Here is a 43,547-nt window from a genome sequence, read left to right as displayed (position 1 = left end):
ATCAATTTCCCAACCGTCCCCCGCGGCACCGAACGCCTGCGTTTCACCCCGTCGCCCGTGCATGGGCCGGATGAAATGAACCGACTGGTTCAGGCGATGGACGAACTTTGGTCACATTGTGCGCTAAATCGCGCCGAACTTGCCGGATAACCTCACGCCAAAGTGTGCAACGAGTTTGCTGCGTGTTAAGCTTACGCTAACAAAAGTAGCGGACGAATCGTTTTAGGGGCGATTCGCCGTGGACGCGTAACACGCGACAGGCAAAGATGGGGCAGCAGGAATGATTGGGCGCAGATCACAGCGCAATTCCGAAGAAGACATGGACGTCAGGCCAAAGGGTTTTGACGACTACGAGGTACGGCTAGGCGATGTTATGCGCGGTGAACGCGCAACGATGGGCAAGTCGCTGCTGGATGTGCAACGAGAGTTGCGGATCAAGGCCAACTACATCGCTGCCATCGAAAATGCTGATCCCGATGCATTCGACACACCCGGTTTCATCGCCGGGTATGTGCGGTCATACGCCCGCTATCTGGGCATGAACCCGGATGAAACCTTTTCGACCTTCTGTCAGGAAAGCGGCTTCGAAGTCGCGCACGGCATGTCTGCCGAGGCGTCGGTCGTCAAGAAAGCGCAAGGCGGATTGCCCGCGCGTGGATCGATGGGGCGTGATCCCTTCGTCTCACCCAGCACACCTTACATTCCGGGCCGCGAATCCGTTGTCAGCCAGATTGAGCCGCGGGCTATTGGATCGACCTTGGTCTTGTTGGCCGTCATCGGTGGCATTGGCTATGGCGGCTGGTCAGTCCTGAACCGCATTCAGCAGGTGCAGGTCAGCCCGGTCGAACAGGCACCGGTAGTTCTGACCGATCTTGATCCGCTGGACGCGGCGCAAGCCCGCCCCGAGGGCGAGCAGATCGCCGGTGTTGAGGCACCAAGTGCTGAGGCGTTGGATCGTCTGTATCGCCCGCAGGCACTGGACGTACCGGTGCTGGTCGCACGCGATGCGCCAATTTCGACCCTTGATCCACGCAGTGTCGGGACGTTCCGCGCGCCCGAGCCTCCGCAGATCAAGGTGACCGAGGTTCATACGGTGGAACGCCCTGCATTGCCGCAAGTTGTGGAAAAACTGGATACAACATTGAAGATCGTGGCCGTGGACCCATCCTGGATGCGCGTTACAGCCGCTGATGGCAGCGTGATCTTCGAAGGGACACTGGGCACGGTTGAGCAAGGCAGCACATTCGAAGTGCCCTTGACCGAAGAACCGCCGCAATTGCGTGCGGGTGCCTCAGGTTCTGTCTATTTCTCGATGAATGGTGAACATTTTGGCCCGGCGGGCTCACCGGGAACGGTAGCCAAGGGCGTCATTCTGTCGAAAGACGCTGTTGCCGAAAGCTTCGCTGTTGTGGATCTTGAGGCAGAACAGAACAGCGCACTCAAACAGCTGGTCGCCGAATTGCAGACCGAGGCGACACAAGAGCCCGCTGAGTGATCTAGCCATTGCTCCCCATGGGTTGGCGAACTATCTAGGGGTCAACTCAGGCTGATCTGGAACATCCCCTCATGTCCCTCAATCACATACGCCCCTGGCGCGACATCTATCGCCGTAAATCTCGTCAGATCATGGTGGGCAACGTGCCGGTTGGAGGGGACGCGCCGATCGCGGTGCAGACCATGACCAACACTCTGACCACCGATGTCGCAGGAACCGTTGCACAGGTACAGGCGGCGGCAGAGGCAGGGGCAGATATTGTGCGGGTATCGGTTCCCGACGAGGCCTCGTCGAAAGCTCTGAAAGAGATCGTGCGCGAAAGCCCTGTTCCTATCGTGGCCGATATCCATTTCCACTATCGCAGGGGTATCGAGGCGGCCGAGGCCGGTGCGGCTTGTTTACGCATCAACCCCGGCAACATTGGCGATGAGAAGCGCGTGAAAGAGGTCATCGAAGCCGCGCGCGACCACAATTGTTCGATCCGCATCGGTGTGAATGCGGGAAGTCTGGAAAAACACCTGCTCGAGAAATACGCCGAACCGTGCCCCGAAGCGATGGTTGAAAGCGGGCTGGAACATATCCGTATTCTGGAAGACAACGACTTTCACAACTTCAAGATCAGCGTGAAAGCAAGCGACGTTTTCCTGTCTGCCGCGGCCTATCAGGGCATCGCCGAAGCCACGGATGCACCGATACATCTGGGCATCACCGAGGCCGGGGGGCTGGTCAGCGGCACCATCAAATCCGCCATTGGGCTGGGCAACCTTCTGTGGATGGGGATCGGCGACACGATCCGCGTCAGCCTGTCTGCCGATCCGGTGGAAGAGGTCAAGGTTGGCTTTGAAATCCTCAAGTCACTGGGCCTGCGCCATCGGGGCGTCAACATCATCTCATGCCCCTCCTGCGCGCGACAGGGGTTTGACGTGATCAAAACCGTTGAGGCGCTGGAGCATCGGTTGGAACACATCAAGACCCCGATGAGCCTATCGATCATAGGCTGCGTCGTGAATGGTCCGGGTGAGGCTCTGATGACAGATGTTGGTTTTACCGGCGGTGGGGCTGGGTCCGGCATGGTCTATCTGGCGGGTAAAGCCAGCCACAAGATGTCGAACGACAAGATGATCGACCACATCGTGGAAGAGGTCGAGAAGAAGGCGGCTGAACTGGATGCGGCGGTTGAGGCAGCAGAGTAAGGGTGTAGCGATAGAAACACCGAAGAACTAGCGATTGCTGCGGTTGCTATGCAGTCAACTGAATCACATGCTTTGTGACCGAGACAAGAGACGCCTGTGGCGCATTATTTTAGTTCACTTCGGATACGAAGATAAATTGAGCTATTCGTCGAATTTCGGATAAATGAACCCGTTCACCGGATAGTGACTGCCATACCGCCCTGGCTGGCTTTCGACCCGGACCAGCGACCAATCGTTGTTTTTGGATACGTCCTTGACGCCCATTTTCAACGATACTTTGTTGCGGTGCCAGTTGGCGTGGTTGATGATGACTTCACGCTCGGTGACAATATCGGATACGACCGCCACATGACCCAAAGGCATTCCGTTGGTTGCCCGAAACGACATCACCGAACCCACAACCGGTTCATTGCCTCGGTCAAAGAGATTGCGCGCCTTACCCCACCAGTCTTTGGCGTTGCCGCGAATTTCAATACCGCTGAGGTTTCGTGCGTAGGGTACGCACCACACCCTTTGCCCGCGGGCCTGTTTTCTTGAGACCTCTTGCAGCGCCATTGACTGGCGTTCCGGATCAAGATCGAAGTCGTTAGGGTTCTGAGCACAGGCAGAGACAAGAGCGATAAGCCCCAGCGCAATCGTATAGCGGGCGGCGCCGGGCAGGCGCGGCCAAATTGTATTCGTTTTGCGAGCGTTGATATGCAAGAAACTTCATGCCGGTTTGAGTGGTCACAGAGTTTTATTGCGATCTTGTGCGTTTTGAAAAGAGGTAGAAAAATTTCCCGGCAAGATCTTGCCGGTTCCGATTACTGAATGTGGGCCAATGGCCACACTCGAAAGCCTGTACACTTCCTTGGCGGATGATGCGTTGGAATAGTGAATTTGCAAAAGGCTTAGGTAAGACAATGGCGGCTTTTTGAATCAAAAGCCGCCTGGGTCTTAAATCGACGCGACATGCCTCCCCTGCAATTACCCCTGTTCCGCCCGAACACCATTAGCAATCTGCTGCATTTGATCGGCGGGCAGGAAGCCGCGCAGCATCTCGGTACCCAGAACGAAAGAGGGAGTGCCGGAGATTCGCAGCTTTTGCGCCAACTCGCGGGTCTTGGTGATCTCTTCGGAGACTTCATCACTGTCCATCGCTGCGATGATCGCCTCACTGTCCAGGCCCAGGCCGTCGGAGATGCGGCGCAGGGTGACCTCTGAAGGTTCGCCGGTGAATTCCAGAAGCGCATCATGAACCTGCTTATACGCATCATTACCTGCAACCTGTTTGGTCGCCACGGCAAAGCGCGAAGAGACGATCGAAGCATCGCCCAAAATGGGAAGCTCTTTGATCACCAGCCGGATGTTGCCATCCTCGGCCAGCAGGGAGGCCACCTCGGGCACGGCGCGACGGCAATATCCGCAGCGATAGTCCATGAACTCAACCAGTGTTATGTCACCGTCCGGATTGCCGCCGACCCAGCTGTAGCCGTCATTGAACAGGTCATCCGCATTGGCAGCGACAAGTTCCTTGTCAGCTTGGGCCTCAGCACTGGCGTTACGCTCTTCGAGGATATTGATTGCCTCAATAATGACCTCCGGATTTTCCAGCAGGTATTCGCGCACCTGCTCGCCGAACTCGGCCTTTTCAGCATCGCTCATGGCGTTTAGGTCAAGCGCCTGTGCTGGGCCGGTGATCAGGGAAAGACCCAATAGGGCCGGTGCAGCATGTCTCAGGATCATTTCCGTTTCCTTCTTTTGTTCTTTTTAAAGCGCTCGGAGGCAATCAACACATCCTGTGCCCTTTGCCAACCCGGAGAACCTTCGGGAAGCTGTGCAACAGCTCGTTTAGCATGAATACCCGCATCCTCAAGCCGGCCTTGCAGTGCATATCGTTCCGCAGTCACCGCCGATGCCATTCCGTTGTTGCCGACTTGCGAATAGGCAGACCCAAGATCGCGCATCAGGCGGGCGTTGCGATAGTCTCGTGCGCGCGCTTTTTCAAGTACTTGCAGGGCTTTCTTCGTCTGGCCATCCGCCAGAAGGGCTCGCCCATACCCTGCGAGGATCAGAGAATTGTTGGGCGCCATATCAACCGCAGCACCATAGGCCGCAACGGCCTCGGTCAGGCGCCGGTTTTCCAGCAAAATCTGCCCCTTCAGTTCATAAAAAAATGGATCATCAGGGCGGATTTCCAGCGCCCCGTTGATCGCGGCGCGGGCGCGGGTCAGATCGCGGTTCTGGTGATAAGCCGAAGCTTCGCGCATCAATCGGACGTCGCGGTCGGTTTCCTCGGCCGCGCGGCGCAGCGTCCAGGTCGGAGAACGCAAAAAGGCAGATAATTTACCTTTGATACGGGCAAACCAGTAATCCGCATTTGGGTTCTTTTTTGCTTTGTCACCAAACTGATCCAGAAACGACTCGGCTGCGCGAAGCCGTTCGCGGCTGGTCGGGTGCGAGCGCATGTAGGGATCCTGCCTGAATTCGCTCAGCAATTCCTGACCGGCAAACTTGCGGTGCAGGTCGACCATCCCGCGTGGCGAAATTCCCGCCCAACGCAAGTAGCTGGCCGCGCTGCGATCGGCCGAGGCCTCTTCTGCACGTGTATGACCCAGAAAACTACGCAGCGCCGATGCCTGAGTGCCCGCGGCGATGCCTACAGCAGCTTCTCCGCCACCAGCCGCCGCAGCCGCCAGTGCCAGCAGCGTACCAAGTTGCGCGTTGCGTTGCGCTGCCCGCAGGTTTTCCGAACGCCGGGCCAGATGACCATTGGCGATATGGGCGGCTTCGTGTGCGATCACGGCCTGCAACATCTCGGGGGTTTCGACGGTCAGGATCAGGCCGTAATTCAGGTAAATGGTGTTATAGTCGATGACGAAAGCGTTGAAAACGCTGTCATTTACCACCAAAACCCTAACGCGGTTGGTGTTCAATCCTGCAGCGCGCAGGACAGGAAAGGCAAGCTCTCGCAGGCCATGTTCAATATCGGGGTCGCGGATCAGACTTTGAGCACTGGCTTGCGCGACACTGACCAGCCATGTCACTGCAATCAGCAACAAGGCCGGGATTGACGCCAGCCGAGATAAGCGTTCAAAAGCCATGGCTGCAACATGGGAGATGGCCATGAGAAACTCAACCCGTTCCGGGGTCGATCCCTTCATCGTGATGGATGTGATGGAGGCTGCGCGCAAAGCGGAAGAGGCCGGGCGACATGTCGTGCATATGGAGGTTGGCCAACCAGGAACCGGTGCCCCACAAGGGGCGACCAGGGCTCTTGCCATGGCCATGGAACAGGGACCTTTGGGGTATACGGTGGCGTTGGGTCTACCCGCGCTTCGGCAACGGATCGCACGGCTTTATGGCGAGTGGTATGATGTTGATCTCAATCCCGAACGGGTGGTGATCACCCCGGGGTCGTCCGGTGGGTTTCTGCTGGCTTTTACAGCCCTTTTCGACAGCGGTGATCGTGTGGGGATCGGTGCGCCGGGATATCCATCTTATCGGCAAATTCTGAAAGCTTTGGGATTGGTGCCCGTCGACCTGCCAACTGCGCTGGAAAACCGTCTGCAACCGGTGCCTGCTGATTTTACAGGACTTGATCTGCAGGGATTGATGGTCGCCTCTCCCGCGAACCCCACCGGGACGATGTTGGATCACGCTGCGATGCGGGCGCTGATCGAGGCCGCGCAGGGGCAGGGTGCATCGTTCATCAGCGACGAGATTTATCACGGGCTGGAATACGAAGCCAAAGCCGTCACCGCGCTGGAACTGACGGATGAGTGCTATGTGATCAACTCATTCTCCAAGTATTTTTCGATGACGGGCTGGCGAGTGGGGTGGATGGTCGTTCCCGAGGATCAGGTGCGCGTGATCGAGCGCATTGCGCAGAACATGTTTATTTGCGCCCCCCATGCCAGTCAGGTGGCGGCCTTGGCCGCGATGGATTGCGAAGATGAGCTGCAGGCCAATCTGGATGTCTATCGCCGTAATCGTCTTCTGATGCTGGACGGTTTGCCCAAGGCCGGGTTCACCAATATTGCACCGCCGGATGGGGCGTTTTATGTCTATGCAGATGTCTCGGATTTGACGCAGGATAGCCGTGCCTTTGCAGCCGAGATTCTGGACAAGGCCGGGGTGGCGGTGACGCCGGGGTTGGATTTCGACCCAGTGCGCGGGCACACGACTCTGCGGTTTTCATATGCGCGCTCGACCGAAGACATACAGGACGGGCTTGACCGGCTGCAGCGTTTTATGGCCGAGCGGGGCGCGATATCAGAGCAGGCCTAAAGCGTTCACAAAGGCGGGGCGATGCTATAGGCTCTGCGTCAAACGATCTCGGGAAAACTTGAGGCCATGAGCAGGATTTTCTATGCAATCGCGCTGATTTGGGCGCTGACCAGTGCTGCAGTTGCGCATGAATTCAGTGCGTTGGCGCGTGTTCTGCCAGAACAAAGCCGCATCATCGACGAGGGTGGCGCCGGCGTACGGGTCGAGCTTGGTCTTAGCCAAGGTGTTCCGTACCGCGTGTTCACGCTGCGCGATCCCTATCGGATGGTGCTGGACTTTCAAGAGGTCGACTGGACCGGCCTAAACCGCGAGGCGTTCCTGCAAACCAACCGGATCAGCGGTATCCAATACGGGGCCTACGTGCCCGGTTGGTCGCGTCTGGTGCTAGAGCTTGGCGCCCCGCTGGCGGTGGAAACTGCCGATTTGCGCATTGATGAATCTACAGGGGTGGGGGTTTTGTCCCTGCACCTGAAGGGGACGGATTTTGACAGTTTCGCAGCCAGTGCAGGTGCCCCCCGGCAGCCGGGCTGGGATTTGCCAGAACCTGCTGTGATTTCGCAGGCATCACGCGGCGATGGTTCACGCCCTATGCGGATTATGCTGGACCCTGGCCATGGCGGTATCGATCCTGGGGCCGAAGTGACGGGCACGGATGAAAAAACACTTATGCTGACCTTCGCGCGTGAGCTGCGCGAGTTGCTGCTACGCTCTGGCGGGTTTGAGGTCGTGATGACCCGGGATAACGATCAGTTCGTTTCCTTAGAACGGCGGATTGCATTGGCACACCGCGCGGGGGCGGATGTTTTCATCTCGCTCCATGCCGACTCGCTGTCGGAAGGGCGGGCACATGGGGCTGCTGTCTATACGCTTTCGGATGAAGCGTCGGATGTGGCCAGCCTGAAACTGGCTGAACGGCATGATCGGGGTGACCTGATTGCTGGTATCGATCTGAGCGGCTCGGATGATCAGGTCGCTGATATACTGCTGGATATGGCGCGGCAGGAAACCAAACCACGCACCGATGCGCTGGCGCGTGCGTTGGCAGATGGCATGACGCAACAAGGCGGTCCGATGAACAGCCGTCCCATCCGAACTGCCTCGTTTTCGGTGCTCAAGGCGGCAGATATCCCATCGGTTCTGGTCGAACTGGGGTTTCTCTCCAGTCCCCGGGACTTGAAAAACATCGTGAACCCCGAATGGCGCGCGGCCATGGCCAAAGGGTTGGCGCAGGGGCTTGATCAATGGCGTCAGGACGATCTGGTCAAGCGCTCCCTGATCGGTCAATAACGCTGCGGCGCAAAACAGCCATTGTAGCCTTTCGTGTTTTGACCCTGCGGGGGGGCGACACTATATAGGCGTCACCGCGAGTAAAAGGCAGTAACGTGATCCGGTTCATTCTTTCGTTTTTCGGGGCAATCTTCAGCCTCGTGACCTTGGGTATTTTCATGGCCGCGCTGGTTGTCGGCGCGATCTTCTGGATGTATGGGCGCGATCTGCCCAGCCACGAGTCGCTGGCGCAATACAAGCCGCCGACGATCAGCCGGATATACTCGGGCGAAGGTCAGCTGATTGACGAGTTCGCGCAGGAACGCCGCCTGTTCACCCCGTCCGAGGAAATCCCCGATCTGGTGAAACAGGCGTTTATTTCGGCGGAAGACAAGAACTTCTACACCCATCAGGGCTATGATCCACGCGGGATCGTCGCGGCAGGGGTCGAGGCGGTGCGTTCGAAGGGCGAAACTGTCCGCGGGGCTTCGACGATCACGCAGCAGGTGATGAAGAACTTCTTGCTGTCTGGCGACCGCCGGGCCGAGCGCAAAATCAAAGAGATCATCCTCGCCACCCGGCTTGAGGATACGCTTGATAAGGAACAGATCCTCGAACTTTATATGAACGAGATCTTTCTGGGTCAAAACTCATACGGTGTGACCGCCGCGGCGCAGACCTATTTCAACAAGACACTGCAAGAACTGGCCCCGCACGAGGCTGCGATGCTGGCCGCGATGCCCAAAGCACCTTCTGACTATCACCCGGTGCGCCAGAAAGAACGCCTGTTGAATCGTCGAAACTATGTGCTGCGCGAGATGCAGCAGAACGGATATATCGATCAGGCGACCTATGAGGCCGAGGTTGAGATGCCTCTGCGGTCTGTTCAGAACGGCGATTTTGAAAGCTTCCGTACTGCATTGCCACCCCGTGACTACTTCACCGACGAAATCCGCCGCCAGCTGAGCGAGGATTTTGGTGAAGGTGAGTTCTTTACCGGCGGTTTTACCGTCCGGGCGTCAGTTGATGAAGAAATGCAGGTCGAAGCTGCGAAAGCCCTGCGCACGGCGCTGCAGAAATACGACCGTTCGCGCGGGAAATGGCGTGGTACGGGTGAGGTGATCCCGGAAGAGAAGCTGGCAGATGAAGCTCAGTGGCGCGAGGCGCTGGCGATCATGGAAATCCCCCGCGACGTGGTGCTGCCAACGCAATGGTATCCGGCCGTTGTTCTGAACGTGGCCGATCAGTCCCTGACCGTAGGGATCGAAGATGGCCCATCGGATGGGAGCATCCCTCGGGCTGACATCAAATGGATGCAGGGCAGTTTTCAAGACAATTTCAAGCGCGGCGATGTCATACTGGTGATGGCCGGGGAAGAGGGGCAGTGGTCTGCCCGTCAGGTACCCGAGGTGCAGGGCGGTTTCGTCGCGATGGACGTGAACTCGGGCCGTGTTCTGGCGATGCAGGGTGGCTTCTCGTATCAGGATACGGTGTTCAACCGCGCCACGCAAGCGCAGCGTCAGCCGGGTTCAAGTTTCAAACCCTTCGTTTATGCTGCCGCACTGGACAGCGGATACAGCCCCGCCACCATCGTCGTGGACGCTCCGATCGAGGTGAATACCCCTCAGGGCCTGTGGCGCCCCAAGAACTCGACCAACAAATTCTATGGTCCGACGCCTTTGCGCACCGGGATCGAGCAATCGCGGAACCTGATGACCATCCGTCTGGCGCAGGAAGTCACGATGCCGGTAGTCGCGGGCTATGCTGAGCGGTTCGGCGTTTATGACCGGATGGGCGCGTTCCTTGCGAACTCATTGGGGTCCGAGGAGACCACGCTTTACAAGATGGTCGCGGCTTACGCGATGTTCGCCAATGGTGGTGAACGGGTTGAACCCACCCTGGTGGATCGCATTCAGGACCGGTTTGGCAAAACCATCTATCGCCACGACGACAGGCAATGCCTGGATTGCAATTCAAGTTGGTTGGAGCCTGATGAAGCGCCTCAGATCATCACGGATCGCAGTCAGGTAATGGATGCGATCACCGCTTATCAGCTGACTTCGATGATGAAGGGTGTGGTAGACCGTGGCACCGCATCACGCGTTGTGAACCTGCCGGTGCCCACTGCCGGTAAGACCGGCACGACAAACGAATCCAAGGATGCGTGGTTCATCGGCTTCACCTCGAACATCGTGGCAGGTTGCTACATTGGATATGACCGCCCACGTCCGATGGGGCGGGGGGCCTATGGCGGCACCCTGTGTGGCCCGGTGTTCCAGAGCTTCATGGAAAAGGCAGTCGAAAAATATGGCGGCGGTCCGTTCGAGGTTCCCCCGGGCGGCCAATTCATCAAGATCGACCGTTTCAGCGGCGCACGTTTGCCTGAAGATGCCTCAGGTGACTATGTCGTTGCCGAATACTTCCGTGATGGCATCGACGGCTTCATCGACCGCATCTATGATGGTGGTTTCGCCATGGGGTCGGATCTGCCGCTGTTTGAAGAGGCCAGCTCGGGCCGTCAGGTAACCACCTCGACGGGTGATACGATCACGGTCGGCCCCAATGCAAGCCAGGGTGATCTGCAGGGTGGCGGGCTTTATTGATCGGTCCAAGTTTCCCGACTTGGTCGTCTTGTGGTGCCTCGCACCTCTTGCTATCACGCACACCTGATTGAGCAAGTTGGGACCTGACCATGCGCGCCGAAACCCAGAATATCGTGGCGGAAATCGAAAAGTCGCTGGAGCTGTTGGCGCAGCGGATGGACTATGAAACTGCGCCGCACCGGTTGGAAGAGTTCAACGCCCGCGTCGAAGACCCCAACCTGTGGGACAATCCCGAGAACGCACAGAAACTGATGCGCGAGCGGCAGTTGCTGGTCGACGCCATCGAGACGTATGAAACCATCAAGACCGATCTCAGTGAAAATATCGAGCTGATCGAACTGGGTGAGATGGAAGAGGACGAAGAGGTCGTTCAAGACGCCGAAGCAGCCATCAAGTCACTTGGCACCAAGGCTGCCAAGAAAGAGCTTGAAGCGTTGTTGGACGGCGAGGCAGACGGAAACGATACGTTCCTCGAAATCAACTCGGGCGCAGGTGGCACGGAAAGCTGCGACTGGGCTTTGATGTTGGCGCGGATGTATGTGCGTTGGGCTGAGAAAAAGGGCTATACGGTCGAACTGCAATCCGAGACTGCGGGCGAAGAGGCAGGGATTAAATCCGCTGCTTACAAGATTACGGGCCATAACGCCTATGGCTGGTTGAAATCCGAAAGCGGCGTTCATCGGTTGGTGCGGATTTCTCCATTCGACTCGGCGGCCAAACGCCATACCTCGTTCAGCTCGGTCTGGGTCTATCCGGTGGTAGACGACAATATCGAGATCGAGGTCAATCCTTCGGATATTCGCATCGACACCTACCGGTCTTCAGGTGCGGGTGGTCAGCACGTGAACACCACCGACTCGGCGGTGCGGATCACGCATATTCCCACAGGGATCGTTGTAACCAGTTCCGAGAAATCACAGCACCAGAACCGCGATATTGCCATGAAGGCCCTGAAGTCACGGCTGTACCAGCAAGAATTGGATCGCCGGAATGCCGATATCAACGCAGCCCATGAAGCCAAGGGTGACGCGGGTTGGGGCAACCAGATCCGATCCTACGTGCTGCAGCCCTATCAGATGGTCAAGGATCTGCGGACCAATCACGAAACGTCGGACACAAAAGGTGTGCTGGACGGTGATCTGGATGAGTTCATGGCTGCGACACTGGCCCTGAATGTTTCAGGCAAAAGTCGGTCCGAGGCGCAGGGCGAAGGCTAAGTGCGGCAGCACCTGAACTCTGCGGCGAACCTGATCAGGGGCCATTGGCAATTGATCGCAATCGTCGCGTTGGTGTTTGTGTTCTGGAACACGCTACTGGTTCTGCCACTGAAAATCCTGGTTGTTTTCCTGCATGAGCTTTCGCACGCGTTGGCCATTGTCGCGACGGGTGGGTCTGTCGAAAGCTTTTCAGTTTCTCCACAGCAAGGTGGTCTTGTGATTGGGCGGGGCGGCAATCGGTTTATCAGCCTTTCTGCAGGATATCTGGGGTCATTGCTGTTTGGAATGGGCCTGCTGATCATCGCCTTGCGCACAAATGCAGACCGGGCGGTGCTGGGTGTATTTGGCGGCGTCATGCTGGTCGTGACACTGCTTTATGTCCGCGATCCATTTGCCATGGCGTTCTGCGCAGGCAGCGGTGCGGTGATGCTGGCCGCAGCTTGGTATCTCAGCCGCAACCTATGTGATCTGGTTCTGCGGGTCATTGGCCTGACCAGCATGATCTATGTTCCCTTTGATATCTTCGATGACACGATCCGACGCGCTGGATTGCGATCGGATGCCTATATGCTGGCCGAAGAGTTCGGTGGAACGACGATGATGTGGGGGGGGAAGTGGCTGGTTCTGAGCGTTGTCATGATCTTCTTTTGCCTGAGGAACCTGCTGGGTCGTGACAGTAATGTTCGGATTGACGTCCGGATCAGCTGATCAAAGGCTTGGGGGCTACGCCCGTGGCAAAGTGCAGAAAAGATACATTTAAACAGTGGCTTTAAATGATCCAATCACGTCGCTAGGCTGCTGCTGAATAGCCAAAGGACCAACCCGAATGGATCTGACCAAAGCCTCTGCAAAGGACATTCTTGATGACCTGTCCAACCGTCGATTTTCGGCGGCTGAGTTGATGCGAGCGACGCTGGACCGGATCGCAGCGGTGAATGGTGACGTGAACGCGATCGTCGCGATGAAAGATGAAGATACGCTGATGGCTAAGGCGCGGGCGGCAGATGCGTCACCCCCGCGTGGGTCGTTACATGGACTGCCGATCGCGGTGAAGGATCTGGTCAATGTGGCAGGCATTGCATCGACGCAAGGGTCGCCGCTTTTCAAAGATCATGTTCCACAATCCGACGATCTGCTGGCCGCCCGTTTGCGCGCGGCTGGCGCGATCCTGATTGGCAAGACCAATACACCGGAATTCGGGCTGGGCTCGCACACGTTCAATCCTGTCTATGGCGCGACCCGCAATCCCTATGACCCAACGAAGTCTTGCGGTGGTTCATCCGGAGGCGCGGCAGTGGTGCTGGCCACGGGTATGCTGGCGCTGGCGGACGGGTCTGACATGATGGGCAGCCTGCGCAACCCTGCTGCGTGGAACAATGTTTATGGTTTCCGGCCGAGTTGGGGCCGGGTGCCCTCGGAACCTGTTGGCGACAGTTATCTGCATCAGCTTTCGACGCTTGGCCCTATGGCACGCAGCCCCGAAGATATCGGGGTTCTGCTGGATGTGATGTCCGGCCCCGATCCCAGGATCCCGCTGAGCACGGAAGTTTCCGACATCTCACCCGTGCAGGCCGCCGACCTGACCGGGATGCGGATAGGATGGCTGGGTGATTGGGGCGGGGCGTTTCCTTGTGAGGAAGGCATTCTCGAACTTTGCCGGGATGCCCTGACTGCATTCGAAGATCGAGGTGCGCGCATTGAGGCGCTTGCCCCGCCTTTCGATGCGGAACAGATCTGGGACAGCTGGATTACCTTGCGATCCTGGAGTGTGGCCACCGGGTTGGAACCTCTGATCGCGAAAAAGGCCTCATTGAAAGACACAGCACAATGGGAACTGGAACGCGGTCTGGCGCTTAGTGCGATGGACGTGCACCGCGCCAGTGTTATCCGGTCTGACTGGCACAGGCGCGCAGCAGAGCTGTTTGAAGCCTACGATGCGCTGGTTCTACCAGCCGCGCAGGTTTGGCCTTTCGATATCGAAAAACCTTACCCGACCGAAATTACGGGGCAGGGGATGGATACCTACCATCGCTGGATGCAGGTCGTGACACCCGTCAGCCTGTTGGGCCTGCCTTGTCTGGGCGCACCGGCTGGATTCGGTGCCAATGGTTTGCCAATGGGGGTACAGGTGTTCGGCCCGCGCGGCTCGGATGCGAAGCTGTTGTCCTTGGGCGCTGCCTATCATGCAGAAACCCGCTGGCCGCAGCAAAGACCCGCTATGTAGCATTCTACCCGGGAGGAGAGAACAAGAATGGACAAACCCTTTGGTGTGCCGACGCTGAATCCTGTCGATGCCACGATGCTGAAAGAAGCGCTGCGTCGAGCCTGGCGCGACTATCGCCGTGCGCCATTATTCGGGCTTCTCTTCGCGGGCTTCTACGTATTGGCAGGGTGGTTGATGGCTTGGGTCACGCTGAAAACCGGAACGTCATTCTGGTTGGTTCTGGCTGCGATCGGGTTTCCCCTGATCGGTCCATTCGCGGCCGTAGGACTGTATGAGGTTTCACATCGGTTGGAACAGGGTGAGCCGTTGAACCCCGGCGCGATCTTCGGCGTGGTCGTTCAGCAAAGCCGCAGGCAACTGCCATCGATCTGCGCCATTATCGTGGTGATATTCCTATTCTGGTTCTTTTTGGGTCATATGATCTTTGCCCTGTTCATGGGGCTTTCGACGATGACCAACATCTCGTCATCAATTGAGGTATTCCTTACCCCCAATGGGTTAAGCATGTTGGCCTTAGGCACGCTTGTCGGGGCTGCGTTTGCGATCATTCTGTACATGATCACCGTGTTGTCTATACCGATGTTGTTGGATCGCGAGTTGGATTTTGTGACCGCGATGATCTCAAGCTTTGCCTATGTCAAAGCGAATATGAAGGTGATGTTGGGGTGGGGCAGTTTCATTGCGATCATTACGTTTCTTGCCATGGTACCTTGGTTTTTGGGCTTGTTAGTGGTGCTGCCGTTACTGGGGCACGCAAGCTGGCATCTCTATCGTCTGATCTCGGGTGACGGGTCATCAGAAACCGCAGGAACCGAACCTGCCTAACCGGTAAAAATCAGATCGGCACGTCCCGGTGTGGATGTGCTGCGCGCCTCGATTTGCGTGCCAGTCGTATCGCTGTTGGCAGGTCATCCCCCAGATGCCGTAGTTCGAACCGGCAGGGTTTGGAGGCCAGTGCCGAGCCGTCTGCCAGTTGGTATACGTGACCTACGAACCGCAGCCCGTTCTCACTGGATTGTTCGGACAGAATCATCATTCGGCGTTCCTGCGCATCCCGGCGGGCCAACAGGGCGCAGACCCGTCCCTCAGCATAGGACACGATGCCCTGAACCTCACGCGAAGGTGCGCATTCTTTTGGCATTGCGGAAACAGGTTCGTAGCCGCGTAGCAAAGTGCAATTGGAAATCCTTCGCACATGATACAGCCGGTGCAACGTCGAACTTGCGCTGGTCTGCGCGCGCTCGATCGCGTGATAGAATCCGGTCCTGAACGCAGTTTCCGCATAGGCAGAAAGGAAGCGGTCGATAACGTCGGTTGCCGGGTGCGGGGCAGGAGGCTCGACCTCATCCAGCGGTTTCAGAAGGATACGGGCGTCGACGTCGAAAAACCGGCAAATCCTATCCAGAACATCTGGCCGTGGAAAGCTTTCACCGCCCAGATATCGATTGAATTGAGTACGGTTGATGCCCAACTGGCGGCACAGCTCTGAAACGGATGGGTAACTTTGTGCAAGCTGTCGAAGGTTCGCGCCAAACATTCTGCGTAAATCTGAGGGGCTGCGATGGATGTCGGTCACGTCTATTCCAGGTTTCTGCTTGTGAATTGGAAAAACAAGATCGCGGCGGCGCTGTGGCCGCACCTCAGTCAGAAATCGTAAAGATGACCCCAGCGGGCATCAAAGGACGCCTCGCTACACCGCACACGCTAACGTGGCAGTTTGCAAAATCAATAGTCATTTGGCCTATTTGCGTGATCTTTTTCACGCTGTTGTTCAAATGTGGCGTGGTAATGCGGGCTGTTAGCTAATGTGGTGTGTGTTTCATTCGCTGTCGTGTCCCCAGCTATGACAACACAGCCGGGGACGCTCCAAATCACTAGTCGCCGCGCAACAATGCGGCCACACCGGTGCGTGCGATTTCGACAAGCCCCAAAGGACGCATCAGATCGGCAAACGCATCGATCTTGTCAGGTGCACCCGTAATCTCAAAAATGAATGAATTCAGGGTGCTGTCGACCACATTGGCGCGGAAGATATCAGCTAGGCGCAACGCCTCGACCCGCTTGTCGCCTTCGCCAACGACTTTGATGATCGCCAGTTCACGCTCGACCGAGGCACCTTCGACCGTCAGATCATGCACGTCGCGGACCGAAACGATGCGCCCCAACTGAGCCTTGATCTGCTCAATCACCTGAGGCGTGCCGGTGGTGACGATGGTGATACGGCTGAGGTGGCCCGTGTGATCGACCTCGGCGACGGTAAGGCTTTCGATGTTGTAACCACGGCCCGAGAACAACCCGATGACACGGGCCAGAACACCGGGTTCGTTTTCAACCAGAACCGCGATTGTGTGCTGTTCCTGCACGTCCGAAAAGGTTGGGCGTAGATTATAGGCGGAGTGGCGGGTCGCGCCTTTTTTGATTTGTAGGGCAGACATTTATGTCCCTTTCATCATCCTGCGGATGTCGGGCATCTAAGCGCCCGACAAAATTCTTTGAATTTTGTTAAACCAGAACTGAACCTTTGGAGTCGATCACGCCTTGCGTCTCGGCCTCACCCAGCAGCATCTCGTTATGCGCCTTGCCCGACGGGATCATTGGGAAGCAATTTTCGTGCTTTTCGACCAGACAGTCAAAGATCACCGGACCGTCATAGTTGATCATCTCTATGATCGCGTCGTCCAGATCAGCAGGGTCTGAACACAGGATACCTTTGGCACCAAAGGCTTCGGCGAGCTTAACGAAATCAGGCAGCGCCTCGGACCAGGAATGCGAGTACCGTTCGCCATGCAGCAGTTCCTGCCACTGACGCACCATGCCAAGGCGTTCATTATTCAAAATGAACTGCTTTACCGGCAGGCGGTACTGTGTTGCGGTGCCCATTTCCTGCATGTTCATCAGCCACGATGCTTCACCGGCCACGTTGATGACTAGCGCATCGGGATGCGCCATCTGGACGCCGATTGAGGCAGGGAAACCATAGCCCATTGTGCCAAGACCACCCGATGTCATCCAACGGTTAGGGTCTTCAAAGCCCAGATACTGCGCCGCCCACATTTGGTGTTGCCCAACCTCGGTCGTGACATAGCGGTCGTGGTTTTTCGTCAACTCTTCAAGCCGTTGCAACGCATATTGCGGCTTGATGGTCTTCTCGCTGTTGGTGAAGGCCAGGCAGTTGACCTTGCGCCACTCGCTGATCTGTTTCTGCCATTGCTTGATGTTGGCAGTATCCGTCTTGCGACCTCGGGCCTTCCAGACCTTCAGAACATCCTCAAGCACATGGGCAACGTCGCCAACGATCGGAATATCCACCCGGATAACTTTGTTGATCGAGGACGGGTCGATATCCACATGCGCTTTGATCGAGTTGGGCGAGAATGCATCAATACGACCGGTGATCCGGTCGTCAAAACGCGCGCCGATATTGATCATCAGGTCGCAGTCATGCATCGCCATGTTGGCCTCGTAAAGCCCATGCATCCCCAGCATACCGATCCAGTTCTTGCCCGAGGCCGGATAAGCACCAAGCCCCATCAGGGTCGAGGTGACTGGGAATCCGGTTGAATCCACAAGCTCGCGCAGCAGTTGGCTGGCTGCGGGCCCGGAATTGATGACGCCGCCGCCTGTATAGAAAACCGGTTTCTTTGCGGTCTCGATGGCCGCGACCAGTTCTGTGATTTCTTCCAGATCGCCCTTCACGACCGGCTGATAGTGAGAGGTCGACGGTTTTGGTGTCGTGTATTCACCCGAGGCAAACTGCACGTCCTTCGGAATGTCGACCAGCACAGGGCCAGGTCGGCCTGCGGTGGCCACGTGGAAAGCTTCATGCATTGTTGCAGCCAGAGAGTCTGTGTCTTTCACCAGCCAGTTATGTTTGGTGCAGGGGCGCGTTATGCCGACGGTATCGGCCTCCTGGAATGCATCAGAGCCGATCATAAAGGTCGGGACCTGGCCAGTCAGAACAACAATTGGGATCGAGTCGAGCAATGCATCGGTCAGGCCGGTTACCGCATTTGTCGCACCAGGGCCTGAGGTTACAAGCGCTACGCCGGGTTTTCCGGTAGACCGCGCATAACCTTCGGCTGCGTGTACTGCACCTTGTTCATGCCGCACCAGAATGTGCCGGATGTCATTTTGCAGAAAGATCTCATCATAGATCGGTAGGACGGCGCCACCGGGATATCCGAATACTGTGTCAACGCCCTGATCCTTGAGGGCTTGAACAACCATCTTTGCGCCGGTCATCTCACGTGTCATCTGCTTTGCTCCGTTCGCGACATGTGTCTTGCGTTGTGCCAAAAAAAAGCCCCCGAGATTTTCGGAGGCGCATGGGTTCGAATATGGTTTACCGTTACCGGCCCATGCGCGTCTTTCCTACGATTACGACTAGCGCTTTCATCGCCAGAGGCTCCTTCTTTGCGTGCAGGGACATTATGGTTGAGGGAAAGGGGCGTCAACAGGCAAAAACAAAAATATTGTAAGTCAGGGGCTGCATATTTTGGTATTTTGTTGCGCAAAATGACGCAGGTGTGGAAACTTCCGTGAATTTCGGCCCGATTTTGTGGCGTTGTGCCGGGCATGAGAGTGGTCTGATTGCGTCAGACCCATGTCTGAAACAGACCAGAGCACGCCCCGAGGCTGAGGCAGGCTGTCACGAACAGCGTCACCTCGGGGGCAGACATGTTGCACGATCTTGTAGATTTGGGGCGTTATCCGATCGATCGGCCCGACTCGCACGGGTATCGGCAGTTGATTGCAGATTTACGGCGGGAACTGGATGAAGATGGATGCGCGGTTCTGCCGGGTTTTGTTCACGAAGATGGACTAGGCAAACTTATTGCCGAGGCTGAGGAGGTGGCCCCAAAGGCCCATCGGTCTTTCAATCGAACGAACGCGTATTTCACTCAGGACGATCCGAGCTATGGCATTGGGCATCCGATCCGGCGTTTCTTTGACCGGTCCAATGCATTTGTACCGGCGGATAACTTCCCGCGAACAAGCCCGCTGCGGCGGATTTATGAGAATGATGGCTTCATGCCATTCATCCGTGACGCGCTGAACGAACCTGCGGATCGGTTCTTTCGATATGATGACCCGTTGGCAGATGTGATTATCAATGTGGTCGAGAAAGGTCAGGGCTTTCCATGGCATTTCGATACCAACAACTACACTGTGACGCTGGCAATCCAGAATGGTGAAGCGGGTGGAGCATTCGAATACGTCCCCCATCTGCGTACCGGTGAGGATGAGAATTTCAATGGTGTCTCCGCAATTCTGGACGGCAGCATGAAAGGCGTGCGCCAGTTGGACCTGCAACCAGGCGATCTGCAGATTTTCAGAGGGCGATATACGCTCCACCGGGTTGCTCCGGTCGAGGGTGATCGCAAACGCTATGTTGGCATTTTCTCGTTTGTCGAAACCGAAGGGATGTGCGGCGGGATTGAGCGTACGCGGCAGCTGTATGGTCGGGTCTTGCCCCAACATTATGAGCGCGCCGGTCTCAGGTGTGATGAATTGCTGGATTGAGACGGGCACTCGGTTAGACTGATCCCGATAATATGCGGGAGCTACCGATAATGTCGCAGATTTTGCAACTTACACCATTTGTTCTGTGTTCATCTTTAGACGCGCAGATTGATTTTTATTGCACCCGGTTGGGATTCTCCTGCGGATTTCGCCAGGACAACTATGCGTTTTTGTCACTGGGACCCGTTGCCATTCGTCTGTTGGAATGTCCGCCACGACCTGATGGCAAGCCTTTGGGTGATGACCAGTCCTTTTATATCGATGTCGATGGGATTGACGCGCTTTACGAAGAGTTGAGAGCTGGGCTTGCCGACCTACCCGAGGGCCGTGTCTGCCCACCATTCGATCAACCTTATCAACAGCGTGAGTTTCATGTGATGGACGAGGATGGAGCGCTGATCTTCTTTGGGCAAGGCATTCGCCCAAGATGAGGAGGGCTCCCGCCCGTTATCAATGCGCCTTGCGGCGCGCCTCTTCCGGTTGGGCCGGGCAGCGCGTGCCGCGCTGCGGTCAGAACCCTGGGCTGGTGCCCTGCAGGACGCCATGTTCCAGGGCATACCGGGTCAGGCCGGCGGTCGAGGATATGCCCAGTTTGCGTTTAATATTCTTGCGGTGCGTCTCGACAGTGCGCACCGAGATATCCAATGCCAGCGCGACCTCTTTGTTGGATTTGCCTTGTGCCAATTCCAGCAGGATCGTCTGTTCCCGGCCTGTCAGTGCCTCACGCGCGTCGCCGTCTTTTGGCTCCAGCGATCCGCTGGCACCGGTGCAGAGGTACCGCTCTCCGCGCATGACGGCATCGATGGCCTGTTTGATTTCTTCGGTCGGTACATCTTTGAGGATATACCCCTTGGCGCCGTGATTGAGCGCGGTCGAGATGTATTCCGGGCTGTCATGCATAGATAGAATCAGGATTCGAGTTTGGGGTAGGCGTTCCAGAATGATCTCAGTAGCGCTCATCCCGCTGAGGCCTGGCATGTTGAGGTCCATCAGGATTACGTCTGGCTGCAGGTGGCTTGCCTGATCGACAGCCTCTTGCCCGTTTGAAAGTGTTCCGACTACGTCGATTTCGTCAAAACTTTCCAACAGGGACCGAATGCCTTCGGCGACCATTGGATGATCGTCGACAATGAGAACCCGGATAATTGTATCGGACATCAGGAACCGGCCTTTCGTTTTGGCGTTGGATCTTCCTGTGGTGGCAGCATATGGCTGAGCGGCAGGCTGACTTCGATCACCGTGCCACTGCGCCCGCCGCGAGAGGAAAGGATGCGCAGCGTGCCGTCAAGCTGTTCGATTCGCTCTTGCATGTTGCGTAGCCCGATCCCGGCGCTGACATGGCCCGGCTCGCTGCGCAGCCCGCTACCGTTATCAGCGATCCGCATTGTGGCACCTTTCTTGTGGCCCCGCAGGTCGATGGTAACACGGGTGGCACCTGAATGGCGCTCGATATTGGTCAGTGCTTCTTGTGCGATCCGGTACAGGGCGATCTTGCTGTCCTGATCCAGTCGATTGCGGAATACTACGGTCGAGAACTCGGTTTCGATCCCGGTGCGTTCGCGAAAATCATCGGTCAGCGCTTTTAGTGCGGGGCCTAGGCCCAGATCGTCCAACACGCCCGGTCGCAGGTCACGGCTAATGCGGCGGACCTCGGTGATTGCGGTTGCCAGATTATCGATGCCTGTTTGCAGCGGCTCTTGTGCGGCTGCATCCTCACCTCGGTTCAGACGTCGGCGGGCGTTGTCCAGCGCATAACGGACGCCCACAAGAATCTGGCTGATACCGTCATGCAATTCGCGCGCGACGCGTCCGCGCTCTTCTTCCTGAGCGTCCAGCACCCGCTGGGTCAGTTCCTTGAGTTTGGCGTCCGCCAGCCTGCGCTCGCGAAAATTCAAAAACATTCCGGATGTGAAAACGATCAACACAGCCGCCAGAACGATGCCACCGATATAGAGGAACGTCCGTTGTACCCGTGCCTCGACCTCGGCCCGTGCATTTGCCACGGTGGCGACGATGTCGTCGATGAAAACGCCGGTACCCACCACCCAACGCCAATCCTGCAGGCCTGCGACATAGGCGATCATCTGTGCCTCTTCCCCGGTTGAGGGTTTTTGCCACATGAAGCTGTGCCATCCCGCGCCCTGACGGGCGAGGCGGATGAACTCATTCACGATGGGGGTGCCATCACTGTCGGTCAAGTCGGCCCAGTTGCGGTTGATGAACTCGGTCTGGCGTGGGCTGACCAGATTGTTGCCGTCATAGTCATAGACGAAGAAAAAACCATCTTTGCCGTAAATCATGGCCGACAGAATCTGGCTTACCAGGTTCTTTGCGACTTCGTCATCCGGTGAAGCGCGGCCATAGATATAGGCAAACCCGTTCCGTGCCTGCGTCACATAATTGCGCAACTCTTCTTTTTTGGCTTCGATCAGTCGGCGCTCGAGGGCATGGATCTCGCGTTCGGCTGTTGCACGAGATTCGTAAGCAACCACCATGGCGATGGCCGCCACCGCCACGAGCAATGGAACGGCCGCAACCAGCGACAGTTTCTGCCCATAGGTTAGTGAAACGAGCTTTCGGAATCCCCTCATAGGCGAATCGATACGCAAGCGCGGGAAAAAAAGCAAAAAGATTGGGCGGATACAGGTCTAAGATACCGGGTTTTGTTGAAGTGGGCGCAAAAACGGCCCTTTTTTCCGGGATTGACCCGGGAAAAACCGGCCCAGCTACGTAGTACTAGGTATTCACATTTATGTGCGCGGAATTAGGCTGACGCACACTGGAAACGATCGGCTCGGGAAAGCCCGGGTAATAAATACGTAGGGGAGGATCACTCATATGGATCGTCGTAAGTTTCTGAAAACCTCGGCTCTGGGCGGCTCGGCTGCTGCAGCCACCACACTGGCAGCGCCAGCCTATGCGCAGGGCAAGCGCACATTGACCATGGTTACCTCGTGGGGCCGTGGCCTTGCGGGCGTGTTTGACAGTGCACAGCGCTGCGCCGACAGCATCACCACGATGTCGGATGGCAACCTGAATGTCGAAATCAAAGCAGCCGGTGAACTGGTTGGTGCGTTCGAAGTGTTTGACGCGGTGTCGTCCGGTCAGGCCGATATGTACCACGCGGCGGACTACTACTTTGTGGGTCAGCATCCGGGCTATGCCTTCTTCACCGCTGTTCCGTTCGGCATGACCGCGCAGGAACTGGTGAACTGGTACTATCACGCGGGCGGCATGCAGCTGCATGACGAGCTGGGCGAAATCTTTGGCCTGAAATCTTTCCTAGCGGGTAACACCGGCGCACAGGCTGGTGGCTGGTTCTCGAAAGAGATCAACAGCCCAGAAGACTTCAACGGTCTGAAATTCCGTATGCCGGGTCTGGGCGGTGAAGCGCTGGGTAAACTGGGCGCATCCGTGCAGAATATTCCGGGCTCAGAGGTGTATCAGGCGCTGTCGTCCGGCGCGATTGACGGAACCGAGTGGATCGGTCCGTGGGCCGACGAAAAAGCAGGTTTCCAGGAAATCACCAAGACCTACTATACTGCGGGCTTCCACGAGCCGGGTGCAGGTCTGTCGCTGGCGACCAACCGCGAGGTTTATGACAGCCTGAACGCAGCGCAGCAGAAAATCATCGAGATCGCTGCGGCGGAATGCCACCAGTGGAATCTGGCCCAATTCCTGGCCAACAACGGTGCCGCGCTGGCCCGTCTGCAGGCGGCAGGTGTCAAGGTTATGGAATTCCCACAACCCGTCTGGGATGCCTTCGGCAAGGCCAGCCAGGAAGTTCTGGACCAGTATATGGGCGACGAGCTGTTCGCACGCATCCACGACAGTGCGATGAAGTCGATGGCTGAATCCTCGGCCTGGAACAACCTGTCATCGGGTGTTTATACCGCAGAGCGCGATCGCGTTCGCGGCTAAGCTATCTTGTTCACAACAATCGGTTCCCCCGTCTGGCGGGGGAGCCATTCCCGTTGCACATAAGCGGACCGGACATGCCGCAATAATCAAACGTGCAACCGATGCGACCTGGGGACAACATGCAGGACGAAAACGGTATCTCGTTCTTCGGCGCCCTGTGGAATGGACTGATCTGGTTCATTCAGAACATTGCCGAAGCCTTCTATAATTTCGGATACGCCATCACGCATCCGCAACTCTGGCTTAACTGGTCGGACAAAGATGCGATCATGCGCTTTGTCTATTACGGCGGTTCGGTCGAGTTCTTCTTCGTGATCTTCGCGCTGTTTCTGGTGCTGACGGCCATTGGCCTTTACTACCGAAACTTCATGTGGGGGATGGTGCGTGGGCTCGAAGGATTTGCCAACACGACGGGTCGTTTCTTTGCGTGGGCAGGTCTGTTGATGGTCGTCCAACAGATCATAATCGTTTTCATGCAGCGGGTCTTTACGCGCCCGGATATGTCGTTTGGTCTGGGTATTCCTTTTCAGATGGATATCAGTTGGTTCGCCGAAGAACTTAAGCTGTATAACGCCATGGTCGTCTGCCTGTGTTGCACCTACACGTTTGTGCAGGGCGGGCACGTACGGGTCGACCTGGTCTATGCGGGCATCAGTCACAAGGCCAAACGTGTTGTCGACATGTTGGGCGCGGTTTTGTTCATGATGCCCATGGCGGTGCTGACATGGATGTATGGCTGGTACTTCATGTGGCGGCACCTGATTGTGCCGAAACCCTCGGCCAGTGACACTCTGGACCGGTTGATCACAAAATCCCGCGCACTGCGCTGGAATGTCGAAACGATCGGATTCAGCCCCAACGGCTTTAACGCCTATTTCCTATTCAAAATACTGCTGGTGGCTTTTGCCGCCATGGTTTTCCTGCATGCGATCGCGTTCCTGTACCGGTCTTATCTGGAATATGTGGAAGGCGAAGAAAGTGTTGGAAAATACCTCGACAAGGACAGCCTTGGTGAGGGTGAAGAAGCCTACGAAGGCGCGCATTAGGGACGGAGAACCAGACAATGCTATTCGGACTTGATGGCGTCGAGATAGGCCTCATTATCGTATTCTTCTGCCTCTTCGGGGGCATTCTTTCGGGCTTTCCCGTGGCCTTTGCCATCGGTGGGGCCGGGGTGATTTCTTTCGGGATCATCGCGGCGCTGGACAGTGCCGGATTGCTGATCCATCAGGCGATCGACACCGGATCACAAGCTTATCGGGATGTGGTGAATTCGGGTGTCAAACCTGATGTTATATCCGTGTTCCGATACCCGGACTTGCCCAGGATCGCCGAGCCGGTTTTTTTGCAGGGTTGGGAAACTGCGCTGGATCGCAACGTCTCGTTCATCGTGAACCGTATGAACGAACGTGTTCTGGCGGGGCAGTCCATTGAGACCCTGCTGGCGGTTTTGATGTTCGTTCTGATGGGCATCACGCTGGAGCGGTCCAAGATCGCAAACGATCTACTGACCACGATGGCGCGCGTCTTTGGCCCGCTGCCCGGCGGGCTGGCGGTGTCGATTGTGGTTGTGGGCGCATTTCTGGCTGCCTCGACCGGTATCGTCGGCGCGACCGTTGTGACCATGGGCCTGCTGGCCCTGCCGACCATGTTGCGGAACAATTATTCGCCGGAACTGGCCACGGGCGTGATTGCGGCTTCGGGCACGTTGGGGCAGATTATTCCGCCCTCCATCGTGATCGTGCTGCTGGGCACCTTGGCGGGCGATCTCTATTCGACCGCCCAGGAATCCCGCGCGGTTGAGGCCGGATGTTCTGACGCGCTGACCTTTCTGGGTGAGCCTGCGGTTGTCTCGGTAGGGACGCTGTTTCAGGCGGCCCTGCTGCCGGGGATCATGCTGGCGCTGCTTTATGCGCTTTATGCCTTCGGCTATGCGCTGCTGAACCCAGAAAAAGCGCCTGCCGTTGAGATGACAGGCGGCTCGGGTGAGACCATCACCCGCTCGGAAGGCCTGACATGGCTGCTAGGCGCTCCGGTTGCTTTGATTGTAGGTGCTGTTCTGCTGGGCAGTGCGGGCGTGATCGGCAGCCAGAACATATCGGTCTCGGCATTTTCTGATATCGGGCAGGGCGCATCGTTGCGCACGAACGTTTCGGAAACCTGTAAAGCTTCGATGATCGAACTGCATGGGCAGTCCGCATGGGATCAGGCGGTCGCTGAGCAGGAAGCGATTGACGCCGCCGGTGGTGCAGCTGAATCGCAGCGCTTGAGCGAAGAGGAACTGGCAGCCGCGCAGAAAGCGAAGATCGCGTCGGCGGCGCCGATTGGCAAGGGTGTTGCCGTGATCGTTGTGCTGCTGGGTCTGACACTGGTTCTGGGGCGGGGGATTGCGCCTTCGCGGTCTCCTCAGCCTTTGATCGTGGGGGCCATCGGCCTGTTGTTGATGCTGCTGGTCGATGTGTTGCTGATTGCGCCGACAACTTCGTCCGGGGCAACGTTCCTGTTGTTGGCCATTCCCTTTGCAATAGCCATGTATGGCTGCAAAGAGGCGGCAGCGCGCTGTGCCACGAATGACCTGATCCGCGTGGTCTTCCCGCCACTGGTTCTGATCATCGCGGTGCTGGGATCGATCCTGGGCGGTGTCACCAATCCAACGCCAGCCGCGGCGCTGGGGGCAGGCGGGGCCATCATGCTGGCGGCCTATCGCAAGCTGCAGGATCAGGGCCGGTCGGGCATGGTGATCATCTGGTCGACCTTTGCCGTGATCATCGCGTTGCTGATGGGTGTGAATTTTGATCTGCGCATCAATCAGGGGAATGTGTCGGTCGAAAGCTGGATTGCCTTTATCATCGCATATTCAGCTTATGCCTATGCCCTTTTCGGTCTGTTGTTCGGGTGCTGGGTTCTGTTTGCAAGCGGCGTGCTTACACCAGTGGTGCGCGAGACGGCCAAGGTAACATCGATGGTGTTCACCATTTTGATCGGTTCGCAACTGTTGAACCTTGTGGTGATCTCGTTCGGGGGTGAGCACTATATCCAGCAGTTCCTCAAGAGCTTCGATAACGAGTTCACGGTCTTCTTGATCGTGATGCTGGTCCTGTTCTTCCTGGGCTTCGTGCTGGATTTCCTTGAAATCATCTACATCGTGATCCCCATTGTGGGCCCGGTGATCTATGGCGGGTCGTTTGATCCAAAATGGGTGACAATCATGGTGGCGGTGAACTTGCAGACCTCGTTCCTGACGCCACCGTTTGGGTTTGCCCTGTTCTATCTAAGGGGGGTCGCGCCGAAAGAGGTGACAACCGGCCATATCTATCGTGGCATCATACCATTTGTGATCATTCAGGTGGTCGGGATCGCCATCCTGTGGTTCTTCCCGTCGATCGTGACCATCGTGCCGGATCTGATCCCGAACTGATCAGAGCGCTGATGGGGAAAAGGAAAAGGGGGCCGATTGGCCCCCTTTGCTTTGCCGATTGAGGAAGGGGCCAGCCCCTTCTTGGCCTTTGGCCAATTCAACCCCGAGGTATTTTTTGGCCAGATGAAGCGGATCCGGTGAACTGAATCAGGTCCCAGCGATTGCCGAATGGGTCGCGCCAGACGGCGACGATTCCGTACGGTTCGTGTCGAGGCGTCTCTTCGAATTGGATGCCGTTTGCGCGCATAGTTTCGTGGTCGCGATCGAAATTATCCGTTTCAAGGAAGAACCCGACGCGGCCACCTGTCTGGTTGCCGATGGCTGAAAACTGCGCATCTGTGACGGCTTTGGCGAGCAGTAGGGAACCGGCGGAACCACCCGGAGGGGCCACGCGTACCCAGCGTTTGCCTTGGCCCAAGTCGATATCCTGAAGCAGCGTGAAAGCGAGCGTCTTGGTGTAAAACGCAATTGCCTCATCATAATCGGGCACCACAAGGGTGACCGCGTGAAGGTTCTGCCGCATTGCAGATCAGCCTTTTGTCGGGCGTCGGTCAGGCAATTGGATGCTGGCCACCTGTTCGGCAATTGGGGGCGATGAAAGGGGGTGGTGGGCGGCCTGGGCAAATTTCTCAGGGTCTTTGATTTGTTTCCATTCGCCCTGAATGTAAGCCTGAAGCCCTGAAAACTTTGCTTTGTAATCCATCTTCGGGCTGCCAGGGACCCAGTATCCAAGATAGATATAAGGCAGCCCGGCCTCACGCGCGATCTCGATATGGTCGAGGATCATGTACGTACCCAATGAGTGCTGGTGAAACTTTGGGTCATAGAATGAGTAAACCATGCTTAGCCCGTCATCAAGAACGTCCGTCAGACTGACGGCAATCAACTCATCGGTTTCGGGGTCGGCATATTCCACGACGCGGCTGCGGATCGGCGTTTCCTCGATCATCGCGGCAAATTCGAATACGTCCATATCGGCCATACCGCCATCGGCGTGGCGGGCATCCAGATAGCGGCGGAACAGATCGAACTGCTCATCTGTTGCCCAAGGCGACGTAGCGCGCCGTTTCAGATACGAATTGCGTTTGAACGCGCGTTTCTGGCTTTTGCTGGGTCGAAAGGCTGCGACCTCGATCCGGGCCGACAGGCAGGCGGCGCAATCGGTACAAGACGGGCGGTAAAGGACGTTCTGCGAGCGCCGGAACCCTTGTTGTGAAAGGCAATTGTTCAACTGATCCGCGCCGTCCCCCTGAAGGGCGGTGAACAATTTGCGCTCCATCCTGCCCTCAAGGTAAGGGCAGGGCTGGGGTGCCGTCACATAGAATTGTGGCGCGATTGGCAGCGTGTGTCGCATGAAGGTCCCGCATTTCCTCGGGACAGATGATAGCAACGGTTTTTGGTGCCGCCAAGTGTTTCACTTGGATGTTTTCAGGCGCGCTGGTTGATCATCACGGTACCAAGGAGAGCATCGGTCAGGCCCTGGCAGCGTGCACTTGTCATCATCATAACAACCGAGATGATCTGCAGGATCGGTATCGCCATGCTGACAAAATAACCTGCCGTGTGCGCGACGGCTTTACCGGTGTCCATCCGTGCGCCAAATGCGTCGCGCAGTTCGATCCCCATAAAGCGCATCCCCAGCGTGGCCGAGCCGTTGGAGATGGTCACAACACGATAGATGAAGCTGATGACGGCATAAATCAGGGCAAGAATGAAGAAGCCCAAACCAAAGGTCAGCAGGACTGCGACCGTGCAGAGCAATGAGATAAAGGCGATATCAAACAGCCAAGCAAAAAAGCGCTTTGTGGCCACGGATTGATAGAATTCGGGCTGGCTGTCGGGATCAGGCAGATGAGGCATATATTTTGGTCCAGGTCTGGTGCGAAAGCACCCTGTCCCGACTATCGGGACAGGGCAAGGTGCGATCAGGCAGGCTGTTCGCCATTTTCTGTATCATCGCGGTTGTCGCGGGCGCGTTCGTCCATGAACTCGTCGAACTCGGCCTTGTCCTTAGCGTCACGCAGACGGCGCAGGAAGGCTTCGAACTCCTGCTGTTCGCGTTCAAGCCGCGCCAGAGTGTCGGTTTTGTAGGCATCGAATGCGCTGTTGCCCGAGGGTTTCATCGCGCTCATGTGGCCTTTCCACGAAGAACGACGGCTGCAGGATTTGCTGAACATGCGTTTGCTCCAGATCATATAGGCCAGAAAGGCCAGGCCGATGGGCCAGAAGAAGATAAAGCCAAGAACCATTGCGGCGATCCATGCGCCTTTGCCCTTGCTGTCAAGCCAGGCTTCGGTTCGGTGCAGCCACCCCGGATTTTGAGGAACGGTGTGGTCGGACAATGCGGTCATTTGCTCTCTCCAGTTAGGATGTAAATGCTTTTCACATTTCCTAGATGGGAGGGGGCAACCGGGATTGCAAGATGCGAATGTGAAAAAGATTTACATTTTGTGGGTTGTTGCAGCTGATTGGTTGACGCGGTCATGGAACAGGCGCAATTTCAGCGCATGCAAGATATTGAAAACAAATCCGCCCCGACGCTTGATCAGATCCTTTCGCTGGAGAAACAAGTGTGGACGGCGCTGGTTGAAGGCAATGCTCAGGCGGACCGGGCGTTGCTGACCCCTGATTTTCTGGGCGTCTATCCATCTGGCTTTGCCAATCGCGACGATCACGTGGGGCAGTTCGCGGATGCACCCACGATGAAGGAATATGAACTTAGCGATATCAGATTGCGCGTGTTGTCGGCGGATGTTGTTCTGCTCTCGTATCGCGCCGATTATCTGCGGCCTGATACGGAGACATGGGAGGCGATGCTGATCTCATCCCTGTGGGAGCGGCGGCATGACGTCTGGATCAACAGCTTCAGCCAGGATACGCCATTGGATCAAGTATGAGCCAGGCACTTGTAATTAACCGCCTGCCGCGTGCCTTTCATACCGAACTGGGGCAAGAGACACGCGCAGCGCTACCCGAGTTGACTGCCGAACAAGGCGAATTGATCGAAGGCACCGCGGGCTCCAGCCCCTACCTCAAAGCGTTGATCGATCAAGAGCAGGGTTGGCTGCCGCAAGCGTTGCATCAGCCGGATCTAGCATTGGCAGACGTGATGGAGGAGGTGCGCAAACTATCCCCGGACCTGTTGAAACCTGGTCTTCGGCAGGCGAAACGGCGCATGGCTTTGCTGACGGCGCTTGCGGATTTGGCCGGTGCTTGGCCGTTGGAAAAGGTCACGACCGTGCTGACCGATTTTGGAGCGTTGGCGGCCGACGTAGCAGCTAAGACCGAAATTGCAGCGTTGATCCGGCGTGGGAAACTGCCCGGCATGGTCGAGGATGACGTCGAAACTGCTGCCGGTATGGTCATTCTTGCCATGGGTAAAATGGGGGCGCACGAGCTGAACTACAGCTCTGATATTGATCTGATCGTGATGTTCGATGAGACCAGATTTGACCCTGATGACTTCTTTGACGCGCGGCAGGGGATGGTGCGCGCCACACGGAATTTCTGCGCGACCCTCAGCGATAAAACGGCGGATGGATACGTCTTTCGCACGGATCTTCGCCTACGCCCCGACCCGGCGGTCACTCCGGTTTGTTTGGCGTTGGAAGCAGCAGAGCGATATTATGAAAGCCTTGGCCGCACGTGGGAGCGTGCAGCTTATATCAAAGCGCGCCCCTGTGCCGGGGATATTGCCGCGGGGCAGCGGTTTCTGGACACGTTGCGCCCGTTTGTTTGGCGGCGGCATCTGGATTTTGCTGCCATCCAGGATGCCCATGACATGCGTCTGCGCATACGTGAGAACAAAGGGACGGGCGGTAGCCTTTCGATCCCCGGTCACGATATGAAGTTGGGGCAGGGCGGTATTCGCGAGATCGAGTTTTTTACTCAGACCCGACAGTTAATCGCCGGTGGTCGCGATCCAGACTTGCGGGTGCGCGGAACTGTGCCCGGTTTGGCGGCGCTGGCGTCGAAAGGCTGGGTGCCCGCCGATGTTGCCGAGAAACTTACGGATCATTATCGCGCCCATCGCGAGGTCGAGCATCGCATCCAGATGGTACATGACGCGCAAACCCATAAAATTCCGAACTCAGAGGACGGCATCGAACGGGTCGCCTGCCTGATGGGCATCAGCAGCGATGAACTGACCACTGATTTGACCCGCCGCCTGACGGAAGTGCACGAGCTGACCGAAGGATTCTTTGCCCCCGGTCCAGGTGCATCGCCCACGCAGGTGCAGGAGGTCGAGTTCGACAAGGGCGTGCTGGCCCGCTGGCCCGCCTATCCCGCACTTCGGTCGCAGCGTGGGGCTCGGATATTCGAACGTCTTAAGCCCGAACTGCTGTCGCGATTGGCAAAGACCGCGAAACCTGAAGAAGCGCTGCTGGCATTGGATGGGTTTCTTTCGGGACTGCCGGCAGGGGTACAGCTGTTTTCCTTGTTCGAGGCGAACCCGCAACTGATCGACCTGCTGATCGACATTGTCGGTACTTCGCACGCGCTCGCCACCCATCTGTCGGGCAATGCCTCTGTCTTCGACGCGGTGATCGGCGGCAGTTTCTTTAGTGACTGGCCCGGTCGGGCGACGTTGCAAGCCGAACTTGCCCACGCTTTGGCGGAAGAAAGCGACTATGAAACGCGGCTCGATCTGGCGCGCCGCTGGTGCAAAGAATGGCACTTTCGCATCGGCGTTCATCATCTGCGCGGACTGATCGACGGGGGGCAAGCCGGGCAACAATATGCCGAGCTGGCAAAGGCCGTAATCGCCGCGGTGCTGCCCTGTGTCGTGGAAGAATTTGCAAAAAAACATGGCCCTGCACCGGGGCGTGGCGCTGCGGTATTGGGAATGGGATCGCTTGGGGCAGGGCGGATAAACTCACAATCCGATCTGGACATGATCGTCATCTATGACCCGTTGGATCAGGATATGTCCGACGGCCCCCGCCCGCTGGCCACACGGACATATTTTGCCCGTTTTACCCAGGCTTTGATCACAGCGCTAAGCGCGCCGATGTCGCAAGGGCGTCTATATGAGGTCGACATGCGCTTGCGACCGTCGGGCAATCAGGGGCCGGTAGCCACCAGTTGGGCCAGTTTCACCAACTATCAGCAGAATGAGGCCTGGGTTTGGGAACATCTGGCGCTGACCCGCGCCGATGTGGTCGCAGGGAACACCGATCTGGCCAAGGATATCGAAACCTTCCGCACCGAATTCTTGTCGCGCCCGCGCGACCGAAAAAAGGTACTGAAAGAGGTCGCGGATATGCGCGGTAGGCTGGCCGCCGCCAAGGCGCCTGCTGGGGTATGGGACGCCAAGAACGGGCCGGGCCGGATGATGGATATCGAACTGTTGGCCGAATCCGGGGCGTTGCTGGCCGGGTTCCCACAGCGCGATGTTCCTTCGGGTCTGGACGGCGCGGTCGCTGCCGGGTTGCTGGATGTCGCGCAGGCGCAAACCCTCAAGGACTGTTACGATCTATGCTGGTCGGTGCAATGTGCAGCGCGGCTGCTGTCGGGAAAGACGATCGAGGCCGATAAGATCGGTGAGGGGGGGACTGCCTTCCTGTGCCGAGCCACCGGATTTGATCGGGTCGAGAAGCTACAATCCGCGTTGCAGGACAGTTACAGCATCGCCGCCCAATTGATTGGCAGCGTGGTCGGGGAGAATGAAGATGGCACGCAGTGATGATCCAAACGATCACAAAGGCCTGATCCGCGAGGCGTATCGCATCGACGGCATCACCTTGCCCGAATGCCGCAGCATCTTCCTGGATTGGGCGCTAAGCCTGCCAGAAGAACGCGATCAGCAACAGGCTCTGATCGGTTTGCATTCGATCTATTCATCTCAGGCTGCAGATCATCCGATGACACAGGTTCTGGCCGAAGGGTTGCAGGCTGCTCAAGCGCCCAGACGGCGTGGCGGCTGGCGTAATCGCAACCGATAACAGGGCTTTTACCGCTTCGCATTCGCGACTATGAGGGCGCCATGACAAATTCATCCGAGCGCCCCCGTATTCGTTTGAAACCCAAGGCCAACGCGCGTGGCCTGAGACACGGGTTTCCCTGGGTCTATGCCAATGACATCGTGACCGACCGCCGGACCCGCAAAATCGAGACCGGAGCTTTGGCAGTCCTCGAAGATGATAAGCGCGCACCAATTGCTCTGGTTGCGGTGAACCCAGCATCAAAAATCATGTGCCGAGTGCTGGATCGGGACATCAAGGCGCAATTGGACGCAGATTGGTTCGAAACGCGCCTGCGCCATGCACTTGAGATGCGTGAAAACTTGTTTGATGCGCCTTACTACCGTCTGATCCATGCCGAGGCGGATGGATTCCCGGGCGTCATTATCGACCGGTTCGGCGAGGCTTGCGTGATCCAGCCAAACGCCGCCTGGGCCGAGGCGCATCTGGATGCGCTGACCGATGCGCTCGTCAAGGTGACCGGGGTCAGCACCGTGTTGAAAAATGCCTCAGGCCGCACGCGCTGGTTGGAAGGTTTGGACGACACAAGCCTGACCCTGCACGGCACCGCACCCGAGGAACCTCTGCCGGTGCCAATGAATGGAGCGACCTATATGGCCGATCTGACCGATGGGCAGAAAACCGGCCTGTTCTATGACCAGCGTCCCAACCATGCCTTTGCTGCCAAGCTGGTTCACCCCGGCGCGCATGTGCTGGATGTGTTCAGCCATGTCGGTGGCTTCGGTCTGGCGATGCTGGCAGGCGGTGCCGCGCAGGCGCTTTCAGTCGACGGATCTGCAGCGGCGCTGGAGTTGGCAACCAGCGGCGCCCATGCGTCTGGATTTGCTGACCGCTTCCAAACCCGACAAGGCGATGCTTTCGAGGTTTTGACCAATCTGGGCGAAGAGGGCGCGACATTCGATATTGTCATCTGTGATCCTCCGGCCTTTGCGCCGTCGAAACAAGCGTTAGACGCAGGTCTGCGCGCCTATGAACGTATCGCACGTCTTGCCGCCCAACTGGTCAAGCCGGGCGGCTACCTTGGCCTCTGTTCCTGTTCACACGCCGCTGATTTGGGACGGTTCCGCGATGCCTCAGCGCGGGGGATCGGACGGGCAGGGCGGCAGGCCCAACTGATCCACACAGGCTTTGCCGGCCCGGATCATCCGCAGCTGCCGCAGCTGGCCGAAAGCGGCTATCTCAAAGCAGTGTTCTACCGGCTGTGAAAGCAGTTCTGGATACCTGCGTCATCTATCCAACGGTGATGCGAGAGATGTTGCTTGGGGCTGCCAAGCTCGGCCATTTCACCCCCGTTTGGTCTGCGCGTATCCTCGAAGAATGGGCTCGCGCGGCCCGCAAACTCGGCCCCGAAGGCGAGGCGCAGGCGCGCGCTGAAATCGCACTGGTTCAGGCCAATTGGGCAAATGCGACGCACCCCGCAGCACCCGGAACGGAACAACGCCTGTGGTTGCCGGATGCGGGTGATATCCATGTTCTGGCAACGGCGGTTGCCAGCTCAGCCGATGTCATCGTTACCGTCAATGCAAAGGATTTCCCTAAGAATCTTCTCGCAGACGAAGGGCTCAACCGGCACGATCCAGATGGTTTCCTGCATGGCTTTTGGCTGACTGACCCAGACGGAGTGACCCAAGTTGCCGACACCGTACTATCCGAGGCCAACCGACTGTCCGGCAATCAATGGACTTTGCGCGCACTTATGAAAAAAGCCCGCCTGCCTCGTTTGGGTAAAGCCCTCACCAGTTAGCGCGGGATCCCTTTCATCTGGCAATAAATACCTCGGGGAGCGCGAGGGGCTGGCCCTCGCATCCGAACCTATCTACCTGTGCCCCATTTCTGTTCCAGAACCTCCAGCGCAGCAATCCGCTCATCCGTCTTCGGATGGCTCATCAGCCAAGCCGGAACCACACCTGCACGCTGCTGCGTCAGATCCTCGAGCTTATGGAACAACGACTTCTGCGGCCCGATCCCGATTCCGGCCTTGGTCAACAGCGCAGCGGCATATTCATCTGCTTCGTATTCATCACTTCGTGAAAGGCGAGAGGCGAGTAGATGGGTCAGCATATTCGCGATCCACGCACCGATGAACGGGATGAAACGATTTAGCAGCATCATCAATGCCGCCCGCAATGCATTCTGACCTGAGAAATCAATCATCCGCTTCCGCGCGTGGCCAAGGGCGACATGGCCCAGCTCATGCGCGATGACGCTGGCCATTTCTTCGGCGGAAACTTCGCCATTTCCAAATTTGCGATAGAACCCGCGCGTGATGAATATTCGCCCATCCGGCGCGGCCAGCCCGTTCACCGGATCAATTTCGTAGATGTAGACTGGCACCCGGTCGATTTCCAAAGCCGCCGCTAACCGGTCTGTCATCCGCTTGAGCGCGGGGTCAGCCAACTCGGTTGATTTTACGTCCAGCTCGCGATGCGTCCGCCAGACCGAAATTCGGTACATCACAACGGCATAGGCGATAGCCAGAAGGATTGGTGTTAGGCGAAGCATGGGTTAGATATGGGGGCACCGCGCCGCAAGGGCAATGAAAATCACAGAATTGCCAATCGGCCGGTTTCCCGGCGGCTAGTTCAAGTTACCGCCCGTCTCCATTCAACAAACGCGTTGACCTTTTGCCCTTGAAAGACGGCGTTTGTGGCGCTGAGGTGAAGGTTCTGACCGGAAAATGAGACCTGACGAACCTGTTCTGTCCCGATCCAGTTCGGGAACGAAGCCTGTGTGACATGATGTATCACGTGATCCCCGTGATATTCGTACCGCCCTGCATAGGTGATCTGCGTCTTATAGGCCTTGGAATCCTCGGCCGTAGAACCTCCAAATGGATCACTTGTCTCAAACGATACCCGATCAGAGGCCATCATATGTACAAAGACAAAACCATCTTGAGAGTAGCTGATGTAACCTGTGGCGTTCGGACCAAGCGGATACAGGCGCTCGCCGGTTTCCGTCTCGTTATACCAATCAATCAGGGACCATGTTCCGATCAGCGGGGTTGGTTTGTGCACCAGATGAGCCTTCCGTTTCTTGCAGCACCAGACCGTCGCTTATAATCGAGAACCGGCGAGGCCATGATCTCATATGCCCGATGTCTTGCGCGGGCTTTAACCTTTGAGAGCGTAGCGGTCAGCCTCTTCAAAAACATCAATGACTTTTGCGCCAGCCTTGATATTCGCCCCATGCTCGACCCCGGCTGGAATGGAATAGCTGTCACCGGGTCTGTAAATCCTGGTCGATCCACCAATGGTGAGTTCGATCTCTCCCTCAACGACAGTTCCCCACTGGGCGCCATGCGCATGCATTGGAAGCTCCATGTCTTTGTGGAATGTGAAGAATGCGACCAACCCAGAGTCAGATTTTACCACCGCAGTGGTGACAACATCTTCGGGAAAGGGCACGTCGATGCCGGGGAAATTTGTGATAAATTCGGGAAAAGACATCGCGGTATCCTTTGAAAACTGGGATGAATGAAATAATTAAGCGATAACTTATTGGTGCCAGAAAGCACTTACAAACTCAATGCTTGGCGTCGACGGTAAGAGAAGCGGTTTACCGCGTCAGGGCCCGCATCCCCTGTTCCAACCCGGCCAGCGTCATCGGCACCATGCGATCCTCGAAAATCTCGCGGATCATTCCGATAGAATGGGTGTATTCCCAGTACTTTTCGGGCACCGGATTGATCCACAGATTTGATGCCCATTGTTCCCGTGCGCGCCCAAGCCAGACCTGACCGGCCTCCTGGTTCCAATGCTCATTTGCACCACCGGGATAGGCGATTTCGTAAGGGCTCATCGAGGCGTCGCCGACGAAAATACATTTGTAATCCGGGCCGTATGTGCGCAGCACCACATGTGTCGGGGTCTGCTGGTCCCAGCGGCGGTGATTGTCGCGCCAGACGCCTTCATACAGGCAGTTGTGGAAGTAGTAGTATTCCAGATGCTTGAACTCGGTTCGCGCGGCCGAGAACAGCTCTTCCACCACCTTGATATGCGGGTCCATAGAACCGCCCACGTCCAAAAACAGCAGCACCTTGACGGCGTTATGACGCTCGGGGCGGGTCTTGACGTCCAGATAACCGTGCTCGGCAGTGGCGCGGATCGTGCCATCCAAATCCAGCTCTTCCACCGCGCCTTCACGCGCCCAGCGGCGCAAACGTTTCAGGGCAACTTTGATGTTGCGCGTGCCCAGTTCGACTGTGTCGTCGAGGTTCTTGAATTCACGCTTGTCCCAGACCTTGACCGCGCGTTGGTGACGACTTTCACTCTGACCGATGCGGACGCCTTCGGGGTTATAGCCATAGGCACCGAATGGTGAGGTTCCTGCGGTCCCGATCCACTTGTTGCCACCCTGATGGCGGCTTTGCTGGTCCTTGAGGCGCTCGCGCAGTGTCTCCATCAGTTTGTCGAAACCGCCAAGTGCCTCGATCTCGGCCTTTTCTTCTTCGGACAGGTGCTTTTCGGCCATCTTCTTCAGCCACTCAGCGGGAATATCAACGGCTTCCAACACCTGGTCGAGACTGATTTCACCCAGGCCTTCAAAACTGGCGGCAAAGGCGCGGTCGAATTTGTCGATGTTGCGCTCGTCCTTCACCATGGACACGCGGGCGAGATAGTAGAACGCCTCAACATCATAGGTGGCCAGGCCCTTTTTCATCCCCTCCAGAAAGGTCAAGTATTCGCGCAAGGAAACGGGGATACCGGTGTTTCGGAGGTTTTCGAAAAAGGGCAGGAACATAGTTCTAAACCAGTCGTACCAGAACCAGTGAGATCACCAGCCCGATCAGCGCAAAGGCGATTCCGTAACCAGCTGCATATTGGGCCAAATCCGCACCGCTGCCGTTGCGTTTTCGTGCTGTTCGGACGCCCAATAATGCGCCCAGAAGTGCCATGCCCAAAACCACTATCATATGCCGTTATCCACCTGTGCTTGTGGCGGCCGACTGCGCGATATCCTGCGTGACCGAGCGCACCACCAAATCCGAGCCGAAGCCGTAGCGCGCCCATCCGATACTGTCCAGCCGAACGCTGCGTGCTTGATCGATCTGGCCGGATTGCCGCAATGCCTCGGATTTCAGCAGCAGCAAGGTCGCCAGCAGGGCGGCGTTTTCGGATCGTGTCATGACATCGATCGCAGAGTTCAGCTCTGGCAGAGCTTGCGCCCCTCGCCCCTGCGCCAATGCAAACGCCGCAGTCTGTGCGGTGATATGCGCGCGCTGAACCTCGGTTCCTGGGGTGGTCTTTAGAAACTTCATGGCAATGTCATATTGCTGCTGCGCGGCTTGGGGATCGTCGAACTGGCCCATACGGCCCAACAGGTAGTGCGGATAGGCGCGGCGGTGATCCGTCCAGCCTTGCTGTTGCCCGATCCGGGCCGCTTCGTTCGCGGCATTGATCCGCTTGGATGAACCCGCGCCAGCCCCCAATGCGCGCTGCACCGCGTTGATCCAGGCGCGGGGTGTCTCGGTCACCGGCTGTGGCGAAACGCGATCCCCGCGGGGGTTCAGACGGCTGAGTACGCCGGGAAGGGTCGCCGCAACCTGTTCGTGCGTCATGCCGTTTTGCAACTCGGGCGCATAAGCTGTGCGCAGGATCAACATGTCGAACCCGGTCAGAACCGTGTGGAAATTATCGTCATTGAATACCGAATCCGGTAGGCGGTAGAGGTCGTTCAGCGGCCCGAGCGCCTGCGCCAGTTCTTCATGCAGGCAATCCCGAATTTCCTGTGGGCTGGCATCATAGGGGATGAAAATCCCGATCCGTTCACGGCTGCGCAGCTCGGTCCAGTTGCTTTTGCTTTTGCGCCGGTCGCGCCGGTATTCTTCAAGGCTTGATGAGTTCGGGACGACGAAACAGGCCGCCTGTGGCAGGATACGGCGGATTTGTTTCTGGCTTACGGCCTCGATGGTGATATTCGCCTGACCCTCGGGTATCTGGCGGATATCGATCTGCGCCTCTCGTTGCAGTCGAGCCAGCAACCGGCTGAGGTCGGTCTGCATCGATTGTGGGGGCGTGCCTGTCAGGCGCACCGTGATAGGTTCATCAAACCGGGTGAAGACCGGTAGTTCCGCGCCGCTTTCCAGCGCGAAGTGCAGCGACAGGAAATCGGCCGCGATATTCTTGTTCGAACGCGTGGCAGCGACGGGGCGGGCAGCGCCAAAGGACTTGGTGGGTGGCAGTGACGCCTCGATCACCTTCGTCCGGGTCGGAACCTCAACCCTGTCAACGGCGGTGCAGGCGGATAAAGTCGCCAACAGGAGGGCTGCGGCCAAACGGGTCATGGGCGCTGATACTTCAGGAACGGCGACAACTTGCCGATGCGGTCATACAGCTTGCGCGCGGTATGGTTGTTATCCTGTGTCAGCCAATAGACGGAAGGGGCCTCTTGCCGGTCAGCCTCGTCATAAACGGCCTGAATCAGGGCGCGCCCAACACCGGTGCCTCGCGCGTTGGGGCGGGCATAGAGATCCTGCAGATAGCAGACGCGTTCGACCTTCCATGCGTGGCGATGAAACAGGTAATGGGTCAGTCCGACCAGTTGGCCATCAACCTCAGCCACGAAACAGGAAAAGTCTTGCGGATCATTGCCTAAGAGGCGCGCAAAGGTACTTTCGTAAATCGCATCCGCCACCTCGGTTTCATAAAAGGCCAGATAGTCGCGCCACATCTCGGCCCATTGATCCCGGTCGTCAGGGCGCAAGCGGCGGATCACGGGTGCGGTAGACATTCAATAGTTTCCTGCTCTTGAGACCCGATTAACGCGGGGTCTTTCGTTAATGCAATGCTGACATCCGACCGCACCAATGACAAGCGGTGATCACCGCTTGCTGCGTGCCATGAAGGCCAGTCGTTCGAACAGATGTACGTCTTGTTCATTCTTCAGCAGCGCACCATGCAGTTTCGGTAACGCGTTTGCCCCGTCGCGTTTGAGGTCCTCGGCGCTCAGGTCCTCGGCCAGCAACAGCTTCAGCCAGTCCAGCACTTCCGAAGTCGAAGGCTTTTTCTTCAACCCTTGCGTCTCGCGGACCTCGTAGAACTGGGTCAGCGCGGTCGTTAGCAGCGCGTCTTTGATACCGGGGTGATGCACTTCGACGATGCGGCGCATTGTGGCCTCGTCCGGGAAGCGGATGTAGTGGAAGAAACAGCGGCGCAAAAATGCGTCAGGCAGTTCCTTTTCGTTATTCGATGTGATGATCACAATGGGGCGGTGCTTGGCCCGGATTGTCTCGCCGGTCTCGTAAACATGGAACTCCATCTTATCGAGTTCCTGCAACAGGTCGTTGGGGAATTCGATATCGGCCTTGTCGATCTCGTCGATCAGCAGCACGACCTTTTCATCCGCGTCAAATGCCTGCCACAGCTTACCCTTGCGGATATAATTTGACACATCGTGCACACGTTCATCGCCCAACTGGCTGTCGCGCAGACGGCTGACCGCATCGTATTCATAAAGCCCTTGCTGGGCGCGGGTGGTGGATTTCACGTTCCACTCGATCATGGTCAGCCCCAGCGCCCCGGCAACCTGTTTGGCCAGCTCGGTCTTGCCGGTGCCGGGCTCACCCTTGACCAGTAGCGGACGCTCCAGCGTGACGGCGGCGTTCACGGCAATGGTCAGATCGTCGGTGGCAACATATTCTGCGGTGCCTTGGAAACGTGCGGTCATGGGACCCCTCATATGATTTCGCGAGATGGGCGGGCTGCTTCTGTTCAGCCCGGGTTACAGAGGAGGGGCATTTTTTACAAGCCGGGCCGCTGCGTCGCGAAGGTGCGGACTTTGCTGAGAGTTCAGCCCATTTCAGGCGATTCGTTCAGCGCGGGATACTCCAATGGTTGAGGTTGCCTGAAAATCGCCCTGCGATAACCACAGAAAAACAAGGTTTTGTTGTTACAAGTCTCAATGTTAGATCAGCCGGAGCGACCCGGTGCAGGGGTACACGTTTGTGTAGTGACAATCTCTGCGCTGTCGGATAAACGCTCCGCAGAAGGGGGTGCCGAATGTCAGGTAATACTACAGCGACCGACGTTTCAGGCCATACCGAGGGAGCAAATATGAAGCAGGAAGTTTTTCTGCCGGAGGATTATCGCCCGGCCGAAGATGAACCTTTCATGAATGATCGACAGCTTGAGTATTTTCGTCGCAAGCTGATGGATTGGAAGACAGAACTACTCGCAGGCAGCCGCGATACGATCGAAGGGCTGCAGGACAATACCCGAAACATTCCCGATGTCGCCGATCGCGCAAGCGAAGAGACCGACCGCGCGCTTGAATTGCGCACGCGGGATCGCCAGCGCAAGCTGGTCGCCAAGATCGACTCGGCCCTGCGCCGGATTGATGAGGGTGAGTACGGATATTGCGAGAAAACTGGCGATCCGATCTCATTAAAGCGGCTGGACGCACGTCCGATTGCGACAATGACATTGGAAGCGCAAGAGCGCCACGAGCGTCGCGAAAAGGTTCACCGCGACGATTGATCGCTGGAAAATCACAACAAAACACCGACGCCGGGGCCTGTCGCCTCGGCGTTTTTGCGTTATGGCAGTGCCATGAACATTAATGGTCTGAATTTCTGTGTCATCGGCGGCGGGATCGGCGGCGTGGCTGCGGCGCTGGCCCTGCGCCAACGTGGGGCCAAGGTCACGATTCTTGAGCAGGCAATCGAATTGACTGAGGTAGGCGCCGGATTACAAATCAGCGAAAACGGAATGGTGGTGCTGCGTGCCCTAAATGTCGTGGGGGAACCTCCCGAGGCGGGCTTAAAGTCAGTTGGGTCAATGCTCCGCGATTTTCGGGCTGGGCGATCTGTAAGCGATATACCGGCTCCGGTCGCAGGGCCAACCTATTACTATCATCGTGCCGATTTGCTGGGTTTGCTGCACAAGGCTGCCATTCGCGACAGTGTTGAGTTCCGATTGGGCGCACGAGTTGCGCGAGTGTACAAGCATCCGACAGATGCCGAGATTGTTCTGACAGACGGCACTCGGCTGCGTGTTGATTGCGCGATTGGCGCTGATGGAGGGCGAAGCGAAATCCGATCAGGTCTGAACGGCCCGGAGGCGCCGGAATTCACACATCAGGTAGCTTGGAGGGCGACGATCCCTTGGGAGCGCCGCGATCAAAATCCATGCGCAGTTTTAACAATGGGGCCCGGGCGGCATGTGGTAACATATCCTCTGCGTAACCATACATTGATGAACATCGTTGCGATTGAAGAGCGGTCCGACTGGCAGGAAGAGGGTTGGAATCGACGTGGTGACCCAGAAGATTTGCAAGCGCGATTTGCTGATTTCGGGGGGCTTGTTGGCGAAATCCTACGAAAAGTTCAGGAACCTTATGTCTGGGCTCTGTTCCTGCGGCCAGTCGCGGAGTGCTGGCAGAATGGGCGGGTTGCCTTGCTAGGGGATGCGGCCCATCCGACGCTGCCATTTATGGCTCAAGGGGCATGCCTTGCGCTTGAAGACGCCTGGATGTTGGCGCGCGCCTTCGATGAGCAGTCAAGCATAGAGAAAGCGCTTGCCGCCTATGAAAGCCACCGCCGTCCAAGGGCTCAGCAGGTGGTTGCGGCCGCAGGGGCCAACGCGCGCAACTTCCACCTGCGCGGACCAATGAGGTTGGCCGCGCAGACGGCGTTGATGGCGATTGGCCCACGCTTGGCGCGACGCTATGACTGGATCTATGACTACGACGTGACAGCGTAGGTCTTCAGAGATCGAGATCGACCCAGACCGGTACATGGTCCGAGGGTTTTTCGTGCCCACGGATCTCGGAATCAATCCGACAATCCCGCATCAGATCGGCCGCCTGAGGCGTCAGCAGGAAATGATCGATGCGAATTCCGTCGTTTTTGTTCCACGCGCCTGCCTGATAATCCCAGAATGAATAATGTCCCGAACCTTGCGTGCGTGCGCGAAAGGCTTCGGTGAACCCCAGATTCAAGATTTTCCGAAAGGCCATGCGACTTTCTGGCCGAAACAGCGCATCCTCACGCCACGCGTCAGGGCGCTTTGCGTCCTCGGCCTGCGGAATGATGTTGTAATCCCCCGCCATCAGCGCGGGTTCTTCGGATGCAAGCAATTCGCGTGCGCGATCATATAGACGCTCCATCCAGGCGAGCTTGTAGTCATATTTCGGACCCGGCACGGGATTTCCGTTGGGCAGGTACAGCCCGCAAATGCGGAGCGCCTTTTCCCCGATGACCGTCGCTTCGATCCAGCGCGCTTGCTCATCGGTATCATCGCCGGGCAAACCTCGGGACACATCCTCGAGCGGAAGTTTCGAAAGGATCGCAACGCCGTTGAAGCTTTTTTGACCGTGGGTTTCTACGTTATATCCGCGCTCTTCGAACATCTCGCGCGGGAAATTCTCATCAATTGATTTGATTTCCTGCAGTAGCACAACATCCGGATGCGCATCATCCAGCCAACGCGGCAG

The 43,547-nt window shown here is 57.2% G+C and carries 42 protein-coding genes and 1 pseudogene (1 of these 43 only partly in view); 22 read left to right on the top strand and 21 right to left on the bottom strand.

Annotation, left to right across the window (positions count from 1 at the left end):
- From Q1B46_RS08060 to ispG, 3 genes and pseudogenes are all read left to right on the top strand, one after another.
- Positions 1 to 150: pseudogene (locus Q1B46_RS08060) on the top strand (5-aminolevulinate synthase); the annotation flags it as partial.
- Positions 151 to 280: 130 nt separating this feature from the next.
- Positions 281 to 1,495, top strand: coding sequence for a helix-turn-helix domain-containing protein (locus tag Q1B46_RS08055; protein WP_299946682.1), 1,215 nt, complete (start codon positions 281 to 283; stop codon positions 1,493 to 1,495).
- Positions 1,496 to 1,566: 71 nt separating this feature from the next.
- Complete coding sequence (ispG, locus tag Q1B46_RS08050; protein WP_299946680.1) at positions 1,567 to 2,688, top strand: flavodoxin-dependent (E)-4-hydroxy-3-methylbut-2-enyl-diphosphate synthase; 1,122 nt, start codon at positions 1,567 to 1,569, stop codon at positions 2,686 to 2,688.
- 141 nt (positions 2,689 to 2,829) lie between these two features.
- Here ispG and Q1B46_RS08045 read toward each other — a convergent pair whose 3' ends face one another.
- The 3 genes from Q1B46_RS08045 to Q1B46_RS08035 form a co-directional block, all read right to left on the bottom strand.
- The gene (locus Q1B46_RS08045) at positions 2,830 to 3,324 is read right to left on the bottom strand and encodes a CHAP domain-containing protein (protein WP_299946714.1); all 495 of its coding nucleotides are present in this window, start codon (positions 3,322 to 3,324) and stop codon (positions 2,830 to 2,832) included.
- 330 nt (positions 3,325 to 3,654) lie between these two features.
- Complete coding sequence (locus Q1B46_RS08040) at positions 3,655 to 4,413, bottom strand: DsbA family protein (protein WP_299946678.1); 759 nt, start codon at positions 4,411 to 4,413, stop codon at positions 3,655 to 3,657.
- On the bottom strand, positions 4,410 to 5,795 hold the full coding sequence (locus Q1B46_RS08035; protein ID WP_299946676.1) for a M48 family metalloprotease: 1,386 nt from the start codon (positions 5,793 to 5,795) through the stop codon (positions 4,410 to 4,412). Before Q1B46_RS08035 ends, Q1B46_RS08040 begins: the two co-directional genes overlap by 4 nt.
- On the opposite strand from Q1B46_RS08035, the gene Q1B46_RS08030 reads away from it, so the two are divergent.
- The 7 genes from Q1B46_RS08030 to Q1B46_RS08000 all read left to right on the top strand — a co-directional run bounded on the left by Q1B46_RS08030 (position 5,794) and on the right by Q1B46_RS08000 (position 15,092).
- Positions 5,794 to 6,957 carry an aminotransferase class I/II-fold pyridoxal phosphate-dependent enzyme gene (locus Q1B46_RS08030; RefSeq protein WP_299946674.1) on the top strand — a complete coding sequence of 388 codons (1,164 nt, stop codon included), beginning with the start codon at positions 5,794 to 5,796 and terminating at the stop codon, positions 6,955 to 6,957. The genes Q1B46_RS08035 and Q1B46_RS08030 overlap by 2 nt on opposite strands.
- A gap of 66 nt (positions 6,958 to 7,023) precedes the next feature.
- The gene (locus Q1B46_RS08025) at positions 7,024 to 8,244 is read left to right on the top strand and encodes an N-acetylmuramoyl-L-alanine amidase (protein WP_299946672.1); all 1,221 of its coding nucleotides are present in this window, start codon (positions 7,024 to 7,026) and stop codon (positions 8,242 to 8,244) included.
- A 95-nt stretch (positions 8,245 to 8,339) separates the two neighbouring features.
- Positions 8,340 to 10,826 (top strand): penicillin-binding protein 1A, encoded by a 2,487-nt coding sequence (locus Q1B46_RS08020; protein WP_299946656.1) that lies wholly within the window; start codon positions 8,340 to 8,342, stop codon positions 10,824 to 10,826.
- An 89-nt stretch (positions 10,827 to 10,915) separates the two neighbouring features.
- The gene (gene prfB / locus Q1B46_RS08015; RefSeq protein WP_299946654.1) at positions 10,916 to 12,043 is read left to right on the top strand and encodes a peptide chain release factor 2; all 1,128 of its coding nucleotides are present in this window, start codon (positions 10,916 to 10,918) and stop codon (positions 12,041 to 12,043) included.
- The gene (locus Q1B46_RS08010) at positions 12,044 to 12,751 is read left to right on the top strand and encodes a M50 family metallopeptidase (RefSeq protein ID WP_299946652.1); all 708 of its coding nucleotides are present in this window, start codon (positions 12,044 to 12,046) and stop codon (positions 12,749 to 12,751) included. It abuts the gene before it with no gap.
- A gap of 118 nt (positions 12,752 to 12,869) precedes the next feature.
- Positions 12,870 to 14,267 (top strand): amidase, encoded by a 1,398-nt coding sequence (locus Q1B46_RS08005; RefSeq protein WP_299946650.1) that lies wholly within the window; start codon positions 12,870 to 12,872, stop codon positions 14,265 to 14,267.
- A 27-nt stretch (positions 14,268 to 14,294) separates the two neighbouring features.
- Positions 14,295 to 15,092, top strand: a complete 798-nt coding sequence (locus Q1B46_RS08000) for a DUF2189 domain-containing protein (protein ID WP_299946648.1) — start codon at positions 14,295 to 14,297, stop codon at positions 15,090 to 15,092.
- Between the two features lie 10 nt (positions 15,093 to 15,102).
- On the opposite strand, the gene Q1B46_RS07995 is transcribed toward Q1B46_RS08000, so the two are convergent.
- The 3 genes from Q1B46_RS07995 to Q1B46_RS07985 form a co-directional block, all read right to left on the bottom strand.
- On the bottom strand, positions 15,103 to 15,843 hold the full coding sequence (locus tag Q1B46_RS07995) for a helix-turn-helix transcriptional regulator (protein WP_299946644.1): 741 nt from the start codon (positions 15,841 to 15,843) through the stop codon (positions 15,103 to 15,105).
- Between the two features lie 298 nt (positions 15,844 to 16,141).
- Entirely contained in the window at positions 16,142 to 16,702 is a 561-nt protein-coding gene (ilvN, locus tag Q1B46_RS07990; protein WP_299661081.1) for an acetolactate synthase small subunit, read from the bottom strand.
- 67 nt (positions 16,703 to 16,769) lie between these two features.
- A complete protein-coding gene (locus tag Q1B46_RS07985) occupies positions 16,770 to 18,521 on the bottom strand; it encodes an acetolactate synthase 3 large subunit (RefSeq protein ID WP_299946640.1) in 1,752 nt (583 codons plus the stop codon).
- A 423-nt stretch (positions 18,522 to 18,944) separates the two neighbouring features.
- On the opposite strand from Q1B46_RS07985, the gene Q1B46_RS07980 reads away from it, so the two are divergent.
- Both Q1B46_RS07980 and Q1B46_RS07975 read left to right on the top strand, forming a co-directional pair.
- Positions 18,945 to 19,790 (top strand): hypothetical protein, encoded by an 846-nt coding sequence (locus Q1B46_RS07980; protein ID WP_299946638.1) that lies wholly within the window; start codon positions 18,945 to 18,947, stop codon positions 19,788 to 19,790.
- 50 nt (positions 19,791 to 19,840) lie between these two features.
- Positions 19,841 to 20,221 (top strand): VOC family protein, encoded by a 381-nt coding sequence (locus Q1B46_RS07975; RefSeq protein WP_299946635.1) that lies wholly within the window; start codon positions 19,841 to 19,843, stop codon positions 20,219 to 20,221.
- A 79-nt stretch (positions 20,222 to 20,300) separates the two neighbouring features.
- Here Q1B46_RS07975 and Q1B46_RS07970 read toward each other — a convergent pair whose 3' ends face one another.
- A complete protein-coding gene (locus Q1B46_RS07970; RefSeq protein ID WP_299946632.1) occupies positions 20,301 to 20,948 on the bottom strand; it encodes a response regulator transcription factor in 648 nt (215 codons plus the stop codon).
- Entirely contained in the window at positions 20,948 to 22,381 is a 1,434-nt protein-coding gene (locus tag Q1B46_RS07965) for a cache domain-containing protein (RefSeq protein ID WP_299946629.1), read from the bottom strand. The genes Q1B46_RS07970 and Q1B46_RS07965 overlap by 1 nt, the downstream gene beginning before the upstream one ends.
- A 247-nt stretch (positions 22,382 to 22,628) precedes the next feature.
- Here Q1B46_RS07965 and Q1B46_RS07960 point away from each other — a divergent pair, with 247 nt between their 5' ends.
- The 3 genes from Q1B46_RS07960 (at position 22,629) to Q1B46_RS07950 (ending at position 27,129) form a co-directional block, all read left to right on the top strand.
- Positions 22,629 to 23,711 carry a TRAP transporter substrate-binding protein gene (locus Q1B46_RS07960; RefSeq protein WP_299661071.1) on the top strand — a complete coding sequence of 361 codons (1,083 nt, stop codon included), beginning with the start codon at positions 22,629 to 22,631 and terminating at the stop codon, positions 23,709 to 23,711.
- 119 nt (positions 23,712 to 23,830) lie between these two features.
- Complete coding sequence (locus Q1B46_RS07955) at positions 23,831 to 24,757, top strand: TRAP transporter small permease subunit (protein ID WP_299661068.1); 927 nt, start codon at positions 23,831 to 23,833, stop codon at positions 24,755 to 24,757.
- A 17-nt stretch (positions 24,758 to 24,774) separates the two neighbouring features.
- Complete coding sequence (locus tag Q1B46_RS07950; protein WP_299946625.1) at positions 24,775 to 27,129, top strand: TRAP transporter large permease subunit; 2,355 nt, start codon at positions 24,775 to 24,777, stop codon at positions 27,127 to 27,129.
- A gap of 97 nt (positions 27,130 to 27,226) precedes the next feature.
- Here the strand turns inward: Q1B46_RS07950 and Q1B46_RS07945 are convergent, their stop codons facing one another.
- The 4 genes from Q1B46_RS07945 to Q1B46_RS07930 form a co-directional block, all read right to left on the bottom strand.
- Positions 27,227 to 27,652 (bottom strand): VOC family protein, encoded by a 426-nt coding sequence (locus Q1B46_RS07945; RefSeq protein WP_299946622.1) that lies wholly within the window; start codon positions 27,650 to 27,652, stop codon positions 27,227 to 27,229.
- A 6-nt stretch (positions 27,653 to 27,658) separates the two neighbouring features.
- Complete coding sequence (locus tag Q1B46_RS07940; RefSeq protein ID WP_299946619.1) at positions 27,659 to 28,483, bottom strand: arginyltransferase; 825 nt, start codon at positions 28,481 to 28,483, stop codon at positions 27,659 to 27,661.
- A 74-nt stretch (positions 28,484 to 28,557) separates the two neighbouring features.
- Positions 28,558 to 28,989 (bottom strand): RDD family protein, encoded by a 432-nt coding sequence (locus Q1B46_RS07935; protein WP_299946616.1) that lies wholly within the window; start codon positions 28,987 to 28,989, stop codon positions 28,558 to 28,560.
- A gap of 65 nt (positions 28,990 to 29,054) precedes the next feature.
- Positions 29,055 to 29,480, bottom strand: coding sequence for a DUF2852 domain-containing protein (locus Q1B46_RS07930; protein WP_299661058.1), 426 nt, complete (start codon positions 29,478 to 29,480; stop codon positions 29,055 to 29,057).
- Positions 29,481 to 29,636: 156 nt separating this feature from the next.
- Here Q1B46_RS07930 and Q1B46_RS07925 point away from each other — a divergent pair, with 156 nt between their 5' ends.
- Genes Q1B46_RS07925 through Q1B46_RS07905 form a run of 5 tightly spaced genes read left to right on the top strand, consistent with a single transcriptional unit; the run spans position 29,637 to position 34,857 of the window.
- A complete protein-coding gene (locus tag Q1B46_RS07925) occupies positions 29,637 to 30,026 on the top strand; it encodes a nuclear transport factor 2 family protein (protein ID WP_299946614.1) in 390 nt (129 codons plus the stop codon).
- On the top strand, positions 30,023 to 32,815 hold the full coding sequence (locus tag Q1B46_RS07920) for a glutamine-synthetase adenylyltransferase (protein ID WP_299946612.1): 2,793 nt from the start codon (positions 30,023 to 30,025) through the stop codon (positions 32,813 to 32,815). Before Q1B46_RS07925 ends, Q1B46_RS07920 begins: the two co-directional genes overlap by 4 nt.
- Positions 32,802 to 33,074 (top strand): hypothetical protein, encoded by a 273-nt coding sequence (locus tag Q1B46_RS07915; protein WP_299946610.1) that lies wholly within the window; start codon positions 32,802 to 32,804, stop codon positions 33,072 to 33,074. Before Q1B46_RS07920 ends, Q1B46_RS07915 begins: the two co-directional genes overlap by 14 nt.
- Before the next feature lie 41 nt (positions 33,075 to 33,115).
- On the top strand, positions 33,116 to 34,318 hold the full coding sequence (locus Q1B46_RS07910) for an RSP_2647 family RNA methyltransferase (protein ID WP_299946608.1): 1,203 nt from the start codon (positions 33,116 to 33,118) through the stop codon (positions 34,316 to 34,318).
- Positions 34,315 to 34,857, top strand: coding sequence for an RSP_2648 family PIN domain-containing protein (locus Q1B46_RS07905; protein ID WP_299946606.1), 543 nt, complete (start codon positions 34,315 to 34,317; stop codon positions 34,855 to 34,857). The genes Q1B46_RS07910 and Q1B46_RS07905 overlap by 4 nt, the downstream gene beginning before the upstream one ends.
- Before the next feature lie 68 nt (positions 34,858 to 34,925).
- Here Q1B46_RS07905 and Q1B46_RS07900 read toward each other — a convergent pair whose 3' ends face one another.
- The 8 genes from Q1B46_RS07900 to Q1B46_RS07865 all read right to left on the bottom strand — a co-directional run bounded on the left by Q1B46_RS07900 (position 34,926) and on the right by Q1B46_RS07865 (position 40,781).
- A complete protein-coding gene (locus Q1B46_RS07900; RefSeq protein ID WP_299946604.1) occupies positions 34,926 to 35,615 on the bottom strand; it encodes a M48 family metallopeptidase in 690 nt (229 codons plus the stop codon).
- An 80-nt stretch (positions 35,616 to 35,695) separates the two neighbouring features.
- Positions 35,696 to 36,130, bottom strand: a complete 435-nt coding sequence (locus tag Q1B46_RS07895) for a lipocalin-like domain-containing protein (RefSeq protein ID WP_299946602.1) — start codon at positions 36,128 to 36,130, stop codon at positions 35,696 to 35,698.
- A gap of 96 nt (positions 36,131 to 36,226) precedes the next feature.
- Positions 36,227 to 36,562 carry a cupin domain-containing protein gene (locus Q1B46_RS07890; RefSeq protein WP_299946599.1) on the bottom strand — a complete coding sequence of 112 codons (336 nt, stop codon included), beginning with the start codon at positions 36,560 to 36,562 and terminating at the stop codon, positions 36,227 to 36,229.
- Between the two features lie 109 nt (positions 36,563 to 36,671).
- Entirely contained in the window at positions 36,672 to 37,856 is a 1,185-nt protein-coding gene (locus tag Q1B46_RS07885) for a VWA domain-containing protein (protein WP_299946597.1), read from the bottom strand.
- A 4-nt stretch (positions 37,857 to 37,860) separates the two neighbouring features.
- Positions 37,861 to 38,028, bottom strand: coding sequence for a hypothetical protein (locus Q1B46_RS07880; RefSeq protein ID WP_299661035.1), 168 nt, complete (start codon positions 38,026 to 38,028; stop codon positions 37,861 to 37,863).
- A gap of 6 nt (positions 38,029 to 38,034) precedes the next feature.
- On the bottom strand, positions 38,035 to 39,399 hold the full coding sequence (locus Q1B46_RS07875; protein WP_299946594.1) for a DUF2927 domain-containing protein: 1,365 nt from the start codon (positions 39,397 to 39,399) through the stop codon (positions 38,035 to 38,037).
- Complete coding sequence (locus tag Q1B46_RS07870; protein ID WP_299946592.1) at positions 39,396 to 39,845, bottom strand: GNAT family N-acetyltransferase; 450 nt, start codon at positions 39,843 to 39,845, stop codon at positions 39,396 to 39,398. Before Q1B46_RS07870 ends, Q1B46_RS07875 begins: the two co-directional genes overlap by 4 nt.
- Positions 39,846 to 39,935: 90 nt before the next feature.
- The gene (locus Q1B46_RS07865; protein ID WP_299946590.1) at positions 39,936 to 40,781 is read right to left on the bottom strand and encodes a MoxR family ATPase; all 846 of its coding nucleotides are present in this window, start codon (positions 40,779 to 40,781) and stop codon (positions 39,936 to 39,938) included.
- Between the two features lie 386 nt (positions 40,782 to 41,167).
- On the opposite strand from Q1B46_RS07865, the gene dksA reads away from it, so the two are divergent.
- Complete coding sequence (dksA, locus tag Q1B46_RS07860) at positions 41,168 to 41,590, top strand: RNA polymerase-binding protein DksA (protein ID WP_039537084.1); 423 nt, start codon at positions 41,168 to 41,170, stop codon at positions 41,588 to 41,590.
- Between the two features lie 72 nt (positions 41,591 to 41,662).
- Positions 41,663 to 42,814, top strand: coding sequence for an FAD-dependent monooxygenase (locus Q1B46_RS07855; RefSeq protein WP_299946588.1), 1,152 nt, complete (start codon positions 41,663 to 41,665; stop codon positions 42,812 to 42,814).
- A gap of 4 nt (positions 42,815 to 42,818) precedes the next feature.
- On the opposite strand, the gene xth is transcribed toward Q1B46_RS07855, so the two are convergent.
- On the bottom strand, positions 42,819 to 43,547 hold the 3' portion of the coding sequence (gene xth, locus Q1B46_RS07850; RefSeq protein WP_299946586.1) for an exodeoxyribonuclease III. Its footprint extends 51 nt past the window's final position; 729 of the gene's 780 nt are visible here — the last part of the coding sequence; its start codon lies off the right edge, out of view; the stop codon is at positions 42,819 to 42,821.

Origin of the sequence: uncultured Ruegeria sp. (assembly GCF_947500045.1) — a bacterium.
Classification (GTDB): Bacteria; Pseudomonadota; Alphaproteobacteria; order Rhodobacterales; family Rhodobacteraceae; genus Ruegeria.
The sequence above is the reverse complement of the archived record's forward strand: the minus strand, read 5'-3'. Positions and strand labels throughout refer to the sequence as shown.

What these genes read in the sequence shown, in the direction of transcription:
- Q1B46_RS07900 (WP_299946604.1), bottom strand. Translation starts at nt 35,615, where the DNA reads ATGCTTCGCCTAACACCAATCCTTCTGGCTATCGCCTATGCCGTTGTG.
- Q1B46_RS07975 (WP_299946635.1), top strand. Translation starts at nt 19,841, where the DNA reads ATGTCGCAGATTTTGCAACTTACACCATTTGTTCTGTGTTCATCTTTA.
- Q1B46_RS08040 (WP_299946678.1), bottom strand. Translation starts at nt 4,413, where the DNA reads ATGATCCTGAGACATGCTGCACCGGCCCTATTGGGTCTTTCCCTGATC.
- Q1B46_RS07950 (WP_299946625.1), top strand. Translation starts at nt 24,775, where the DNA reads ATGCTATTCGGACTTGATGGCGTCGAGATAGGCCTCATTATCGTATTC.
- Q1B46_RS07885 (WP_299946597.1), bottom strand. Translation starts at nt 37,856, where the DNA reads ATGTTCCTGCCCTTTTTCGAAAACCTCCGAAACACCGGTATCCCCGTT.
- Q1B46_RS07945 (WP_299946622.1), bottom strand. Translation starts at nt 27,652, where the DNA reads ATGCGGCAGAACCTTCACGCGGTCACCCTTGTGGTGCCCGATTATGAT.
- Q1B46_RS08025 (WP_299946672.1), top strand. Translation starts at nt 7,024, where the DNA reads ATGAGCAGGATTTTCTATGCAATCGCGCTGATTTGGGCGCTGACCAGT.
- Q1B46_RS07960 (WP_299661071.1), top strand. Translation starts at nt 22,629, where the DNA reads ATGGATCGTCGTAAGTTTCTGAAAACCTCGGCTCTGGGCGGCTCGGCT.
- Q1B46_RS07915 (WP_299946610.1), top strand. Translation starts at nt 32,802, where the DNA reads ATGGCACGCAGTGATGATCCAAACGATCACAAAGGCCTGATCCGCGAG.
- ispG (WP_299946680.1), top strand. Translation starts at nt 1,567, where the DNA reads ATGTCCCTCAATCACATACGCCCCTGGCGCGACATCTATCGCCGTAAA.
- Q1B46_RS07890 (WP_299946599.1), bottom strand. Translation starts at nt 36,562, where the DNA reads ATGTCTTTTCCCGAATTTATCACAAATTTCCCCGGCATCGACGTGCCC.
- Q1B46_RS07870 (WP_299946592.1), bottom strand. Translation starts at nt 39,845, where the DNA reads ATGTCTACCGCACCCGTGATCCGCCGCTTGCGCCCTGACGACCGGGAT.
- Q1B46_RS07855 (WP_299946588.1), top strand. Translation starts at nt 41,663, where the DNA reads ATGAACATTAATGGTCTGAATTTCTGTGTCATCGGCGGCGGGATCGGC.
- Q1B46_RS08005 (WP_299946650.1), top strand. Translation starts at nt 12,870, where the DNA reads ATGGATCTGACCAAAGCCTCTGCAAAGGACATTCTTGATGACCTGTCC.
- Q1B46_RS07865 (WP_299946590.1), bottom strand. Translation starts at nt 40,781, where the DNA reads ATGACCGCACGTTTCCAAGGCACCGCAGAATATGTTGCCACCGACGAT.
- Q1B46_RS07930 (WP_299661058.1), bottom strand. Translation starts at nt 29,480, where the DNA reads ATGACCGCATTGTCCGACCACACCGTTCCTCAAAATCCGGGGTGGCTG.
- Q1B46_RS07955 (WP_299661068.1), top strand. Translation starts at nt 23,831, where the DNA reads ATGCAGGACGAAAACGGTATCTCGTTCTTCGGCGCCCTGTGGAATGGA.
- ilvN (WP_299661081.1), bottom strand. Translation starts at nt 16,702, where the DNA reads ATGTCTGCCCTACAAATCAAAAAAGGCGCGACCCGCCACTCCGCCTAT.
- dksA (WP_039537084.1), top strand. Translation starts at nt 41,168, where the DNA reads ATGAAGCAGGAAGTTTTTCTGCCGGAGGATTATCGCCCGGCCGAAGAT.
- Q1B46_RS07970 (WP_299946632.1), bottom strand. Translation starts at nt 20,948, where the DNA reads ATGTCCGATACAATTATCCGGGTTCTCATTGTCGACGATCATCCAATG.
- Q1B46_RS07910 (WP_299946608.1), top strand. Translation starts at nt 33,116, where the DNA reads ATGACAAATTCATCCGAGCGCCCCCGTATTCGTTTGAAACCCAAGGCC.
- Q1B46_RS08030 (WP_299946674.1), top strand. Translation starts at nt 5,794, where the DNA reads ATGAGAAACTCAACCCGTTCCGGGGTCGATCCCTTCATCGTGATGGAT.
- Q1B46_RS07980 (WP_299946638.1), top strand. Translation starts at nt 18,945, where the DNA reads ATGTTGCACGATCTTGTAGATTTGGGGCGTTATCCGATCGATCGGCCC.
- Q1B46_RS07920 (WP_299946612.1), top strand. Translation starts at nt 30,023, where the DNA reads ATGAGCCAGGCACTTGTAATTAACCGCCTGCCGCGTGCCTTTCATACC.
- Q1B46_RS07925 (WP_299946614.1), top strand. Translation starts at nt 29,637, where the DNA reads ATGCAAGATATTGAAAACAAATCCGCCCCGACGCTTGATCAGATCCTT.
- Q1B46_RS08035 (WP_299946676.1), bottom strand. Translation starts at nt 5,795, where the DNA reads ATGGCCATCTCCCATGTTGCAGCCATGGCTTTTGAACGCTTATCTCGG.
- Q1B46_RS07875 (WP_299946594.1), bottom strand. Translation starts at nt 39,399, where the DNA reads ATGACCCGTTTGGCCGCAGCCCTCCTGTTGGCGACTTTATCCGCCTGC.
- Q1B46_RS08000 (WP_299946648.1), top strand. Translation starts at nt 14,295, where the DNA reads ATGGACAAACCCTTTGGTGTGCCGACGCTGAATCCTGTCGATGCCACG.
- Q1B46_RS07940 (WP_299946619.1), bottom strand. Translation starts at nt 28,483, where the DNA reads ATGCGACACACGCTGCCAATCGCGCCACAATTCTATGTGACGGCACCC.
- Q1B46_RS07935 (WP_299946616.1), bottom strand. Translation starts at nt 28,989, where the DNA reads ATGCCTCATCTGCCTGATCCCGACAGCCAGCCCGAATTCTATCAATCC.
- prfB (WP_299946654.1), top strand. Translation starts at nt 10,916, where the DNA reads ATGCGCGCCGAAACCCAGAATATCGTGGCGGAAATCGAAAAGTCGCTG.
- Q1B46_RS08055 (WP_299946682.1), top strand. Translation starts at nt 281, where the DNA reads ATGATTGGGCGCAGATCACAGCGCAATTCCGAAGAAGACATGGACGTC.
- Q1B46_RS07965 (WP_299946629.1), bottom strand. Translation starts at nt 22,381, where the DNA reads ATGAGGGGATTCCGAAAGCTCGTTTCACTAACCTATGGGCAGAAACTG.
- Q1B46_RS07880 (WP_299661035.1), bottom strand. Translation starts at nt 38,028, where the DNA reads ATGATAGTGGTTTTGGGCATGGCACTTCTGGGCGCATTATTGGGCGTC.
- Q1B46_RS07985 (WP_299946640.1), bottom strand. Translation starts at nt 18,521, where the DNA reads ATGACACGTGAGATGACCGGCGCAAAGATGGTTGTTCAAGCCCTCAAG.